A 56,403-nucleotide genomic window follows, 5' to 3' on the forward strand; every position below is an offset into this window, starting at 1 on the left:
CGAGCCGGGTCCAGAGGATGTGGCGATAGCTGAACTTCGTCGGGCTCGTCCGCTTCATCACCGGGGTCATGGTCACCGCTCCTTTCAGGGAGAATCCACGGTGGATGATTTTCGTCCCTGACAAAGGCTCCGAACATCCTCGGGTCGTACCTGGCGGGCCCGCGCGGTGGGGCTCAGGGCGGCGGCGCTCGCTCCTGGAGCAGCTGCTCGACCGCGCGCGCGGAGGCGTCATCCACCGGCGAGAGGACGACCATGCTGAGGCCGTCGCTGTCATCGACGGTGAACATGGACGCCTCGAACCGGAGCTCACCCACGTCGGGGCGAACGAGCCGCCTGGGCCTCACGCCGTGCGTGTGCAGCTCGTTCTCGGCCCAGAGACGGCGGAAGTCCTCGCTCGTCGCCATCAGCTCGTCGACGAGCGCAGCCGCCTCCGGCGTGGCGCCCGCGCGCGCGATGGCGACGCGAAACGCGGCGAGGCAGGTTCGCTGCATGTCCTCGGCGTGGGGCAGGAACGTGGTGGCCTTGGGGTGGAAGACCCGGCGCAGCATGTTGCGCTCGTGCTCCGGCATGGCGGCGTAGTCGCCGAAAAGCACGACGGCGGCGCGATTCCACGCGACGATCTGGAACGTCGGCGTCTTCACGAGCGCGGGCACGCGGAGGTTGTCCAGCACGCGCTGAAGGGCGGGCGTGACGTCGGCGGGCGGCGTGTGCCGGCGCGGAGGTGGGCGTTCATGCGCGAGCAGGAACAACATCTCGCGGTTCGTGTCGTCGAGCTCGAGCGCGCGAGCGAGGCGTTCGAGCACGTCGTCGGAGGGGACTCCGCCTCGCCCCTGCTCGAGCCACGTGTACCAGGTGACGCTCACGCCGGCGCGCGCCGCGACCTCCTCGCGACGCAGCCCTGGCGTGCGCCGCCTCCCAGTCACTTCGGGCTGGAGCCGCTCTCGGCGGGCGCGGAGGAATTCAGGGAGGGTGGTAGTCGCCATACCGGTATCCGGGCACGTCTTTTCGCCGTGCCATGCGCAGCCTACGGTTCGCGCATGACCACCACAACGCCACGGGCAGGAGTGCTGCCTTGCTGACGCTTCATCACCTCGGCCGCTCACAGTCCGAGCGCATCGTCTGGCTCTGTGAGGAGCTCGGGCTGGACTATGCTCTGAAGCGCCATGCGCGCCGGGCCGACAACCGGCTCGCGCCGCCGGAGTACAAGGCGCTCCACCCGATGGGCACGGCCCCCATCCTCACCGATGGAGACCTGGTCCTCGGGGAGTCCGGGGCCATCTGTGACTATCTCATCCAGACCCATGGAGGCGGCCGCCTCGCGGTGCGGCCCGGCGAGCCCGGCTTCGCCGACTACCTCTACTGGTTCCACTTCGCCAACGGGACGTTGCAACCCGTCGTCCTGCAGGTGAGATACCTGGAGCGAGTCGACCCTTCAGGAAGCTCCGCGCTGCTGCAGGCGGCCAGGGAGCGCTTCACGCTCGTCCTCTCCACCCTGGAGAAGCGGCTGGGCGAGGCTCCCTATCTGGCCGGCAACGCATTGACGGCCGCGGACATCATGACCGTGTTCTCGTTGACCACGATGCGGCTGTTCAAGCCGTATGACCTCTCGCCCTGGCCGGACATCCTGGCGTACCTGCAGCGCATTGGCGCGCGGCCGGCGTATCGCCGGGCAATGCAGAAGGCAGACCCGGATTTGACGCCGGTGCTGGGAGCCTCCCCGGAATAGGCCTCGGGCTTCACTGCTTCCGGCCCGGGCGGCAATCCCAGCGCCTCTCGTACTGCCCTGGAGAGGTCGTACAAGGCAGCACTGCACATGAGGAGGGCCAGATGCGAGCAGGCATCATCGGAGCAGTGATTGCGACGGTGCTGCCGATGGGCCGTGTTGGCTCCGGGCCCGGTCGCCGAGGAGCCCGACGCGCTCGGGCAGGTCGAGGGGCGCAGGTCGGACGACTGCGTGAAGCGAAGCCGTCCCAACTGCGTCATCCTCCCCTGGAACAGGAGGTTCGGGCTTCCCTGCCGCGGTGCAAGCGGTCAGGCGGACGGCAGTCTTTGGAGGGGATGCCGTCGCCGCCGGATGCGTCAGCTCAGCACTCCTGGATGTACACCGAATAGCTCGACCGGCCACCCCAGACATAGAGCCCGCCGCAGTAGCAACCATACTCACCGATGAGCTCGGTGTACGTGGCGTCGCTGTAGTACCTGTGGAGGTTCGCGTTCGGCTCGTTGGAGCAGTCCGGCAGCGGTGCCTCCTGCGAGGCCAGGTCCGGCTCGCCCTCCTGCGTCACGGGACCGCCACAGCCCACCAACGTCGCCAGCAGCGCACCAGGAATGAATGACCGCATGTGTCCTCCTCGAAGGGGAACACCATACCATGTGCGGTTCGTGACTGCGTTTGACGCAAGTCGTTGCAGGGAGTGGGTGTCCCCGTTCGCGGGTGGGGTTACGCCTCCCGCCGCTTGCGCAGGACGGGCAGTCGGCTGCGACCCACGGGCAGGCGGGTGCCGTCTCGCAGCTCCACCGCGGTGCGTGAGCCCTCCGAGGCGACGAGCTCACGGATGTCCGTCGTTCGGACGAGATAGGAGCGGTGGATGCGGACGAAGTCGGTGGGGAGCAGTTGCTCGAGCCGCTCCAGGCCCTTCTCGCTCAGCTCGGTGCCCCCGTCGCGGAGGCTCCAAGGCCGTGCACCTGGTGCTGGAGGGCGCGGGACAGGATGGGCTCTTCCAGTCGGACCCGCGCATCCTCGAGCGGATGACGTCCTTCCTGAAGGGCGAGGCGCTCCGCGACGAACGGTTGTAGCTCAAGTCGAAGTCCGGCGGTCCTTGACCCACCCGGCGTTCGAGCGGGAGTCGGGTCGCGGTGTTCGAGGCGGCGGCCCGATTCTCGCCTCCTGTCGCGAAATCGGGGGCGGCACATCTGCTAATCATCCGTCTCGTGACATCCCAACTCGGTCCATACACACGCACCCGACTGCTCTTCGGCGGCATCATCGAGGACCACCTCGCCCAGGTCTCCGGCCCGCGCGGGCGCGAGAAGCCGCTGGTGCTCCAGTGCCTCCGGTCGGACATGGCCGAGGATGTGGGGTTCGCGGAGCTGTTCCTCGACACGGGGAGGCATGCCACCCTGCTCGACCATCCGAACATCGTGAAGGTCTTCGACTTCGGTGTGACGGACGGCACGTACTTCCTCGCCAGGGAGCACATCGAGGGCCCCAGCCTGCGCGAGGTGCTCAAGCACATGGCCGCCCAGCGGATGACGCTTCCGGCGACCCTGTGCGCGCGCATCATCTCGCAGGTCTGCGAGGGGCTCGCCTTCGCCCATGACCTCGCGGACTCCGAGACGGGCGAGCCGCTGAGGCTCATCCACCGCTGTATCAGGCCTTACAACATCCTCCTGTCACACCAGGGGAAGGCCATGATGGTGGACTTCGGCGTCGACGAACTGCGGTCCCGGTTTACGCCGCGCATGATTCCCCTCGTTCACGACGAGGTCTACAACGCGCCCGACGTCATGAGCCGCACGCCGGTGGACCGGCGGATGGATGTCTATTCGCTCGGTGTGGTGCTCTATGAGCTGCTCACCCAGCGCAGGCCGTTCGAAGCCACGCCCGAAAGGAGCGTGATGCAGGCAATCCTGACCGAGCCCATGATACCCGCGGAGCGGCACCGGCCGGACCTGCCCGACGCCCTACGTGAAATCCTCGCCCGAGCGCTCGCCAAGGAGCGGGATGAGCGTTATCCGGACTGCCACGCGTTCAAGGCGGACCTGGAGAAGTTCATCCGCTCCACGGGTGAGTCAGTGAAACCGAAGCACGTGGCCCAGCTCGCCCAGCAGGTGAGCCCGACCTCGGACCGCCTGGAGACTCAGCCACGGCTCACCGTGACGCGAGGTCGGATGCTCGCGGCGGCCGTGGGGCTCCTGGTGCTGCTCGGAGGCGGCCTCTTGCTCTGGCGGATGGGGGCCGCACCCGAGCCCCCGCGGGCCCCCGCTACGACTCCGTAGGGCCGGCGTCCTCACCCCACACGTTCACGAAGCTCGAGCGGCGCGCCCGGGCTCACCGGAGGGTTCGTGGCGTGGATGCGCAAGGGCTGGCCGGGCTCGGCGGTGAGCAGGAAGAGCGCGTCACGGTCCTCGGGGCCCACCCACCACCGGTCGCGTCCGGCGGACGTCACGGACACGGGGCGAGGCCATTCCCCTTCGAGCGTCTCGAGCACCTCGAGCCCGGGCAGGGACACCAGGAGCATCTTGTCCTGGACGAAGAGGGCCGCCCGGTCCGCATCGAGGACACATATCCCGGCCCCACCCCAGGTCAGCTCATCCTCGTCCTCATCGCTGTCACTGCGCGGGAGGGAGCCGAGCAGGGTTCCGTCGAGCGCGAAGTGGAGGAGCCCCGTCAGCCTGTAGTTGACGATGAGCAGCAGGAGGACGCCGTGCGGCGTGGCCAGGGCCCTCCAGAGGTCCTGCTCATGGCCCGGCTCCACCTGGAGTGCTCCTTCCGGCTGAGTCGCGCCCGAGCGGAGCACGTAGACGCGGCCCCGGCCCTTCTCCACGACGGTGATGCCGAAGGGGCTGCTGTCGAGGAACGCCCCGTCAGGCGACTCCGGAAGTGGGAGCCCCTCGGAGTATCCGTACCCGTGCGTGGCGGACACGGGGGCGGGAAGGGGCATGGGCTCCCACTTCTGCCCGGACCCATCGGTCGTGAAGAGGGTGGTCAGGGCGAGGTTTCCGTCCACCTGCGCTCCGATGAGCCGGTCTCCATCGGTGGTGAGATCGAAGCACTCCCTCGGAAAAGCCTGGGCGGGAGTGCTCGCATCGGCTCCCACGGAGAAGACACGCCCCTCTCCATTCCCCACCCAGACGTCCTTCGCCTCGTCGAGCGCGGCGAGCACCACGGGCGCGGAGGGATGACCCGGCGAGTCCGCTGCCAGCTCCCGGCGAACACCCTCGGCTCCGTGGACGACGATGAGTCGCTGCGGATTGATGTCGAACAACCACGCTCCACGAGACAGGAGACGACGCGTCGGGTGCATGGCCTCGCAGCATACCGTGCGAGCGCGCTCCTGCTGTCTCGGTCCGCTCGCCTCACTGCGGACGAACCAGGGTCATGCCGGACATTTCGCGAAAGAGCGTCGGGACGGTGCCTCGCGGGCCTCGACGGCAGGTGGGCGGGAGCCAATACTGCGAGAATGCTCACGATCCATGGCTTTGGCCGCGTCAACTCGAAGGTGGTGGGGCTCACGAGGGATCTGCGCGTCCTGTGGGCGCTCGAGGAGCTCGGCGTGCCCTATCGGGTCCACGGCGTGGACCATCCCGCGGGGGAGCTCGGGAGCGAGGAGTTCCGGCGGATGAACCCCTTTGCCCAGGTGCCGGTGCTCGAAGACGAGGGCTTCGTGCTCACCGAATCAGGCGCCATCCTGTTGTACCTCGCGGAGAAGACGGGCCGGTTGATGCCCGCGGACTTCCAAGGCCGCGCCCAGGTGATGCGGTGGTGCTTCGCCGCGCTCAACAGCGTCGAGCCTCCGCTGTTCCAGTTGGTGATGATCGACCTGTTCGGCGCCGCGGACCCCACTGGCGCGCAGCGGCGTCCCGGGGTGGTCCAGTATGCCGAGCGCGTGCTGGGCGCGGTGGAGGCCTGGCTGGAGGGCCGTCCGTATCTCGCTGGCGAGGCGTTCACCGTGGCGGACATCCTGATGGTCACCGTCCTGCGTGAGGTCCGCAACGCGGGCGTGCTGGAGGGCTTTCCGAGGGTCTCCGCCTATCGCGAGCGCTGTGAGCAACGGCCCGCATGGCAGCGGACGCTGGATGCCTATGAGCAGCGTCTGGGCGTCCCGGCGGGCAGCGCGCGTTAGCTTCGCGCCGCGATTATCATGACGTGAGCACCCTGGCGTGATGCTCCCTCGCGGGGAGCGGACCTGCCGACTGAGCGAGGACAGCCCTTGGAGTCACGACACCTCTCCGCACCCGCCTGGTCGGCATTCAAGTCCTGGCTGCTCAAGCTGACCGGCGTTCCCGTCTCCCGCCTCCGGCTGCTGACAGGAGGCTGTCCCTCGGAGGAGCTGCCCGCGCTCGCGAAGGAGCTCAAGCGCGTACGGGCCGACTTCAAGAAGCGCCCCAACGAAGTCTCGGCCCCCGCGGACGAGGGGCTCCGGAAGGACTACGCGGCGCTCGACGTGCCCTGGTCCGCGTGGAGCGAGGTGGCGAGCGAGGTCCAGCGTGACTTGAAGCGCAACCGCTACGTGCGCTGGACAGGTGTGGATGCGCTCGAGTTCCCCGAGGGGCCTGCCTTCGGCGACCTGGTGACGGTCGTGTTGTTCGGAGGCGTGGAGCAGGCACGCTCCCATCTGCTGCGTCGCGCGTCGCGCTCCGCGGGCTCTTTGGAGGCGCTGTGGTGCCGCTGGCTCGGAGGGGAGCCGCTCGAATCCGAGGCACTGCGCGCGTTCGCGGGCGCACCGGAGCAGCTCGCCGAGCCCCTCTACACGCCGGGTATTGAAGAGGTGCTGCCGCTGTACTTCGTGGAGCCCGACGCCGTGCGCGCTGAACGAGCGCTGGAGGTCGTCGCAGGCAAGCTGGGGCAACCACTGTTGGACTTCCTTCGCTCCCTGCTCGGCTTCTGGAGGAAGGAGACTTCAACGGAGGAGGTGAGGGCGCGCTTCGATGCGTTCGTCGCGTCCGTCCCTCCCTCGAAGGTCGCTCAGCTGTGCGCGCCCGCCTCTCTGTACGGCCGATACGTCGAGGCGCTCCCGGCTCACGCGTTGCTGGAACAGGTGGGCGCGCGTCTCGAGCGCATCGCCGTGCCCGCCAGGGTCGCGGACGTCGTGCCCGTGATGGAGGCGCTCACCGCGGTCGAGGAGTTGGCGGCGATGGGGCTGGGCCTGCGCGTGGAGCAGGTGCCTGGGAAGGTCCTCCTCTCCGCGCAGGAGCCGGAGACAACGGGCGGGGACGAGTTCCTGTAGCGCCGACGCGGCCTCAAGGGAGGTTCGCGCGAACGAATCGCACTCGCTCTGGAATCGAGGTCCGGGGAAGAGGAAGCAGCTCGTAGCCGAGGCGTGTGTAGACGTCGACCATCGAGCGATACTTGCAGATACCCGATGACGTCGGGGATGCCTCGGTCCAGGATGACGGGAACGCCTCTCTCTCTCGCCTCCTGGTGGGAGCGCAGCTCCCAGCCCAGCATCAGCTCGGCGAAGGCCATCCGGTCGGCCCAGGGCAGGGCCGCGCCGCCAATCGCCACCTGTTGCTGGATGATGGCACGCCCCGCCTCGGGCATGTGCGCGAGCCCCTCCGCCGCCAGCGCCTCGATGAGACGGCTCTTTCCGGAGCCCGGGCCCCCGGTGATGACGTGCAGATGAACGGTCACGGTCTTCCTCGGTCGGAGATGATGGAGTGGAGGCCCTTGGCGCGTCGCTCGTGTATATGCCCTCGCGTCTCTCTCCTTGGAATCGACATGAGCGCCTTGCCTGCCTGCCCGAAGTGCAACTCCGCCTATACGTACGAAGACGGTAGCCTCTACGTCTGCCCGGAGTGCGCTCACGAGTGGTCGACAGCCGCCGCGGTCGAGCAGGGGGAGGCGAAGCGCGAGGTGCGTGACGCCTACGGCAACCTGCTGCAGGACGGCGACAGCGTCACCGTCATCAAGGACTTGAAGGTCAAGGGTTCGTCGACGGTGGTCAAGGTCGGCACCAAGGTCCGGAACATTCGCCTCGTCGATGGGGACCACGACATCGACTGCAAGGTCGACGGCATCGGTGCCATGGGGCTCAAGTCGGAGTTCGTGAAGAAGGCGTAGGTATCGCCCATGGGCGATGCCTCTCCATCCATTGACGACGCGGGATTCGCCGTGGAGTCAGAGTCCGCCAGCCTGCTGGTTGGACGACCCCGGTAGGGTTTGTTGCGTGAGGCGAAGCGGGCGACGGGATTCGAACCCGTGTCGACGGTATGGGAAACCGTCATCCTGCCGCTGGACGACACCCGCGTTGCTGCGCTTCCAACGAGCTTGCGGGGAATCTACGGCGGAGCAGTTTCATCCCTGACTCCGCCCTGTCTTCCCCGCGCCTCGTCACGTTCCCGCGGTGGGGACGACCGCTGACAGGTTCACCAGGGTGTCGCGTCGCGTGCCGTGCTTGACGAAGTCCTGGATGCCGCGAGCCAGCGTCGCGGCCAGCAACCCCAGCAGCGGCAGGTGCGCGCCGCCCTCGCAGGTGGCCTGTCCGGCGGTGTCCTCGGTGTCCGGCGTGAAGCGCTCGTCCCAGCGCACCAGTCCGAAGGTGCCATCCGCGCTCACCGCGCCGTGCACCAGCGGCTTGCCGGCCTCCCTCGCGAACGCGGAGAGCAGCAGGCGGCTGTCCTGGTTGTCGAAGCAGTCCACCACCAGGTCCGCGCCGCCGCACAGGGCCGCCACGTTGTCGCGGGTGACGCGCACGCCGAAGGACTCCGCCTTCACGCCGTGCAGGTTGAGGAGCTGGAGCTTGAGCGCCTCGGCCTTGTTCTTCCCCACCGAGGGCTTCACATAGGCCTGCGAGAGCAGGTTCTTGGACTCCACGCGGTCGAAGTCGACGAACACCAGCGTGGCCTCCAGGTTGCGGCACAGCACGGCCGCCTGGGAGCCGATGGCCCCCACGCCACAGAAGACGATGCGCATGACGTCACCTCACCGCGCGCCGAAGGGGACCTTGGGGCGCAGGTAGATGCGCTCGTCGCCGCGGGCGCCGCGGAAGCGGTCCACCATGAAGTGCTGGAAGGCGTCCTCGCGCAGGTGGGCCAGGTGCAGGCCGGGCACGCCACCCGAGCGCACCATCTCCGTGGCGATGCGGCGCACGTCGGCGTCGGAGACGGGGCGGTCCAGCTCCACCGGCACGTCCGCGGACATGCCGTCGTAGGTGATGTTCAGCGTGGCCATGGTGGGGCTCCTCGCGGGGCCCTCGTGGGACGCGGGAGCGCGGCCGACGGGGTGGCTCGCGGGACGCGGGCGGGCGCGGCTTCCTGACCGGGGGCGCCCGGGCGCTGGAAAGACGAGGGCCGGACTCCGCCGTGGAGACGGAGCCCGGCCCTCGGGGGCCGCGAGGGGGAGGGTCCTCGCGGCCGGATGCCTACTTCGAGCCTTCGCCGCTCACCGTCGTCGGCGAGGGTTCGGGCGGCGTGCTCACCGTGGGGGTGAGCGGCAAGGCGCCGATGAAGCCCGAGTACGCCATGCGGTTGGGCGTGCACTCACCCGCGCTGCGCACCTCGCCCTCGGTGGCGTTCTCGAACAGCGCGCTGGCGACGGCGTCGGGGGTGGCCTGGGGGTTGAGCTCCAGCCAGAGCGCGGCCACGCCCGTCACGTGCGGCGCGGCCATGGAGGTGCCGCTCAGGATGCGCGTCTGGAAGTCGCCGTAGTGCCACGCGGAGGTGATCTTGTTGCCGGGCGCGAAGACGTCCACGCAGTCGCCGTAGTTGGAGAAGTGGGCGCGCTTGTCGCTCGTGTCCGTGGCGGCCACGGTGATGGCCTCCGGCGCGCGGGCGGGCGAGTGCTTGCACGCATCTCCCGACTCGTTGCCGGCGGCGAGCACGTAGACGACGCCCGACGCGATGGAGCGGCGCACCGCCTCGTCGAGCGCCGGGTCCGTGTCGGTGCCCAGGCTCATGTTGGCCACGGCGGGCGACTTGTGGTTCTTCGTCACCCAGTCCACGCCCGCGATGACGCCGGCCGTGGTGCCGCTGCCATCACAGCCGAGCACCCGGACGGAGTGCACCGTGGCGTTCCTCGCCAGCCCGTAGGAGCTGCCCGCGGCGGTGCCCGCCACGTGCGTGCCGTGGCCATGGCAGTCATTGCCCTTCATGCTGTCGCCGATGGCGTCGAAGCCGACGGAGGCCCGGCCGCCGAACTCCTTGTGGGAGAAGCGCACGCCGGTGTCCAGGATGTACACGTGCACCCCCAGCCCGGTGGCGTTGTACATGTAGAGCTTGTCGAGCGGCAGCTGCCGCTGGTCCACCCGGTCGATGCCCCACGTGGGCTTGGGCTGGCTCTCGCGGATGGACACCACGCCGTTCTCCTGGACGAAGGCCACGGCGGAGTCCTGCGACAGCGCGCGAGCCTGCTCCTCCGTCATCCGCGTGGCGAAGCCGCGCACCGCGTGCTCGTACACGGAGAACGCGGTGCCTCCGTACTTCGTGGTGAGGCCCTGGGTGAGCTGGGCCACGGCGAGCGGCTCCAGGCTGGCCTCGGGCTCCTTGAGCACCACCACGTACTCGCCCGGCACCTTCTTGCTCACCTCGACGAACTTCTCCCGAGGCGGCGCGAGGAGCGCGGCGGTGGCCGTCGCGTCCCTGCAGGTGGGCCGGCTGCTCGAGCAGCCCCCCAACAATGCCAGTCCACCCATGGCCAGCGTCATCGCTGTCGTGCGTCGATTCATGGCTCATCCCCCTGCACTGGGTCTCCCCGAATGATACGGATGGACTTATAAATCGGCTTAATCCTGATTGTGTCCCGAGGGATGAGACAGTCGTCTGTTATTGAACGAAGCGCGGAATGCCGACATGGGGGCGTATTGCCTACCAGGCGCGCGCGGTGGTTCCCCACCAGTAGAGGGAGGCCTCCAGCGGATGCTGATGTGGTTTTTCGAGCATCGGACGGATGCCCATCTCCCGCGCGGTGTTGCGCAGGTCCGCGTGCCAGTCCTGATGCTCCGGGGACAGTCGCGTGGCGGCGATGGCCAGGGCGCTGGCGCCCACGGAGTAGCCGCCCTGGAGCAGGGGACCACTGGCGGAGTCCTCCTTGCCCTTCACGCCGCGAGGCCATTCCCGACAGGCCGCGAAGGGGAGCAGGGCACCTGCTGGGTGGTCACAGTGTCCCTTCACCAGCGCGGAGGTGAAGGTGGCGGCGGAAGGGTGCGAGCCCATGGCCAGGAAGGCGCCCGTCCACGCCAGGGTGGTGCCGCGAGGCAAGGGCTCCACGGGCTTGCCCCGCGCATCGACCTTGGTGGGAAAGCCCGAGGGCAGGGCCGCGAGCGCCACCAGTCGGGCGGTGAGGCGCTCACCCATCGCGAGCGAGGCCGCGTCGCCGCGCAGCCGTCCGTGGAGGAGCAGCCCCGCGGCGGCGGGCGCGCTGTCACACGGCCAGATGGACTTGCCGAAGGAGGGCAGCAGGAGCTGTCGCTCCAGTGCCTCGACCAGCTGGTCGGCCAGCGCGTCGAACAGGGCGGTGCTTTGCGCGTCGGACACGCCCGCGCGCTCCATGCCCGCGAGCATCAACAGGACGTAGCCCCGGTACAGCACGCTGCGCGGAAGCGAGTGTCCCTGGACGACGGTGACGCCGTCCCGCAGGAAGGGCGCGCGGGCCCGTGTGAGGGCGTCGTCGAGGAGCGCCTTCAGTCGCCTGGGAGTCTCGGGCAGGGGGCTCCCCGCGAGGGACCTCTGGACGAGGATGAAGGACAGGTGTCCGTCACACAGGAGCTGCGCCTCCACGAAGCGGCGGCTCGCGTCGCCCAGGAGTCGGGGCTCGCAGCCTCGTCCGAGGATTCTCCGCTCCAGTTGCGCCAGGGACGGGGCCGACGGGGCCTCCGTCGGTGGGGTGTCCGTGAGGCCGGCCTCGCTCGTACCGAGCGCGAGCAGGAGCAGTGGCAGGAGCGGGGAGGGCATGCGTCCCACAGGGGAGCATGGTGGCGCCGGGCCGTGGGCGACGGGGGCCTCACCGGTCGCCGAGCCGGTGGGAGTGGTCGCTCCCACCGGCTGGACGGCGTGGCCTCAGGGGCCTTCGCGCTGGACCTTCAAGTCACTGAAGCGACCCTCACGCTCCAGCCGCCAGAGGTCCTCATCGGTGACGAAGGGTTGGCCGAGCAGCTCGCGCGCGCGCTTGACCTTCGCGAGCAGCACCGGGTCCAACACGGGCGTGCTGTTCTCGCGCGTGGGGCGGGGAGGCGGTCGCATGATGGAGAAGGTCCCCCGCGCGGGATGTCCATCCTCGGTGGTTCCCTCGAGCAGATAGGTGACGTGTGTCACCGAAGCCTCGGCGCGGGTGTCGAGCGCCACGGGGACTTCCACGTCCTGGCCCACGGGGAGCAGGTCCACGCCCAGGCTCACCTCGGCGGTGTCCTCGGGAAGCGGCGGTGCATCGGCCTCCGGGACGAGCGAGCGCAGCGCCGTCACCCGCTCCAGCCGCACCGGACGCTTCCAGCGGTGGGACAGCTGGAAGGTCTGACGGACCACGCCCTGCGCGTCCTCGACGGGGAAGCGCGGCGAGCCCACCGCGAGCACCGTGACGATGCCTTTCTTGGCGAAGTTCTCGAACGTCGTATCGAGGAGCTGGAGCGAGGAGCGTCCCGCCGCCTTCTTCCCGGACGCATCGAACGCCTCCACCTTCACCAGGTGCTGCGAGTACAGCGCCGCGGGCCGCATCGGGTCGGGGCGCAGCGAGTGCGTCACCCGGGGCGCGCTCGTCGTCACGGTGTGACGGTCGTCGAAGGTCCAGACGAACTTCACGGGGGCGAAAGGCGTGGGCGCGGCGCCGGCCCGGGGACGCTCCAGGATGCGCGCGAGGAACTCGAACTCCTCCTCCGTGTTGGGCGCGCGTCGGGAGAAGATGTCCACCTGTCGCTCCGGCTCACAGTCCTTCACCGTGTACCGGGGCACGCGCGCCTGGGTGGCGACGTTGTCCTTGCCGAACACCGTCACGGTGGGCAGCTCGTACGTCCCATCCGCCATCCGCCAGACCCGCAGGGGCACGCGCAGGCCGCTGCCCGCGCCGATGGTGGCGTGCAGGTGGGTGTCGTCTCCGTCCGGCGAGTGGGCGCGGACGCTGATGAGGTTGTCCTCGCCGGAGCAGACCTCCCGCTTCTCCACCGTCACCTCGTCGATGAGGGGCGCGGGGACGCGAGGCGCGGCGGCGGGCCTCCGCGCGTGCTCGGTGCGCGAGGGCAACACCGCGGTGGTCCGCACCTCGGCGCGCGTGGGCGTGCCGTCGAGGGCGGGAGAGGGCTTGGGGCCGGGAGGTGTGTCCGGCTCGTTCGAGCGCAGCAGCACACCCGCCATCAGCGCCGCGATTCCCAGTCCGAGCATGAACGTCCTGCGTCTGCGCCACCGTGAGGGTTGCGTGGGAGTCATCCAGGGCTCCTGTCGATTCGAGCGACGCGTGAGGGCTCACTGCCAGCAGCCGTAGACGTTGCCGCCGGAGTTCCACTGGAGCTGATGGGAGTAGTCGCTGGCCCACAGCGTGACGTTGGACGGGTGTACGCCCCAGCCGCCGATGCGGTCCGGGCTGATGGAAGTGGCGGTGGCGTTGGGGTCGTCGCGCACCTGCCGCCAGATGACGCTGGTGCTGGTGTCGCAGCGGTTGGCGGACATGCAGTTGGCCACCTGGTTGCCGGCGTTGGTGCACACGTTCCAGAAGACGGGGCAGATGACGCTCAGCGCGACGTTCTCGAACCAGCCCAGCGACTCCTTGCACTGGCCATGCACGCCCCAGTGGACGGAGTTGGCCGCGTTGGCGGTGACCTCGTGCGGGTACGTGTACGGGGAGACGGCGCCCTTGCCCGCGTAGACGTGCGCGTAGGCGAGGAAGGTGGAGCACACCATGCCGTTGTTGGCCGCGTTGCCCGGAATCTCGTGCGCCGCCTCCAGGTCCCGGTACTGGAACAGCGAGTAGGGCACGCGTGAGCCGTTCCACAGCGGCCGGTCGATGCGCTGGCTTCCATCGACGCGCGAGACGTCGCTGACGTACGGGTGGTTGAACCAGAGGCTGTTCGCGATGCGGGCCGCGCCCGCGGGGTCGCCCAGCTGCCACGCCGTCCAGTCCGGCCCGTGGCCGTTCGCATCGTAGAGGTAATGGTAGATGCCGCCCTGGTTCACCTGCTCCAGGCCCGGGTAGCCGTACTGGAGCTGCGACGCGACGAGCGGTGTTCCACAGACGGTGGGCCAGTTGTTCTGGGCCGGGTCCTTCATGGTGGCGTGGGTGACGCCGCCGGTGGGGCCGTGGGAGAGCATGGAGTGCGTACGGAACTCGCCAATCGCATCAATGACGTTGCGGATGGGCCCGTCGTTGCTGCGGCTGAACACCACCGCGCCGTTGGGGGCGTTCCACCCGGCGGCGGTGTAGCCACACTCCGAAGCGGCGGCGGGAAGCGATGCTCCCAGCGCGGATACCGCGAGACAGCCAGCGAGGACTCGACGCATCAGATACTCCCGGACATGCGACGCTCCCGTGGGCCGGCCCTCTGGTGTCCCAGGCGCGGCGCGAAGCAGAGGTCCGTGGGAGCGGCTTCACCGATGCCTGGGAGGCTGCACGGTAGGCACGGCGGCCGTGTATTCCAGGCTGGACCTGGAGGGCAGTACGACGGGGGACAGGGGCTCACCCTGGGAGCCGGTGGGAGCGTTCGTGGGTCCACGCCCAGGACGTCCTCGGGGGACCTCCCGGGTTGCAGGCGCGGTGCGGGGACACATCCTCGGGGCAGGCGAGAGGAGGCGTGTCACACATGGAACTGTCAGCTCCGATGCATCGCTGGGACGTCACGCCGACGGAGGCCGTGGCGCTCCAGCGCGAGCTCCGGGAGCGGGTGGTGCTCCAGCCCCCACCGGGCCTGAGGGTGGAGCGCGTCGCGGGCGCGGACGTGTCCACGGAGAAGGGGCGGGACACGGGCTTCGGCGGAGTCGTGGTGCTGGACGCCGGCACGCTCGTGCCCGTGGCCCAGGCGGGTTCGGCGGTGACCCTCGGGTTTCCGTATGTGCCGGGGCTGCTCTCGTTCCGGGAGCTGCCGGTGGTCGCCGTCGCGTGGGAGCGGCTCTCGATGCGGCCCGACGTCCTCATCTTCGACGGGCACGGCATCGCCCATCCGCGACGGCTGGGCATCGCGAGCCACGGTGGGCTCCTGTTCGGCATCCCCTCCATCGGGTGCGCCAAGTCCCTGCTCGTCGGCACGCACGGCAAGCTTGCGGACGCGCGTGGCTCCACGTCGCCCATCATCCACAAGGGCGAGGTGGTGGGCATGGCGGTCCGCACGCGCAAGTCGGTGCAGCCCGTGTACGTCTCGCCGGGGCACCTGATGGACCTGCCCACGGCGGTGGAGCTGGTCCTGCGGGCGAGCCCGAAGTACCGCGAGCCGGAGACGACGCGTCACGCGCACCGGATGGTGAACGCGCTGCGCCGCGCGGACGGCGAGGCCGCGGAGCTGGAGTGAGACGACCTCCCTGGATTTGACCGACGGCCCGACGACCTCTATGTCCAGAGTCCTCGAGATGGGGACGGTTCCGGGCGCGAGCACGGCCCGGGCGGACGTGTCCCCGGCCACCTGGCGCGAAGAGGGCGTGGGCGCTCTCGTGAGGGTGGCGCAGCGAAGGTGGGGGTCGCCCGTGGGAGCGTCGATGCGGAGGTTGTCATCCCGGTGGAGTGAGCTGGCGTCGCATTACCCCGTCGTCGTGGTGGGGTCGGGGTATGGCGGCGCCATCACCGCCAGCCGGCTCGCCAGGGCGGGGCGCCAGGTGTGCGTGCTGGAGCGGGGCCGCGAGCTGCAGCCGGGGGACTACCCGCGCACGGAGGCGGACTTCGCCCAGGAACTCCAGGTCCACATGGAGGCGGAGAGCAACGTCGACCTGGGCCGCGCCACCGCCCTGTTCGAACTGCACCGGGGCGGCGACGTGGCGGTGGTGTCGGGGTGTGGGCTGGGCGGCACGTCGCTCATCAACGCGGGCGTGACGCTGCGGCCGGACCCTCGCGTGCTCCAGGATTCACGCTGGCCGGAGGCGTTCCGTGAGGACGTGCCCGGGCTCCTGGAGGATGGCTTCACCTGGGCCGAGCGCATGCTGCGGCCCACGCCCTATCCGGAGTCCTCGCCGCGCCTGGCCTCGCTGGCGGCCATGGAGCGCGCGGCCCGTCGCATGGGCGGCACCTTCAAGCGCCCCCCGCTGGCTGTCTCCTTCGAGGAGCAGGTGAACGACGCCGGCGTGAAGCAGGGCGCGTGCACGCTGTGCGGGGACTGCCTCACCGGCTGCAACCAGGGCGCGAAGAACTCCGTGCTGATGAACTACCTGCCGGACGCGCATCGCCACGGCGCGAAGGTCTTCACCGAGGTGTCCGTGCGCTACCTGGCGCGCGACGGGAATCGCTGGCGCATCTACTACCGGCCGATGAACACCGGTCGCGAGCGCTTCGAGGCGCCGGACCTGTGGCTGACGGCGGACCTGGTGGTGCTCGCGGCGGGCACCATGGGCACGGCGGAGATCCTGATGCGCTCGCGCGCGCTGGGGCTGTCGCTGTCGAAGCAGCTGGGCCAGCGCTTCAGCGCCAACGGGGACGTGATGGCCTTCGGCTACAACACGGACGTGCCCGTCAACGGCGTGGGCCACGGCGTGAATCCGCCGGAGGGCCGCGAGCCGGTGGGCCCCACCATCAGCGGCATCATCGACGAGCGCGCGACGGCCCGGCAGGAGGACGGCATGGTCATCGAGAACGGGGCCATGCCGGGCGCGTTCGGCAAGCCGATGCTGGCGCTGCTGTCCGCCGCGGCCGCGGTGGGCGGCGAGGACATGGACTCGGGGCTGAAGGACAAGCTGGAGGAGCTGGCCCGGGTGGCGGACAGCGCGGTGCGCGGCCCGTACCACGGGGCCATGCGCAACACGCAGACCTTCCTCGTGATGTCCCACGACGCGGGCGTGGGCGAGCTGCGCATGGAAGGGGACCGGGTGCGGGTGCACTGGCCGGACGTGGGCACGCAGCCGGAGCTCGCGCGCGTGGACCAGCGGCTGCGCGAGGCCACCGCGGCCCTGGGCGGCACCTTCGTGCGCAACCCGCTGTGGAACCGGCTCACCGGACACGAGGTCCTGTGCACCCATCCGCTCGGAGGCTGCGTCATGGCGGAGCACGCGGGCGCGGGCGTGGTGGACCACGAGGGACGCGTCTTCTCCCGTCATGAGGGGAGCGAGGTCCACGAGGGGCTCTACGTCAGCGACGGCTCGGTGATTCCGAGGTCCCTGGGGACCAACCCGCTGTTCACCATCTCCGCGGTGGCCGAGCGCTCCGTCGCGTTGCTGGCGCGTCGGCGAGGCTGGCACATCGACTACACGCCCGCGCTGGAGGCACCCGCGGCCGAAGCGCGGACGCCGGTGGGCGTGCGCTTCTCCGAGACGATGTACGGCCACGTGTCCGGCGCGGTGCATGAGCATGAGCTCGTCGCGGGAGACCCGAAGCGCGAGGGCGCCACGCGTCTGCGCTTCGTCGTCACGGTGGAGACGCGAGACCTGGAGCGCACGCTCGAGGACCGGCTGCACCCGCTGGCGCTCTCCGGCATGGTGGAGGCCCTGGCGTTGTCGCCCCGGCCGCTCGTCGTGGAGGGGGGCGAGCTGCACCTGATGACCCAGGAGGGCGCACGTCCTGGCGGGCGGCGGATGCGCTACCTGCTGCCGCTCGTCGCCGAGTCGGGTGAGCGCTTCTTCCTGGATGGGTACAAGGACGTCCACGACGATGCGGGCTTCGACCTGTGGGCCGACACCACGCGGCTGCTCGTGTCCGTGTACCGGGGCATGGACATCTCGGGCCCCTGCGTCGCGCGCGGCGTGCTGTCACTGGACCCGGCGGACTTCGCGAAGCAGCTCTCCACGTTGCGCGTACTCGGCGCGCGGGACGCGGTGGGCCAGTGGCAGACACTGCTGCGCTTCGGCCGCTTCTTCTTCGGCGCCCTCTACGACACCTATGTGAAGAAGGCCGCGTAGCGGGCGGGGAGCCGGCGGCCTGTTCCGCCGTGCCAGCGGGTGGTGCTCCTCCCGTGCGCCGTGGGCAACCTGACCCCACGAAGGCACTCTGGGAGGACACGGCCATGGCGGACAAGCGGGAGCGCGAAGGGCAGGAGTCTTCTTCGACGGACGGCTCGAACGAGCGAGGCGGTCTGCCCATCGAGGTCCGCCGCGCCCGTCGGAAGGAGGCGCACGCGAGCCAGCACTACGCGGCCTTCCTGAAGCACCTGTGCGAGCGGGGCGGCATGTCGCCCTCGGTGGCCGAGAAGGCCGCGGTGTCCGTGCTCTGCGCGGTGGAGCAGCGCATCACCCAGGGCGAGACGCAGGACCTGGAGGCTCAGCTTCCCAACAAGCTGACGCTGCTGCTGCACCGCTGCGAGCGCCACGAGGACGAGCTGCCCAAGGGCTTCGGCCGCGAGGAGCTGCTCGCGCGCGTGGGCGAGGACCTGGCGCTCAACCCGGAAGCGGTGGAGCCCGTGGTCCGCGCGGTGCTCAACTCCGTGCGGGCGCAGATTTCCGAGGGCGAGGCCGAGGACGTCATGGACCAGCTCCCCGAGGACCTCAGGGAGCTGTGGCGACGTCCCAGCTGACGTCAGGCCCGCGCCATCGGCGTGTAACGCATGCCGGAGATTTCGCGCAGGGGACCGGTCCACCAGGGCTCCTCGGACACCCAGACGTCGCGGCCGTCCTCGCGGGCCACCATGCCGCCGGGGGCCACGACGGAGAAGCGGGGGGCGCGTCCGAGCGCCTCGGTCAACGCGGCCATCGTCGTCTCGTCCTCCTCGGAGAAGCCGAGTGGACCCTCGGGGTGGCTGTGCGTCACCTCCACCAGCTCCTCACGCCAGTACCAGATGGCCTCCCAGCGCGCGCGGGAGTCAGGCAGCAGCACGGGGCTGTCGGAGGCCTCGCACCACAGCACCTCCTCGTCCCGTCCGATGAGCAGGCACACCTCATGCGACGACATGGTTCCTCCTCTCTTCGCGTGTCACGCGTGCCGGGTGATGACCAGCACGTCCGTGTCGATGGCCTCGCGGATGACCGAGGGCAGGCTCTCCAGCGTCACCTCGCTGTCCGCTCCCGCCAGGCACACGCCCGCGTCCAGCACCTGGAGCGTGCGCGCGTCCACGATGGAGACGAACCGCTCCCCCATGAAGCTGAACGTCACCTCCAACTGGTTCCCCGCCATGCGACGATGATGCAGCAGCCGCGCTCCCGCGCCCCGCAGCGCCACCTCCGCGCGCGAGGGGTCTCCCACTGGCGCGCCCCGGCCCCGTGACATGTCGCCCGACAGCACCCGTCGACGGGCCTCCTGGGCCAGCTCGGAGGCGCGGACCGTCTGCGCGTCGAGCCACGCTCGCTGCTGCTCGGCCACGCGCCGCGCCTCGAGCGCCCGCTGGTGGACCCGCCGCTCCTCCGCCAGGGCGCGCAGGCACGACTCCGCCTCCGGACGGCCCAGCTCAGCCACCCTCAGCACCCGCCCTCGCGTCTCCGCGGGGGCGAAGCGGATGTCCAATGTCCTCGACGCGGCCTCCAGCAGCGCATAGCCGAACGCCGCGCGCAGCGGAGCGCTCACGCCCTTCACGGACGCGAGCGGCCGTCCCTCCTCCAAGGCCCGACGCGCGGCGTCCTCCGCCTCGCCCTCGAACTCCACGCCGTCGAACAGCAGCGCGCCGTCGTGCCAGCGCCGCGCGCTCACCGGCGCGAGCGGTGACGGCTCGTCCTCCGGCAGCAGTTCCAAGGGCCGTGCCACCGCGCCCTCGAGCACCAGGCGCGCTCCCCATACATGGCCGCGCACCCGTGGCAGCGCCTCCAGGCCCTCGGGCCCGGCGGGCTCGCGGGCGGTGGCTTCGCGCCCCTTCAACTCGAAGCGCCACCACCCCGGGGCCACGGGGGTGGTGACACGGAGGCGTCGCGTGGCGGTGTCCACGGTGCCGCCGCCCAGATACGGCAGCACCGCCGACTCCACCTTCCCGAGCAACTTCCGGTAGTCCACGACGCCTCCTTGCCTTCACCGCGACTTCGCGCTCACGCCACCTTCAACAGCGGCGTGCGCATCACCCGCTCGACCCAGCCGGACTGGCTGGCACCGGGCAGCGTCGGCGCGTCCAGCAGCGCCTTGAGCACCCGGGGGACCTGGTAGGGGTCCGCGAACTGGTCCACGTTCACCTCGCTGAAGGGCACCCGCAGCTGGCTCGCGCACGTGCGCACCGTGTTGCCACGGCCACCCGCCACGCTCACCAACAGCGCCATCGCCGCCACCGGGAAGCCGACGTCGCGGAACGCCCGGGCGAACTGGTCGCCCGCCTCGCCCGCCTCGTCGCCCACCACGATGACCACCAGCTTCGCCCCCTCCGGCACCCTCATGCCGTCCCGGTGCAGCGCGTGCACGCCGGCCGCGTGCGTCGTGCCACCCGAGGCCTTCAGCCCCGCGAGCATGTGCTGCACCGCCGTGCGGTTGGAGGCCTTGGGCCGGAGCACGGTGCCCATCGTGTCGAACGCCGCGATGTGCAGCTTCTCCATCGGGAAGCCCGCGAGGATGCGCGCGAGCGCCTCCTTCGAGTTCTCGATGGCCCCGTCCATGGAGCCCGACTTGTCGATGAGGAACATCACCCGCACGTCGGTCTCCGCCGTCGCCTCCGCCACCGCCTGTCGTGCCGCGTTGTCGCTCGCCTCCTCCAGCTTCTGGCGCAGCACCTCGCTGCGCACGTTCTTCGCGATGTTGAGCGCCCGCTGGTCCGTCGCCGTCTGCACGGCCTTCTCCCAGCGCGCGCGCACCGTGGGCTCCGCCAGCAACCCCAGCTCCTCCAACGTGGGCGTCATCAGCCGCAAATCCCTGTCCGACAACGAGGGCAACAGCGCCGCCATGATGGCCGGCGTCATCCCCACGTCCTTCGGCAGCCGACCCACGACCTCCTTGTAGGAGAGCCGCTCGGAATCAATCCACTCGCAGATCTCCGCCTCGGACAGCCCGTCGAAGCGCTCGCGCTTGACCAACGTCAGCCCGCTCAGGCCCACCGTGCGGTGCCCGCCCTCGGCCTGCTTCTGCTTCCAGCCGAGCACCTCGAAGAAGCCCTGCGTGAGCGGCTTGTAGCCCGCCTTGCGCGCAAGCTTCTTCAACGTCTCCTTGTAGCCGGCCTTCATCAGGCCCTGGAGCATCGACAGGTTGGACTCCCGCGCGGCCAGCCACCTGGACGCCACGCGCTTCCAGCGGCCCATGGGCGGCTTGCGCGACGCCGGGTCCCCGAAGCCCGCCTGCCGGTTGAGGCTGGCGATGTCCGGCAGCTCGAGCAGCTCCGCCACCCGCAGCACCGCCTTGGGCGTGAGCATGCGCGTGGACTTGCGCTCGTAGTGCAGCACCATGGCCTCGCCGATGGAGCGGTAGTCGTCGTCGTGGAACGCCACCTGGCCGTCGTCACCGCGCACCGGCTGGCCCGCGTGCTGCTGCACCAGCATGAGCGCGCACGTGGCCACCTTCAGGTCACGCCAGTCCGTCTGCGTCAGCGCGTACGACGCGAAGTGCGCCATCAGCTCCGAGTTGAGCTGGTGGATGTCGAGCAGCTGCCGGTAGAGCTTCACCGCCGCGGGCACGAAGAGGCCCGGCTTGACGGGCTTGCCCACCGCGCGCTGCGCCGGCGTGGCGTGCGCCGCGGCCACCCACGTGCCGCCCACGTCCAGCCCCGGACGGTTGTGCCACAGGTGGGCCGAGCCGCTGAGCACCAGGTCCAGGAGCTTCTCGGCGGGGCCTCGCTGGGACTCGGGCAACAGCTGCGTGTTCGGGTTCGTCGACATGGGGAGTCCCCCTTTCGGGACGTGCGGCGGGTCAGGCGCGGGGCGGACCTCGAGCCCGACAGGGCCCTGGGAGTGCACCGCGCGTGGAGTGCACGGGGGGCGTCAGGTGCACGAGGCACGGCCACCCGCGCGAAGCTGGGAGTGAGGAGGAAGGAAGGTGCGCCCGAGTGACGAGGCCGGTGATGCTGGATTGAATGTCCAGTGTTCTACCGTTGAACTACGGAGCCTGACGGCCCCGGCGGGATTCGAACCCGCACCTCTCATTGCGTGTCTGGCCCTGTCGGCCGGGCGCGAGGCTTTTCAGTCGGAGTCGACGCGTCGGTGACGGGTGCTCACGAGTAGACGCACACGTCGCCATGCACCGGGAACTTCGCCACGTCCTTGCCGCCCCGGTATGTCTTCCGGGCCGGCACCGAGACGAGCTCCCACGTCGGCAGCACCACCGCCGTCAGGGAGCGTCCGTAGACGCACCCCGTGTCGATGCCCACCGCGTGCTCGGTGACGAGCGGCTGGTCGAACACGGTGTGTCCGAAGATGACCCGCTCCGGGCCCTTCCAGTGGTGGGTCCAGAACGTCCACCCCGCCGGTGCCTTGGAGGGCCAGTAGCTCTTCTTCGCGGGCGGCTGGATGCACTGCGCGTGGAGCAGGTGGTACGGGTCCTGCGCCTCCACGGGCAGGCCGGGCATCATCCCGGCGTGGACGACGACGGCGTTGTGCTCGGGCAGCCTCAGGTAGTGGGGCAGCCGGGCCATCCACTCGTAGTGCTCGGGCTCGAGCACCTGCCGGGTCTCCAGGTGGTCGGGATTCAGCCGCTCGGCGGCGCGGTGGCGCTGCTGCAGCGTCGTCTCCTCGTGGTTGCCCAGGATGGCCTCGTGCCGCATGGCCAGCTCCACGCACTCCCGGCGCTTGGGCCCCCGGTCCACCAGGTCCCCCGCGAAGATGACGCGGTCGCTGGAGGTGGCCCCCACCTTGGCGAGCAGCTCCAGGGCCTCGTCGTGGCAGCCGTGGAGGTCTCCGATGACGATGGTGCGGGGGGACATGACTGAGGGTTCCTTGGAAGCGGGAGGGTGGGCAGGCGCCCGGAAGCAATGCGGCCAGGGACGGGGGGCCCCCACGTTCCTGACCGGGAGATTCCCGTTCCCCCTCCCGGACGGCCCCGGGGATCATCCTGTCAGGAAGTCGGCGACCCGGGCGTCGGGCTTCGTGGGTGCCACGACTGTCCGGTCGTCCGGGTGGCCTGGGCACCCCTGCTCCACTCGGAGGCTGCCTGCGGATGCCAACGTGGTACCTTGCCGCGCGACATCCCTGTAATCCCATCTCCCGGGGCGGGTCTCCGGGCACAGCTCCCAGGTCCTTCCGGTGTTCGAGCAGCTCACGGATGACGAATTGTTCGCGGAGGTGGTCCGCCGCCGCGCCACGAACGAGCCCATTGGGGGCCCGCTCGGAGCGTTGGTTCAGCGGTGGAGCCGGCCTGCCCGGTACGTCATCAGCAAGATTCAGGCGAGCTACGGTCGCGGTTCCCCAGCGGACGGCGACGAGCTCTATCAGGACGCGGTCGGCAAGTTCCTCGACCGCGGGCTGGACCAGTTCCGTGGCATCTCCCAGCAGATGCCGGGCCGGAGTGCGTCTCCCAAGACGTTCTTCCTGCGCATCGTCAAGCACGTGGCCATCGACTTCTACCGGCGGCACCGCGAGGAGCTCGCGGCGCCCTCGTCGGACCCCGATGACGTCATGGAAGAGCCGCCTTCCGAGCGGGCTCGCGCTGTCGAGATGGGCAGGAGGACGGAGGAGCGCGCGGACGCCCAGGAGCTGTACTGGGCCGCGTTCGCACGGCTCCAGCAGGAGCACCCCAAGGAGGCCTCGGCATGGGAGCTGTATCACCACGAGGACGTGGAGGATCACGAGGAATGCGCGCGTCGGCTGAACATCACCGTGGTCAATTCCTACAAGCGCGTCAGTCGCGCGCAGGCCTACTTGAAGCTCTACCTGCTGGATCTCCAGCGCGAGTCGCCACGAGGGGAGGAAGCGTGAGCCTCCTTCCCGGCCACACCCCGGGGTATTCAGGAGGAATGAAGTCATGAAGACCGAAGCCATGTCCCGCTCTGCCGCCCGTCGCTCCCAGCTCACCGCCGCGAGTGTCCCCCCAGGAGTCGTCCTCGAAGCCGCCGGAGATTTGTTGAGGCGGGCGACCCAATGGGGGACCGAAGGTGTGGAGGCGGCCCTGCGGGGCCTCGGTCGACCGGAAGTGGAGACCTGGCTTCAGGCGCAGAAACCGCAGGCGCTCCAGCCCGTGCTGTTGAGGGCCGCGGAAGAGGCGATGGAGGTGGCGCTGGACGGGGGTGAGGAGGCCGAGGTGTGGCGCGCCTCGGCGCTGGAGGGACTTGCCGCTCGTGACAGGGCCGCCTCGCAGGCATCTGCCCTCGCCGCCTGGGAGGGCCTGCATGGCGACTTGCAGGGGGATGCGGCGCGAAATCGAGACCGCTTCCTCGAGTCGCTCGGGAACCTGGACGCGCTGCTGCTTCCCCGGGCCCGTTGGTTCATTCCCCTCAACCCCGAGCGTCGCCAGGAGCAAGCGCTCCTCGAGCCCTCGGAGCAGGACAAGGCCTGGTGGTTTGGTGCCCGGGCCGGCTGCGATGACCTGGTGGCGACGTGGACCTCCGGCCCCCAGAGTCCGACCCCCCACATCCAGGGTTGCGCCGAGTGCCGCGCGGACATCGCGGACGCCGCGCCGGTGGATGCGCCTCCCCGTCGTCACCTCACACGGGATGATTTGTGGCGCTTCGACATGGGCCTGATGACGGCCGACGAGCGCGAGCGCGTGGACGCGCACACCGCGCGCTGTGGCGAGTGCGCCCAGGCGGTGCTGGCGCTGGGCGAGGGTGACGACGCGATTGAAGAGGCCCTGGAGATGGACGAGGGCGACGCGGGCGTGGCCCGGGCCGCGCGCTCGTCCCGCGCCCCGGTGTCGCAGCGCCCGTCCTCGGCGCGCCACCCGGAGCAGCGCGAGGTGCTGGAGGAGCGGCGCGACTTCCGCGTGGTGCTGGTGCGCGAGCGTCAGCGCGTGCGGCTCCTGGTGCAGCCCCTGGCTGGCAGGACGGTGACGGCGGCGGTGTTCCTGAGCCCCGGCCGGCCCTCGCTCAAGCCCACGAACGGGCCCGAGGGTTTGTCGTTCGATTTGTCCTCGGCCTCCGCCACCGGCGCTCGCACCGCGCACCTCTCGGTGCAGGCGGGCAATGACACGCTGGAGCGGGACTTCGCCTTCTGAGAGGAAGGCCCCGGCCGTCCCAGGGGCCGCGCGAGCGGCCTCGGGACTCCAAGGGCCCACCGTCACGACTACTGCGGCGGAGCGGTGACGCTCGGTGTGTTGAGCGCCTCGCGGCTGCGGACGGGCGGCTGCGGGATGGGGAAGTTGCGCGGGGGGACGACGCGGCGGAAGCCGTTGTCGAGGAAGCTCAGCACGAGCTGCGCGGTGGGCGGGCGGGTGCTCAGCGCGGCGCCGCACACGTCGACGAGGTCCAGGACGCGCGGACCCTCGGTCGTCACATAGCGGTTGCAGGTGCTGTCCACCGGCGCGTCCTTGTCCCGCGTCAGCTGCCGCGTCAGCCGGCCCCACTTCATGGTGAGCGCGTCCGGGCTGAGCTGGATGCTGACGGGCTCCTCGCCCCAGCTGCCCTCGATGTGCGTGAGCGACGTGCCGGCCTTCACGCGGAGGTCCACCTGCCGCTGGCCGAAGGTGCCCGTCACGGCGATGCCGTGCTCGTAGATCTCCTCGGAGAGGATGCTGACCCAGACGCCGTCGTGGCGCCGCGTGTACGGCTTGGCCGCCGCGATGCGGCCGTTGTTGAACCAGATGTCACCCACGCGGCCCACGGGCAGTTGGTCGTTCTTCGCGACCGGCGTGGGCTCGTCCAGCCCGGCGGGGCCGGTGGAGGCCACCAGCGGGCGCGAGGCGAGCAGGTCCGTCACGGCGACCGACTCGTCCACCACCTCGAAGCGCACGCCGTCCAGCCACGCCTGGCCCGTGCCGCTCATGATGAGGCCCGCCATGATGGTGGTGGCCTCCTTGGGCACGTCCAGCACCACCTCGTGGCGCTTGCAGCCGCGGGTGCCCACGAGCGCGCGCGACTGCATGTTGTCGAAGGCGAGCGGCTGCTTGGGGTCCGGCCCCTCCACGCGCATCCACAGCCCCGCCCAGCCATCCACGTCCTTCACGCGTGTGGCGGCGGAGAAGCGCAGCCGCTTGCCGCGGAAGTCCTGCGCGCCGAAGGCCTGCATGAAGGTGCCGTAGCCCGCCTCGTCGTGGCTCAGCGAGCGCAGGTACGCGCTGCGGCTGCCCTCACACGGGGCGCTGGTGTCCACGCCCGCCTCGTAGCGCTTGGGGGCGCTCTCGGTGACGTACCAGCCCACCGGCAGCTTCGGCGTGCTGCCCGACGGCTCGGCCAGGGCCGCGGGCGCGGCCAGGGCGAGCAGCAGGGCGGCGAGATTCTTCCGGAAGTCCATGGCGGGCGTCCTCACAGCGACACGGGCTGGCGCGCGCTCAGCGCGCCCTCGGGGAGACCCGTCCGGGCCTCATAGCGGGGGACCTCGGCGATGCCCGAGGGGGTCATGACCAGCAGGCCCCGCTCCGCCGCCTTGCGCGTGCAGAACGCCTGCGTGGCCAGGTCCGGGCAGGCCACCACGTTCGTCGCCGGAAGGTCCTCCTCCAGTCCGAGCGCCAGTGTGGGCGGCAGCGCCTCCCCGGGTTCCAGCTCCCGCGACTGCGTGGCCTTGCCCCCGGGCAGCAGCACCAGGGCCAGCGAGGCCGCCAGGGCCGCGATGGCGACGCCCGCGGCCGCGCGGCGCGCGTGCCAGCGCGCGGGACGCGCCACGCGCTCCTCGCGGACGCTCCAGTCCTGGGCGACCTCGTTGAGCTGTTCGGACAGGAGCGCCTCTTCCTGCAGCAGCAGGGCGCAAGGCTCACACTCCAGCGTGTGGGCCTCCAACGCCGCCGCCTTCTCCGGGGCGAGCGCGCCCAGGATGTACTGCTCCGCGGAGTCGCGGGTCAGGTGGGGCTTAAGCATGGGTCTCCTCCTCGAGCGCGGAGCGCAGCTTCTTGCGCACCTCGCACAGGATCTGCCGCACGCGCTGGACGGAGAGTCCGACTTTCGCGGCGACTTCGGCATGGGGTAGCTCCTGGCCGTCACAGGCCAGGAGGAAGACGCTCCGCGCGCTCGGCGACACCTGGGCGAGCGCGGCATGGGCGCGGGACAGTTGTTCCTCGGACAGCAGGCGACGCTCGGCGGACACGGCCGGGTCCACCGGATGCTGACGCTCGGGCAGTTCCTCCACCGCCCCGGAGATGGACTCTCGCCGGGCCCGGCGGGCATCGTCCGCGGCCAGGAAGGCCGCCTGGGTGAGGGCGAGGTTGGGCAGGCGCAGCTCCGTCAGCAGCCCACGCTGCTGTTGTTGGATGAGCCTCGCCCACGTCTCCTGGGCGAGCTCGTGGGCCCGGTCCACCCGGACGCCCCGGGCCAGGAGCGATACCACGACGCGGCGGTGGTGGCGCGCAACCAACGCGTCCCAGGCAGACCGGTCGCCGGCGAGCGCCTTGCGCGCCAGGACCTCCTCGTCCGCCCCGCGCGCCGCCTCCATCGGCTCCTCGGCTTCCCTCGCTAGTCGAACCGTCGTCATCCGCAGGCCCTGCACGGCTGCACTCATGCCGTCTTCCCGTCGCTCTGCTGCGTCTGGGGGCTCTGGCCGCTCCCCGGTCTCCGGGGAACGTACGTCCGTGGCGGACATATCGCCGGGCGCCAGCAGGATGTGCGGAGGGGTGGCCAAAGGTCAGTTCGCGGCGGGGCTTTCCCCCGAGGGCCAGGGGAGGTTGGAGAGGCGGACGACGCCCTGGCACTGGCCGCAGACGCGGTTCTCGCTGTCGTAGACGCGGGCGGTGGCGAACAGCAGGGTGAGGCCCTGGCTGTCGACTTCGGCCTCCACGCGCAGGTGGTCGCCGGTGACGGGGCGCTGGAAGCTCATGGAGAGCTGCACGGTGGCGCATCTCCTGGACGGGTCCACCAGCGCGCCGCTGGTGCCGATGGCGTAGTCGAAGAGGGCGGCGAGGATGCCGCCGTTGACGGCCGCGGCGCTGCCCACGCCGCCGCGGTGTTCGGGCTTGAGCTCGGGGATGGTGACCACCACCTTGCGGCCCTCCGGGAAGGCGACCTGGGCGCCGAAGTGGCGCAGGGTGAGGCTCTGGTTGAACAGCTCGGCGTAGCGGTCCAGCGCGGCCTGGGAGGGCTTCGCCGGGGGGACGGAGGGGGCGTCGGACATGATGTCTGGCCCTATATACCCGAGCCTCGGCGCCCGAGGGACCGGCCGGGCGTGCCAGGGGGTGCGGAAGGACGCCCACCGGACGGTGAAAGACGTTAGAAGCAGGGGCTCCCCCCGAGTCGCCCGTGAACGCCCACGAATCCGCCCTCCTCGAAGACCTGAATGACCCCCAGCGCGAGGCCGTGCTGCACCACGGCGGCCCGCTCCTCGTCCTGTCGGGCGCGGGCAGCGGCAAGACGCGCGTCATCACCCGCCGGGTGGCGTACCTGGTGAAGGTCCACGAGGTGTTCCCCTGGCGCATCCTCGCCGTCACCTTCACCAACAAGGCGGCGCGCGAGATGCGCGAGCGCCTGGTGCAGCTGCTGGGGCGTCAGGCGAACGACCTGGTGGTGAGCACGTTCCACTCCTCGGCGGCCATGATTCTGCGCCGGGAGGCGGAGCACGTGGGGCTCACCCGCTCGTTCGTCATCTACGACGACGGTGACCAGCTCAACGTCGTCAAGCGCGCCATGCGCGAGGCGGGGCTGGAGCAGTCCATGCAGCCGCGCGAAATCCTGAGCCGCATCGACCAGGAGAAGAACCAGGCCCGGCTGCCCGAGGACATGGAGGTGGAGCCGGGTGACGAGCGCGGGCTGCTCGTCCAGCGCGTCTACCACGCGTACCAGGAGCGCCTGCGCGCGGCCAACGCGGTGGACTTCGGGGACCTGCTGCTCTTGCTGGTGACGCTCTTCCGCAAGCGGCCGGAGGTGCTGGAGAACTACCGTCGGCGCTTCCACCACGTGCTGGTGGACGAGTTCCAGGACACCAACCCCGTGCAGTACGCGCTGCTCAAGCAGCTGGCGCCGCCGCCCTCGGCGAACCTGGTCGTCGTCGGTGACGACGACCAGTCCATCTACCGCTGGCGCGGCGCGGACGTGGACAACATCCTCAACTTCCCGCGCGAGTACCCCGGCGCCAAGGTGGTGAAGCTCGAGCAGAACTACCGCTCGGACCGCAACATCCTGGACGCGGCCTACGAGGTCATCCGGAAGAACACGCGCCGGATGGAGAAGAAGCTGTGGTCGGACCGGCCCGCGGGCCAGACGCTCCAGCTGATGCTCAACCGCGACGAGCGGATGGAGGCGCAGGAGGTCGCGCGGCAGATTCTCGCGCTCCAGCGGGAGGGCTTCATCAAGTTCTCCAGCATGGCGGTGTTCTACCGCGTCAATGCGCAGAGCCGCGTGCTGGAGGAGGCGCTGCGGCTGGCGCGCGTGCCGTACACGCTGGTGAGCGGGCGCAGCTTCTATGACCGGGCCGAGGTGCGGGACGCCTCCGCGTACCTGCGGCTGATGGTGAACCCGCGCTCGGACGCGGACCTCTTGCGCATCATCAACACGCCGGCGCGCGGCATCGGCGACACCACGGTGGAGCGGGTGGTGGACCACGCGAACACCCGCAACCAGAGCCTCTACGAGGTGCTCGCCGAGCCCGGGCTCATCCCCGCGCTCAACACCACCGCGGTGAAGCGGCTGCGCACCTTCCACGGGCTGTTGGAGTCCCTGCACCGCTACGCGCAGGGGACGACGGACGCGGCGAGCGCGGTGGACGAGATGCTCCGCGAGACGAAGCTGGTGGAGACGCTGGTCGCCGAGGGCAGCGACGAGTCGACGACGCGGGCGGAGAACCTTCGCGAGTTCCTGGGCGCCGCGCAGGAGTTCGACCTGAACCGCGCCGCGGCGGCGGTGGCCGCGGCGTCCGGGCCTCAGGTCGAGGTGCCTCCGGAGGTGGACGCGGCGCCCCTGTCGGCGGACACGCCCCCGCTGCAGGCGTTCCTCGAGCAGATTTCGCTGGTGGGCGACGCGGACGCGGAGGTGGGCGAGGGTCGGGTGGCGCTGATGACGCTGCACGCGGCGAAGGGCCTGGAGTTCGACGCGGTGTTCCTCACGGGGCTGGAGGACGGCGTCTTCCCGCACTCGCGCGCGCTCAAGGGCGAGGACCCGGACAACGGCGAGGAGATGGCCGAGGAGCGGCGGCTCTGCTACGTGGGCTTCACTCGCGCGCGCAAGCGGCTCTTCGTGAGCCTGGCGCAGTGCCGCTCGCTGTTCGGTGAGCTGCGCTACAACCCGCCCAGCCGCTTCCTGCGCGACGTGCCTCCCAAGCTGTTCGGCATCAGCGAGCAGGACATCCCGGAGCCGCCCCGGCCCGCTCCCATGGCGGCGCCGCGCAAGCGGACCTGGGACGAGGACGACGGTCCGCGCATCGACCGCTCCTACTCACAGGCGTCGGACATGGACGGGGTGAGCGGCGACGTGCGCGGCATGCGCGTGCGGCACGAGCAGTTCGGCGTGGGCCGCATCGTCGCCGCGGACGGCACGGGGCCCAACGCGAAGGTGACGGTGGAGTTCGGCGGCGCCGTGGGCCTCAAGCGCGTCATCGCCCGCTTCCTGATGCCAGGGTAGCGGGGTGGGGCAGTCCGCGCCCGAGTGAGGAAGCCATGAGGGTCGACTGCCAGGTTTTTAATCTGGTGCCTTTACCATTTGGCTACCCCTCCACGTGAGTGGAGGGGGCTGGATTCGAACCAGCAGAGTCCTGAGCGTGTAAGGCCTCGTCGGACGGGCGCGGATTCCGGTAAGGACGCGCGGGCCCAAAGGCGCCTGACGGACACGGTTCGCCTCAGGGACTGTTCTCGAGCGGGCGCAGCTTCCAGGACAGCACCCGCCCGTCCTGTCCGAGCACGAACACCTGGTCCCCCTGGACCACCGGCGGCGAGCGCAGCGCCGTGTCGGTGCGCAGGGAGAACGCGCGCTCCCACGTCGGACGCTTGAGCGCCACCAGTCGCCCCTGCCGTCCCTGCGTGGGCACCAGGAGCAGCTCCCCGATGGCCTCGGCCACGCGCGTGGTGAGCGGGTCGGGCAGCCCCATGCGCGCCAGCTCCTTCCCGTCCGACGGAGACAGTCCCACCAGCACCGGCGCGTCCTGCGTCCGAGCCCCCACCCACAACATGCCCAGCGCCAGGGACGGCGGGCCCGTGAGCGAGTCCGCCACGGTCTTCTCCCAGAGCATCCCGCCGTCCTTCGCGCGGAGGGCCCGGACCTGGGACGCCTTCGTGCCGAGGAACAGGACGTCACCCTCCGCCTCCAGGCCGAGCACGTCCTCCGTGGCCTGCCGCCAGAGCGTGGCGCCGTCCGCCACGGACAGGGCCACGAGGCCCGCGCCGACGAGCGCGACGACGAGCCGTCCGTCGGCCAGCACTGGCGCGGGGAGGCCTCGGCCCGACTCCGGCGGGGGCTCGGCGGACTTGGGCGCGGGGGTCCTCCAGCGGACCTTCCCGGTGTCCACCGCCAGCGAACGCACCGCGCCATCCGGGGCCACCACGAAGAGGGACTGCCCGTCCGGAGCCACGACGAGGGGGGTCAGGACGGGGGGCTCACCGGTGAGCCGCCAGCGCTCCGAGCCGTCCGCCAGGGAGAGGGACACCAGGTCTCCGGCGACCGTCCCGGCGATGACGCTGTCACCCGCGACGACGGGGCGCGTGGCCACCTCGCGGCCCAGGGCCACCCGCCATTGCAGGGTGCCCGTCCGGTCCAGGCGCACCACGGCGCCGGCCTCGTTGCCGGTGAGGACCCCGTCGGACAGCGGCGTCAGGCCCGCGCGGGAGGATGCATCCGTGGAGTACCGGAAAGCCGTCTGCGCGGGTTCTCGACACCCCGCGGCCGACACCAATGTCAGGGCCAGGGCGAGGAGGGTGTGCCTGCATGGACACGCGCGGGGCGACATGGTTTGGAGGATGGCGTAAGGAAGGAAATTCGACCATGCCTACGATTCGTGACGACGAGATTCCCAGCGCCACCGGCATCCCTTCTGGAGCCCGGCGGACGGACTTCGTCCCGCCCCCCACGCTGGCGGTGACGGAGGAGCTGCTGCACGCGCTCCCCAAGACGGACCTGCATTGCCACCTGGATGGCTCCATGCGGGTGAAGACCATCCTCGAGCTGGCCGAGCAGCAGAAGGTGAAGCTGCCCGCGGACACCGAGGACGGCCTGGCGCGCGCCATCCACATGGGTGAGGTGTGCAAGAGCCTGGAGGAGTACCTGGTCGCGTTCGACGTGACGCTCTCGGTGCTCCAGACGGCGGACGCGCTCTACCGCGCGGCGTACGAGCTGGCGGTGGACGCGGCGGCGGAGAACGTGCGCTGGCTGGAGGTGCGCTACTCGCCCGCGCTGCACCTGCAGAAGGGCCTGAAGATGACCACGGTCATCGACTCGGTGCTCGAGGGCCTGCGCGTGGCCAAGCGCGAGACGGGCATCAAGTGCGGCGTCATCGTCTGCGGCATCCGCCACATCAACCCGCAGACGTCCATGCGGCTGGCGGAGCTGTCGGTGGCCTACAAGAACCGGGGCGTCATCGGCTTCGACCTGGCCGGCGCCGAGGCGAGCTTCCCCGCCAAGGACCACAAGGACGCCTTCCAGCTCATCCTCAAGAACAACGTCAACTGCACCGCGCACGCCGGTGAGGCGTACGGCCCCGAGTCCATCTCCCAGGCCATCCACAACCTGGGCTCGCACCGCATCGGCCACGGCACGCGGCTGCGCGAGGACGGGGACCTGCTCAACTACGTCAACGACCACCGGATTCCGCTGGAGGTCTGCCCCACGTCCAACGTGCAGACGGGCGCGGTGTCCAGCCTCCAGGCGCACCCGCTGAAGTTCTACTTCGACTACGGCCTGCGGGTGACCATCAACACCGACAACCGCCTCATCACCGACACCACGGTGACGAAGGAGCTGTGGGTGGCGCACAAGGAGCTGGGGCTGTCGCTGGACGACCTGGCGACCATCATCGTCTCCGGCTTCAAGAGCGCCTTCCTCCCGTTCCGGGAGAAGCAGGACATGCTGCGGCTGGTGAACGAGGAGATCGCCAACACGTTGGTGGCCTTCGACAAGAAGCGGCATGTGCCGGTGAAGCAGCCGGCGTGATGGCGTAGCCTCCACCATGCGCGCGGCGTCATCGGCCGCGCGTCGGTGGCCAGGCAGGTGGCTCCCTCCCGGGCCTCCTGGTGTCATGGCCCGGGACGGAGGCGCACATGGACCTGGAGCTGGGTGGCAAGGTGGTGCTGGTGACGGGGGGCTCGGACGGGCTGGGGGCGGCGGTGGCCCGGCGGCTCGTGCGCGAGGGGGCGAAGGTGGCCCTCTGTGCCCGGGGCGCGGAGCGGCTGGCGGCCACGGCCGAGGCGCTCAGGGCCGAGGGCGGGGACGTGCTCGCGGTGCAGGCGGACGTGTCCAGGGCGTGGGAGGTGGAGCACTTCGTCGACGCCGCGCATGCGCGGTGGGGCCGGGTGGACGCGCTGGTGAACAACGCCGGCACCGCGGCGGCCCGGCCCTTCGCGTCGGTGTCGGACGCGGAGTGGGAAGCGGACCTCCAGCTCAAGCTGTTCGCGGCCGTGCGCGCGTCGCGCCATGTGTTGCCACTGCTGAGCGAGGCGGGTGGTGGCGCCATCGTCAACGTGCTGGCGATTGGGGCGAAGACGCCGGGCGCGCAGTCCACGCCGTCGTCGGTGTCGCGCGCGGCGGGCCTGGCGCTCACCAAGGCGCTGTCGAAGGAGCTGGGGCCGCGCAACATCCGCGTCAACGCGGTGCTGGTGGGCATCATCGAGAGCGGCCAGTGGGTGCGCCGGGCGCAGGAGCTGGGCAAGCCGGTGGAGACGTTCCAGACGGAGATGGCGCGCAACGCGGGCATCCCCCTGGGGCGCGTGGGCCGCGCGGACGAGTTCGCCGACGTGGTGGCCTTCCTGCTGTCGCCGCGCGGTGGCTACATCAGCGGCGCGGCCATCAACGTGGACGGGGGCCTGTCCGGCGCGACGTAGTAGCGCCCGGGCGAGGGACATCGTCAGGTTCGTGGACCCACGGCGTCCCTGCGCGCTGAGGATGGCCTTCGGGCCGTCCGGCGACCGCGGCTGCTGACCCAAGGTCCACCATCTCCTCCGCCACGTCCCCCCGGGGCGCTCGTACGCGAGCCCTCGGGGCATTCCCGAGTTGGTCATGCAGCCGAAACTGAATCGGCTCCTGCGGGCGCTTGCCCGCGAGGGGCTCGAGGTGACCTATGACGGTCGCCTCTACTCCGTGCGCCTCCTGGGTGACGCGAACGCGCCGCCCGCCGAGGTGCTCCTCCCCCCGGACCTGCCCGTCGAGGGCAAGGCCTTCCAACAACTCGCGCACCTCGCGGCCCTGAAGCACCCGGGCGGCGGAGAGGTCCTCCGCGTGCGCGCCACCCCCGACTTCCACCCGGGTGACTCCGGCGTGGCCATCGGCTCGGTGCTGCACACGCGGGGGCTCGTCGTCCCCGGCGCCGTGGGCACCGACATCAACTGCGGCATGCGCCTGCACGTCGCCGACCTGTCGGTGGAGGACTTCCTCTCCCGCCGGGACGACTTCGTCGAGCGCATGAAGGGCCACTACTTCTTCGGCACGCGGGACGTCGCCATGTCCTCGCGCGCCTCCACCGCGCTCCTGCGTGACGGCCTCCCCGGCTGGCTGCTGGAGACGCTGGACACGCCGCTGGGCTGCGCTCGCACCGCGGACCTGGCGCAGCTCGACGCGGAGGTGGACCGCATCCACCTGGGCGGCGCGCTGCACGGCGACCCGACCTGGGCACCGGACGCGCTCACCCGCGAGGGCGTGGTGCGCGACGCGGGCCTGGCCACCATCGGCGGAGGCAACCACTTCGTCGAGGTGCAGCGCGTGGAGGCCGTCGAGGACCGCGCGCGGGCCTGGGCGTGGGGCGTGCGCGAAGGCCAGCTCGCGTTCATGATTCACTCGGGCAGCCGGGACGTGGGCAAGCACGTGGGCGTGGCCTGGCGGGAGCGCACGCGCAAGGCCTGGCCCCAGGGCGCGCCCTTCCCGGAGAGCGGCATCCTCCCGCTCGCCGACGAGGCGCTCGTCGCCGGCTACCTGGAGGCCGAGGCCACCGCCGCCAACTACGCCTTCCTCAACCGGCTGCTGCTCGCGGAGCTGTTGCGCCAGACGCTGCGCGAGCTGTTCGGGGACGTGGAGGCGCCGCTCGTCTACGACGTGCCCCACAACCTCACGCTCCCGTACGAGGGCGGGTGGCTGGCGCGCAAGGGGGCCTGCCCCGCGGGCGACGGACAGCCCGTCATCATCCCCGGCTCCATGGGCGCCACGTCCTTCCTCATGGTGGGGTGCGGCGACGCGCGCTCGCTCGAGTCCGCGTCGCACGGGGCGGGCCGCGCCCGCTCGCGCTTCTCCATGTCGCGCGGCGGAGCGGACCACAGCGAGGCCGCGCTGGGCCTGTCCGGCGTGGACTGCATCTCCCTGCGCGCCGAGCGCCGCGTGGAGGAGGCCCCCGCCGCCTACAAGCCCATCCGTCCGGTGGTGGACTCCCAGGTGGAGGCCGGCATCGTCCGCGAAGTGGCCCGGCTGGCCCCGCTGCTCACCTTCAAGGCCTGAGCTACAACGACAGCCCGGGGACGACGGCGTGCCATTTTCCTTGGTCCACGCCCCGTCCCCTGGCTGGAATGCGCCCCACGCGCGTGGGCCCGGGCCCACCCTTCACGCATCAAGGGAGAGACAAGGACATGGAGAACACCTACGGAGCTCCCGCGGGAGACGGCTTTCCTCGCTCCAACCCCAAGGACGCCGTGTCGGTTCCGGCCATCCTGCTCATGGTGCTGGCCGGCGTGAGCCTGCTGTGGGCCATCGTCAGCCTGCTGTCGCCGGTGAATCCGGACGACCTGGAGCAGCTCTTCAACAACCCGGCGCTCGCGCCCTATCAGGACGCCCTGGAGCAGAACCGCGCCCTGCTCACCTCCACCAGCTCCTTCGCGGGCCGGCTCATGTGGTACGGCCCCGTCATCCTCCTCAACGCGCTCGCCTTCTTCGGCGCGCTGATGATGAAGAAGCTCCAGAACTGGGGGCTCGCGGTGGCCGGCTGCTTCGCGTCACTGGTGCCATGCTGTGGCACCTGTGGCTGCCTGGCGCTCCCCATCAGCATCTGGGCCCTGGTGGTGCTCTTCAAGCCCGAGGTGAAGGCCGCCTTCAGATAGGCGCGGGCGCTGCCGTGGTGGCCCCACGGCGCGTCGGGAGCACGGGCCTGCGCTTCTGCATCCGCACGCAGGCCAGCTGCACCCGCGCCGTCAGGGGCCGCCGCGCCTCGTGCAGCGACACGTAGCCCCGGTGACGGTAGAAGTCCTCCGCGTTGAGGCTCGCGTCCAGGCCCACCTGGGGACTCCCTCCGCCCCAGGCCACCGACTCCAGCGCGGCGAGCAGGTGGGTGCCCACGCCGTGGCCCACCTGGTCCGGAAGCACATACAGCGCCTCCAGCTCCCCGTTGAGCGAGTCCAGCTGGCCGAAGCCCACCAGCCGCCGGTCGCGCTCCGCCACCAGCACGGTGCGCGGCCGGTCCGGGCGCAGATAGCCCTCCGGCCGCAACAGCCGCACCCAGGTGCTCAGCTCGTCGGGCGCATAGACGCCCTGACACAACGTCCCCACCGCCTCGGTGTGGACGCGCCACAGGGCGCGCCGGTCCGAGTCCCGTGCTGGCCGAAGGTGGAGCCCGCCCGACGCGCCCATGGCCGCCTCACGTCACCTTCATGCCCTTGGGAATCACCACCACGCCATCCGGCGTGACGTGGAAGCGCCGCTTGTCCTCCACCGGGTCGTAGCCAATCGTCGTGCCCGGCGGAATCTCCACGTTCTTGTCGATGATGGCCTTGCGGATGCGGCTTCTGCGGCCGATGGTGACGTTCTCGAAGAGGATGGACGCCTCCACCTCCGAGTAGGAGTTGACGCGCACCTTCGGGGACAGCACGGAGCGGTTCACCTTGCCGCCGGAGATGATGCAGCCCTCGGCGATGAGCGAGTCCGTGGCGTGGCCGACCCGCTGGTTGTCCTGGTCCGCGAACACGAACTTGGCCGGCGGGTAGTTGTTGGCCTGCGTGTGGATGGGCCAGCGGTCGTTGTAGAGGTTGAAGATGGGGTCCACCTCCACCAGCTCCATGTTGGACTGGTAGTACACGTCGATGTTCCCCACGTCCCGCCAGTAGCCGCGCTCCTTGGGCTCCTGCCCGGCAATCTCGTTGGTGGCGAAGTCGTACACGTACACCGGCGCGTACTTGTAGAGCTCGCTGATGATGGACTTGCCGAAGTCGTGCGCGCTCGCCTCGTTGGCGGCGTCACGCACCACCTCCTGCACCAGGACCTCCGTGGTGAAGAGGTAGTTGCCCATGGAGGCCAGGCACATCTTCGGGTTGCCCGGCATGGGCGGCGGGTCCTTGGGCTTCTCCAGGAACTGGCGCATGCGCCCGTCGGGGCCCACGTCGATGATGCCGAACTCGCGGCCCTGCTCGATGGGCACGGGGATGGCGGCCACCGTGCACGCGGCGCGCTTGGACACGTGGAAGTCGAGCATCTGCCGCGTGTCCATCCGGTACACGTGGTCCGCGCCGAAGACGAAGATGAAGTCGGGCTCCTCGTCGGTGATGATGTTGAGGTTCTGGTAGATGGCGTCCGCGCTGCCCTTGTACCAGTCCACGCCGGTCCGCATCTGCGCGGGCACGGCTTCCACGTAGTGGCCCAGGAAGGCCGACATCCGCCAGGCGCGGGACAGGTGGTTGTTGAGCGAGTCGCTCTTGTACTGGGTCAGGACCTTGACGCGGTAGACGCCGGAGTTGGTGAAGTTCGACAGGGCGAAATCGATGATGCGGTAGCGCCCCCCGAAGGGGACGGCGGGCTTGGCCCGCTCACGGGTGAGGGGCTCCAGGCGCGTGCCAGCGCCGCCCGCAAGAATCATCGCCAGGACTTTGGACATAGGTGGGCCGGACGTTAGTCCGCCCCCCTCGGGCGACAAGGGCGCCGAGGCCTGCTCGGCTGCCTTCGTTGAGTGCCCAACCGCCCGCCCACGTCCTCTTCACCGGGCCGGACTCGCCAGATGTGGGACATCGGCGCCCCCGGGGCTCCGGCAGGACGCCGGGAAGCACGGTTCCCACCTGGGTTGCTTGGCTTCCGAAAACGGGGTCGTGCTAGCCTTGGCGGCGATGTCAGGCGACGAAACGCGCGTCACCAAGATTTCCTCCCTGGATCTGCGCCCGGAGCGCAGCACCGAGTGCTGCCTCGTGCAGATCCACGGCCCGGAGCTCGGCAAGAAGTACCTTGTCGACGACTCCGAGCTGACCATTGGCCGGGACCAGCACAACCACATCGTGGTGGACCTGGACAACGTCTCCCGCCGGCACGCCCGCGTGCTGGGGCGGGGCGGGAAGATGCTGGTGGAGGATCTGGGCTCCACCAACGGCACCTACCTGAACGACCAGGAAGTGCTCCAGGCCCAGCCCTTGCGCAGCGGCGACCTCATCAAGGTCGGCGGCTCCATCTTCAAGTTCCTCGATGGCGACAACATCGAGACCCAGTACCACGAGACCATCTACACGCTGACCATCGCGGACGGCCTCACCGGCGTGAACAACAAGCGCTTCTTCCTCGAGTACCTCGAGCGGGAGATGGGGCGCTCCAGCCGGTACAAGGGCACGTTGTCGCTGATGATGTTCGACATCGACCACTTCAAGCAGATCAACGACGTCCACGGGCACCTGGCCGGGGACTACGTGCTGCGGGAGCTGGCCCAGTCCGTCAAGCGGCTGGTGCGCCGCGAGCAGTGCTTCGCGCGCTACGGCGGCGAGGAGTTCGCCGTGGTCATCCCCGAGGACGGGCCGGACAAGGCGCGCCTGTTCGCGGAGAAGATTCGCAAGCTCATCGCGGAGAAGGCGTTCGTCTACGACGAGAAGGAGATTCCGGTGACCATCTCCATCGGCGTGGCGGAGATGACCGGCGACATGACGGAGCCCACGCACTTCATCAAGGTCGCGGACGCCAACCTCTACAAGGCGAAGAAGACCGGCCGTAACAAGGTGGTGGGCTGAGCATGGCGCAGGCTGAGGCGGGGCCCTCGGTGCTCGCGCGGCTGGTGCTCGTGCTGCTCGGCTTGAGCTTCCTCGGTGCGGCCTGGGTGTGGAGCCACCGCTCGGAGCCCTGGGCGGGGCGGATGGTGGAGCGCGCCCGCCAGACGGTGGGCCGCTAGCCTCCGGAGCGGACGGCCTCCTCTCCCGAGGCCCCCTCCGTGACGGCGCGGTCCCGACTGAATCGACAGGACATGGAAGAGGCGCGCTCGTGTCCGGGCCGCCAGGGGTGTGTTGTCAGGAGTGGGCGACGTGGCCGTCGGCGGGCTCGGCGCCGACCTGGGGCATCCCGAGGCAGCGCTTCGCCGCGAGAGCGGGGGGACCCACGATGCTGACGACGGAGCAGGACCTGGCGAGCCCGGTGCCCGCGCGGGCGGGACGGCGGGAGTGGACGGGGCTGGCGGTGCTCGTGCTGCCCACGCTGCTCATCTCGGTGGATGTGACGGTGCTGTACCTGGCCCTGCCGCAGCTCAGCTCCCAATTGGGCGCGAGCAGCACGCAGCAGCTGTGGATCATGGACATCTACGGCTTCATGCTCTCCGGGCTGCTCGTGACGATGGGCACGCTGGGGGACCGCATCGGCCGGCGCAAGCTGCTCTTGGTGGGCGCCGCGGGGTTCTGCGTGGCGTCGGTGGTGGCGGCGTACTCGCGCAGCCCGGAGATGCTCATCGCGGCGCGCGCGGCGCTGGGCATCGCGGGGGCCACGCTGATGCCCTCCACGCTGGCGCTCATCAGCAACATGTTCCAGGCGCCGGGCCAGCGCTCGGTGGCCATCGCCGTATGGCTCAACTGCTTCCTCATCGGCATGGTCATCGCGCCGCTGCTCGGGGGCTGGATGCTGGAGCACTTCTGGTGGGGCGCGGCGCTGCTGTTGGGCGTGCCGGTGATGGTGGTGCTGCTCCTGACGGCGCCCGTGCTGCTGCCCGAGTACCGGGATGCCTCGGCGGGGAGGCTGGAGCTGACGAGCGTGGTGTTGTCGCTCGCGGCCATCCTCCCGACCATCTACGGCATCAAGGAGCTGGCGCGGCACGGCTGGCAGGTGGAGGCCTTCGTCGCGTTGGTGGTGGGGCTGGGGATGGGTGTGGTGTTCGTGCGGCGGCAGCTGACGCTGGAGCACCCGCTGCTGGACCCGAGGCTGTTCGCCAATCGTGCGTTCAGCGCCACGCTGCTCATCCTGCTGCTGGTGGCCATCGTCACCGGCGGGATGGGGTTGCTGGTGCCGCTCTATCTCCAGATGGTGGCGGGGCGCACGCCGCTGGAGGCGGGGATGTGGATGGTGCCGCAGATGCTGGGGATGATGGTGGGCTCGTCGCTGGGGCCCTTCGTCGTGCGCCGCATGCGGCCGGGCTACGTCATGGCGGCGGGACTGGCGCTCTCCAGCGTGGGCTACCTGGTGATGTCCCAGGTGGACAGCGTGGGTGGGCCCGTCGTGCTGGTCATCGGCTCGGTCATCGTGACGATGGGACTCGCGCCCATGGCGGTGCTGGGGACGGACCTGGTGGTGGGCTCGGTGCCGCCAGAGAAGGCGGGCTCGGCCGCGTCCACGTCGGAGACGGCGAACGAGCTCGGTGTGGCGCTGGGCGTGGCCATCCTGGGCAGCTTCGCCACCGCCATCTACCGGCGGAACATGGCGGACGCGGTGCCGGCGGGAGTTCCGGACACCGTCGCGGCCAGCGTGCGGGAGAGCATCATCGGCGCCGTGACGTCGACCTCCGCGCTCCCCGCGGAACTGCGCGACGCGGTGCTCGCGCCCGCGCGGGAGTCCTTCACGCAAGGCATCAACATCGCGGCGGGGCTGGGCGTGGTCGTCTTCGCGACGCTCGCGGTGCTCGCGGCGGTGACGCTCAAGCACGTGCGCGCGGGACAGCACTGAGAGGGCAGGGGGCTCCGGGACCATTCCAGGGGAGCGCGTCTCATCTCGATGGCGCGAGCTGCTCGCGCAAGGACCCGGATGGATGCGCGAGGTGGGGCGCGCTCATCTCGATGGCGCGAGCTGCTCGCGCAAGGACCCGGATGGATGCGTGAGGTGGGGCGCGCTCATCCCGATGGTGCGAGAGGCTCGCGCAAGGACCCGGATGGATGCGCGAGGCGGGCGTACCCACGAGGTGCGCTCTCGGGGCGGCATCACTCGCGCGCGTCGGTGCGGCTCACCCTGGGGGACGGTGCGTGAGCCGTGCACGGCCCCGGGTCTCGATACGGGCCCCGTGTCCCGGCCCATATCGAGTGTTGCTCAGGTCCCGTCGCGCAGCTCGCCGAGGCGACCCTTGGTGCCGGGCAGGCTTCCAGGAGGCAGCTTCGCGTAGATGTGCTTCACCGTGTCCGCGAGCGTCTCCTGCGCATCCCGCGCGCGGAAGCCCAGCTCGGCCTCGGCCTTGGCGGCGTCCAGCCAGAAGTAGTGCTCGCCAATCTCCACTTCCTGCGGGTCCAGCGGCGCGGGCGTGCCACGCACCTTCGCCCAGCGCTCCAGCAGGTGGCCACCCAGGATGTTCACCTGCTTGGGCAGCTTGAGCCGGGGCGCCGCGACACCCGTGAGGCGCTCGAGACGGTGGAAGAACTCCGTCATCGTCATGTTCACGCCCATCAGGTGGCGGCCGTACACCTCACCCCGCGTGAGCGCCTGGAGGAACGCGTCCGCAGCGTCGCGCACGTCCACGAAGGACATACCGCCACCCGGCATCGCCGGAATCTCCCGGTTGAGGAACTTCACCACCGTCCACGTGGACGACAGCCGGTCATCCCCGGGCCCCATCAGCAGGCTGGGGTTGAGCACCACGAGCGGAATCGCGTGCTTGCGGCAGTACTCCAGCGACAGCTTCTCTTCGTAAATCTTGGACAGGTAGTACGGCCAGCGCGCCACCACCGTGAGCGGGTAGTCGGCGGACTCGTCGAGCACCGCCTCCTCCTTCGACACCGCCGTGGTGCCGGAGGTGGACGCGAGCACCACGCGCTTCACGCCCGCCTCGCGCACGTCACGCAGGAGCTCCCGCGTGCTGTCCACGTGCAGTTCGAACATCTTGCGCGCGTCCTTCGGCTGGAAGGAGACGAGCCCGGCCAGGTGGTACAGGCCCTCCACGCCGTCGAGCGCGCGGCGCACCGCGTCCCGGTCCTTCAGGTCCCCCGCGACGTACTCGGTGCCCTCGTAGGCCGGCCCCGTCGGACGCGAGCGCCCGATGAGGCGCACCGTGTGCCCGGCCGCCACCAGCTTCGGCACCAGATGCGCGCCGAGGAACCCCGTGCCTCCCGTCACCAGCAGCTTCACGAGTTCTTCCCTCCCGGCGCGTCATGCGCGGGCATGACCTGCACGTCCACCGAAGGAGGCGCGTCCAGGTGCAGCACCCGTCCGTCGCGCAGCTCCCGCACCGCGTCCTCGGCGATGCGCGTGGCGTAGCGGTAGCTCTCCGAGCGCGCCATGCCCTGCGTGCGCGCGCGCAGCGCCTCGTGGCCCAGCGCGGGACCGATGCTCACCTTCAGGTCCTTCGACTTGGGGAACACGCTGCCCTTGGGCAGCGCGTCGAACGCCCCGTGGATGTACAGCGGCAGCACGTCCACCCGGTACGTCAGCGCCAGGTAGCCCAGCGTGGACTTGAACTCCTGCAGCTCGCCGGTGGGCGAGCGCGTGCCCTCCGGGAAGATGAGGACGTTGAAGCCCTGGCGCAGCGCCTCGCCGGCCTGACGCAGCGACTCGCGCAGCGAGCCATGGCGTTCAATCGGCACCAGGTTGGTGAAGTTCTCGAACCAGGCGCGCTTGAGCGGCGTGTCGAAGAAGTAGTCGCGCGCGGCCAGCGACACCAGCCGGTCTCCCTGCTCCTCCAGCACCACCCGCACCAGGCCCGCGTCCAGGTGGCTGGCGTGGTTGGCGATGACCAGGAAGTTGCGGTTCATCGGGATGAAGGGACGGCCCGTCACCTTCACGTCGAACACGCCGCCGTAGAGCACCTTCTGCCCGAAGGAGAGCAGCTGCCGGCCCACGTCCGCGACGACGTCCGGCACCGGAATCTCCACCTCCTCCGCCTTCGCGTTCTGCTTGGAGATGTCCTTCGCCCGCGTCTCCGCCGAAGGGCGCTTCCCGGAGGCCACCACCAGCTTGCGCAGGTCCTCCACCGTCTGCACCTGCGTCAAATCATCGATGGCCGGCAGCGGCACTCCCGCCGCCTCCAAGGCGGAGGACAGCTCCGTGAGCATCAGCGAGTCGAAGCCCAGCTCGCCCGTCAGCTGCGTCTCCGGCCGCACGCTCGACACCGGCTTGTGGCTCACCTCGGCGATGAGCGGGAAGAGCCAGTCGGCCACGCCGCCCGTCGTCGTCGTCGTCGCGGCGGACACCTTCTCGCGCGCCTTGGTGGCCGAGGCCGCCATGCGCTCCAGCCGCTGCAGCTCCTCCACCACCAGCTTGCGCTTCACCTTGCGCGTGGAGGTGCGCGGCAGCTCGCCATCCCAGAAGCGCAGCACCTTCGCGCGACGGTAGAAGGGCATGCCCGCGCCCGTCTTGCGGAAGTGCTCCTCCAGCTCGCGGCGCACCTCCTCGCGGGGACGCTCGCCGTAGTCCGGCACGCACAGACACGCCACCTTCTCGCCGCCCGCCTCGTCGGGCAGGCCGACGACGGACAGCTCCTTGATGTGCGGGTGCTCCTGGTACAGCTCCTCGAGCTCGTCCGGGTAGATGTTCTTCCCGTTGTGGTCGATGATGACGTCCTTGGCGCGGCCCACCAGGTACAGCCGCCCCTCGGCGTCCAGCCGGCCCAGGTCTCCGGTGTGCAGCCAGCCCTCCTTGAGGACGGCCTCCGTCGCCTCGCGGTCCCCGAAGTAGCCCGCCATCACGTTGGGGCCCTTGGCCAGCACCTCGCCGATGCCGTCGTTGTCCGGGTTGAGGATTCTCACCTCGACGCCTGTGAGCGGCTTGCCCACCGAGCCCGGCGTGCGCTTGTTGCCCGGGTTCGCCACCGCGAGCACCGGCGCCGCCTCCGTCAGGCCGTAGCCCTCCGTGATGTTGAAGCCCAGCTCGTGGAAGGCCTTGTGGACCTCCTCGGGCAGCGCCGAGCCGCCGGACACCAGCACCTTGATGCGACCGCCGAACTTGCGGTGCACCGGCCAGAACAGGAGCTTGCCCAGGTTGATGTCCGCCCGGTTCCGCAGCTCGCCGTGCGTGGCCATCATCGCCTTGATGGCCTGCTCGACGATGGGCGGGCGGCTGGCGAACTCCTGCGTCATCTTGCGGTGCAGGAGCTGCCACAGGGCCGGCACGCCAATCATCGCGCTGATGCGGCCCGTCTCGAAGACCTCGCCCAGCCGGTCCGACGTCAGCTCGTCGATGTACGTGATTTCCGCGCCGCGCGAGAACGGGGTGAGGAAGCCCGCGGAGAACTCGAAGGTGTGGTGCAGGGGCAGCACCGACAGCACGCCGTCGCCCACGCCCACGTCGAACACGCCCGCGAGCTTCGCCACCAGCGAGGCGAAGTTGCGGTGCGTGAGCATCACGCCCTTGGGCGTGCCCGTCGTGCCGGACGTGAAGATGAGGCTCGCCAGGTCATCCGCCGAGGCCGACTTGCGCACCGTGCCGATGCGGTCGTCCTTGGCCGCCGGGTCGCCCGTCATCGCCTGCGCGAGGCTCGCGATGAGGACCGAGTCCCCCAGCGCGCCGAACAGGCCGGGGAAGTCTCGCGCCGCGTCCTCGGACATGAGGCACACCTTCGCCTCCGCCCGCTTCGCGATGTTGATGACCTCCGCCTCGCTCAGGCCCGGGTCCACCGGCACCATGGTGGCGCCCGCGCGCAGGATGCCGAAGAAGCACGTGCCCCACTCGGGCCGGTTCTCCGACACCAGCAGCACCCGGTCTCCCGCCTTCACGCCCGAGCTGAGCAGGAAGCTGCCCACGCGCGCCGCGTAGCGGTGCACCTCCCCGAAGGTGAAGCGCTCCTCCTTCTCGCCCGACACCATGCGGAAGGCCACCCGGTGACGGTACGCGTGCACCGTCGCCTCGAACATCTCCAGCAAATCCCTGTGCGCGGGGATGACGGTGCGCTTCTCGCGCTCCTCCTCCAGGCCCGGGAACACCCACTTCTCCAGGCCCGGCAGGTGCGTCTCCATGAAGTACGCGCGCCAGTCGATGTGCTCCGGGTCCCACGGAATCTTCAGCCGGTCCGCGTGCGCCATGCGCTCATAGACGGAGCGCGTGTTGTCGCAGCGGAAGACGTAGCGGTTCTCGTAGAGGAAGGGGAGGAACAGCTCCGTCATCGCGATGAGGCTCGCGTTGCCGTCCACCACCCCGTCGAGCGACACCTTCGCCTTGTCCAGCATGGCCTGCACGGCGGGCGCGCCCCAGGCGGGCCGCACCTCGTCGATGGCCTTCTTCAGGAACTTCGCGCCGCGAACCAGCATGGGCGCGCTGAACAGCTCGAACTCCAGCTTGCTCACCGGCTGCGGCTCCAGCCGCGAGCGCAGCGAGTTGAGCACCGCGTTGCCCGACTCGCGGTTGCGGTAGTAGCGCCGGCGGTACAGGCCCACCAGCTCCACCGAGCGGCTGGCGTAGAACGGATTCACGTCGCCGGACGCGAGCTGGTACACGCGCCGCTCCTCCACCTGGATGGAGTGCGCGGTGATGCCGAGCGTCGCCCCCGCCACCTGGTCCACCGGGATGATGTCCAGGATGGTGTTCTCACCGGCGGGGATGCCGCCCGGGCCCTTGATGCCGGCGAAGGCCAGCGGCGCGGACGTGGTGAAGCCCTCGTTCCAGCCGGGGAAGGGGAAGTGCCGCGCGCTCTCCACGATGGAGGGCCGGACAATCGCGTAGCGCAGGCCCGGCGTGGCGGCGATGACCTGCTCGCCCAGGGACTTCGTGTACGTGTACGTGTTGGGCCAGCCCCAGTGCGCCGCGCGCTCCATGCCCGCGCGCACCAGCTCGCCGCTCAGCCACAGCTTGCGCTCGCGGCCCACGGCCAGGCGCAGCGTCTTCTCGTCGTTGACGTCGCGGCCCTCCTCGGCGAGCCGGTCCAGCGCCTTCTTGCGGAAGGTGGACGTCAGCGCGCGGTCATCGGCCTGCTCGCGCAGCCGCGCGACGATTCGCTCCGCGTCCTTCAGCTCCTGCTCCAGGCTGAAGTCGCGCCCGTCCAGCTCGTCCTTCTTCGGGAAGTAGCCGCGCACCTCCTCGTCCTCGAAGACGAGCCCGTTGCGGTTGCCCGCCACGAAGGAGGTGGACATGTGGATGAGCGGCACGCCCCAGCGCAGCGCCAGCTCCACCGCGTACTTCACGCCGTGGGTGTTGACGTTGAGGCCGACCTCCAGCGACGGGTTGAAGGACACCAGGCCCGCGCAGTTGACGAAGGCGTGCACCTGGCCCGTCAGCTCCGCCACCCGCGACTCCTCCATCCCCACCCAGGGGTCGGTGATGTCGCCGTCGATGACCTCGCACTTCTTGCGCAGGAACTCGAGCGCGCCCTCCTCGCCGTAGGTGTCGCGTAGCGGCTGGAAGGGCTCGCTCGTCGCCACCTTGTCGAAGAAGCGCCGCTCGGCGGAGGCCGCGCTGCCCTTGCGGACGAGCACGTACACCCGCTCCAGCTCCTGCCCGTAGCGGTGCAGCAGCATGGACAGCGTCACCTTGCCCACGAAGCCCGTGGCACCGGCGAAGAGCAGGCGCTTGCCGGTGAAGACCTGGGAGACGTTCAGCTCGGGAAGCGGTGACATGGCCGTCCTCACTTCACGTCCACCATCACCGTGGGGGCGATGCGAAGCAGGCTGATGGTGGCCGAGCGGCCCATGAAGCCGCGCGCCTCTTCAATGGCCTCGGTGAGCGTGTCGGTGCGGTCCCAGCCGAGCAGCGCCGGGACGTGGTTGTTCTCCGCGCCCGCGACGATGACCTTGCCCACGTGCTGGCGGCCGTTCTCGCCCCAGTACCACATGTAGAACGGGTGCACGCCGTGGTAGGCGTTGTTCTTGCGGTACAGGTGCACGTAGCTGGGGTTCTCCGCGAACTCCTTCTCGTACTTGTGCTCCAGCTTCATCGAGTCGCGCGTCTCCGGCAAAAGCCGGTGGAAGAACTCGATGTAGCTGGGGTGGTGCTCGGGGTCGAACTCGTCGTAGGCCGGATGCAGCAGGATGAGCACGCCGCCCTTCTTCACCAGCGGCACGCCGCGGTTGAGGTTGAAGAAGTAGCCCAGCCCCATCACCTGCACGAGCAGCGGGTTGAGGATGGAGTTGACGCTGTACGGGGAGATGAACGGGATGGGGAAGATGACGATGTCGCTCTGCCCCTCCACCGGCACCGAGTACTGCTTCCAGCTGGTCTCCAGCGTCTTCTGGTGCGCGGGCTCCGTCGCCCCGGCGTACACACCCGTGACGTCATAGGGCGCGGGGATGGCGTTGAGCACCTTGCGCGCCGCCGCGCGCGGCATCTTGGACAGCGCGTAGCGCATGGCCTGGAACTTCAGCCGGTCGCCCTCGGTGTAGTCCTCCTCGCGCTTGGCCAGGAAGTCCACGGGCGCGCCGAACATGCGGTTGTTCAGCGTGGTCTCGATGTGGAAGACCTTCAGGTGCTTGTCGATGTTGCGCCCGATGCGCTCGTTGCTGCGATAGAGCGCGCTGGTCTTCGGCTCCATGTAGCTGTCCGACGCCCGGATGGTCTTCGGGTTGTGGTGGTGCCTGAGCGACGCGTAGTTGGACACGCCGGTGCCCATGGACTTGTGCCCGCCGTTCATGGGCACGAAGTTCACGTTCACGTAGACGATGAGGTCGCTCTCCGCGACGCGGCGGTTGACGGAGACCTCCTCGCCGTGCGCCGTGCGCTCGAGCGCCACGATGCCGTCCGGGTCCTCCGCGTCGTGGTTGTAGTAGCGGTCCGGGTAGTAGGCGTCGAAGATCTTCTCGCCCACCATCCGCTTCATCTCCCCCTCCGTCATGCGGCGGTGGAGCGCGTTGGCGATGACCAGGTGCACGTCGTCCACGCCGCTGTCCGCGGCCAATTCCAGGACGATCTCCAGGATGGACTGGCGCACGTCCGGGGTCACCATGGGCGGCAGGGGCACGCTGATGTCGTCGATGACGCACGTCAGGCGCATGCCCGGCTTGAGCAGCGCGTGCAGCGGCTCCATGCCCTCCGGGTGGTTGATGGCCCAGCGGATGGCGGCCTTCACGTTGGGCACGCCCGCCATGGGCGGACGGGGGAAGATGACCCGGGTGCCCACGGGCAGGTCTTCCTGGAGGAAACCCTCACCGTAGAACAGGGCGCGCGGGGGGCTGCCCTTCTCGGTGATGACGACCTGGCTTTCCTCGTCGTACAGCTTCTGGAGCGTCTTGAACGGGCGCATGGCGGGCAGGGGGCTACTTGAGGTCGAGGATGGGCCAGTTGTAGGCGCGCGCGATGGAGCGCAGCCGCAGGTCCGGGTTCACCGCGGTGGGACGTCCCACCACCGCGAGCATCGCGTAGTCAGAGGCGCTGTCGGAGTAGCCGTGGCACTTGTCCAGGGTCAGGCCCTCCTTGGTGCAGTAGGCGCGGATGGAGTTCGCCTTGTTGGCGCCCTCGATGATGGGCGGAATCACCTTGCCGGTGGCCTTGCCGCCCACGAACTGCATCTTGTTGGCGATCAGGTCATCGGCGCCCAGGTGCCGGGCGAGCGGACGCATGGTGAAGTCCAGCGCCCCGGTGACGAGCACGACCTTGCAGCCGCTGCGGCGCGCCTGGTCGATGAGGTCCTGGGTCTGCTCGAAGAGCGCCGGCTTGAGCACGTCCTCGAACATGTCCTCCGCGATGGTGACGAGCCGGTCCTCGCTCAACCCCGCGTAGTACCGGTAGAAGAACTCGTTGAACGTCTTGCGGTCCAGCGCGTCCATGACGCCGAAGAGCGGTACGCTCATCGCGGTGCTCAGCGTCCTGCCCGCGATGCCGAGCACGGAGCCCCGGTTCATCGCGTAGTACGCGTAGACGTGGACGACGTTCGTCTTCACGAGCGTCCCGTCGACATCGAAAAATGCGGCTTTCGAGGGCATGTGGCAGCGCAGCTTCCTGACACTCCAAGGGGGGGTAGGTCAACGAAACGAGGGGGCCGGGGGGCGGCAAGCCCCGACCCTGCTAGCACGGCTAGAGCCAGCCATGCTCGCGGTACCACTCGGCGCTGCGGCGCACCGCGTCCTCCACCCCCCTTCGGGGACGGAAGCCCAGCAGCCGCTCGGCCTTCGCGCCCGAGCAGGTCCAGGCCGGGGCGAGCAGCTGCCGCGCCATCTTCCGGCTCAGGGGCAGCTTGCGGCCCGTCACGCGCGACACGCCGTCCGCCGCCGACGCGAGGGTGGTGAGCAGCCAGGGGCTCACGCGCACCGTGCGGGGTGACAGCCCCAGCGCCCGGGCCCCCAGGTCCTGCACCGACTCCAGGGAGAGGGGTTCGCCGGGACCCGCGCAGAAGAAGGCCTCGCCCACCGCGCGCGGGTGCTCGGCCTGGAGGATGAGCGCGTCGACCACGTCCTCCACGTCCACCATGGTGAGGGGGCGGGGCCCTCCGGCCAGCTCCAGCCGGATGCCCTTCGTCGCCAGCCGGAAGAAGGCCAGGTTCTCGCGGTCCCACGGCCCCAGGATGCGCGGCGGCCGGGACACCGTCACCGGCAGCCGGTCCCCATAGGAGAAGGCGATGCGCTCCGCCTCCGCCTTGCTCTCGCCGTACCACTCGTAGGGCCGGAAGGGGTCCTCCTCCACATGGGGACGGGTGGGGGAGGAGGGGCCCATGGCGGCCAGCGAGCCCACGAGCACCAGCCGGGGGCGGCTCCCGGAGGCCACCATGGCCTCGCACAACAGGCGGGTGCCCTCGGCGTTGACGCGCATGAAGTCCTCGCGTGTCGCGCCGCGGCGAACACCGGCCAGATGGAAGACGACGTCCTGTCCCTCCACCGCCGGGCCGAGCGAGGCCCCCTGTGTCACGTCCCCCTCCACGCGGGTGTGGGGGATGCCCTCCAGGCCCGAGGCATCCGAGCCTCGCCTGAGGAGGCACGTCACCTTGTCACCCCGCGCGGCGAGGGCGCGGGTCAGCCAGATTCCGAGGAAGCCACCAGCTCCGGTGATGAGGGCACGCATGGGCATGGGCGTTTCATCCGAAAAAGTACACCTCGTCCGCAAGGGGTTTTCCCATCCGGGCCCGTTCGAGCGCCCGGGGGACGACGAATCGCGCGGAGGCCGGATGGTCGGGCCCTGGCGGCGACGAAGGGGGGCCGCTCCCGAGCAGGAATGCACCCTGGCGCGGTGGCCGTCCGGGCGCATTTTTCGCGTCCGTGAGGTTCGCCCCCGAGGGAAAACGTGCTGCGGAGCCGGTTTCTCGGGCATGAAACGCGTTGCGTAGGGCGTTTCCCGAGGGAAAAACGCAGGAGAGGGCTGTTTTTCGGGCTTGGGCGTGCTACCTACGCCCCACCGGCACTGGCTTAAAATCAAGCGAGGCCGCACAACGTCCCCTTCGGAGGGGAGGAGACTCAAGACGAATGGCTGCCAAGAAAGCTGCTGCGAAGAAGGCTCCCGCCGCCAAGAAGGCTGCTGCTGCCCCGAAGCGTAAGCCGAACGCGTCGTTCATGAAGGAGATGACTCCTTCCGCCGCCCTGGCCGAGATCGTCGGCAACAAGCCGCTGCCGCGCACCGAGGTCGTCAAGAAGCTCTGGGCGTACATCAAGAAGAACAACCTCCAGGACGCGAAGAACAAGCGGCAGATCAACGCCGACGACAAGCTCAAGCCCATCTTCGGCGGCAAGAAGAACGTCACCATGTTCGAGATGACCTCGCTGGTGAACAAGCAGCTGAGCTGAACCCGACGCCGGCCCGCCCGGCGGCTGCATCTCGAGGGCTCTCCGGTGGATTCCGGTGAGCCCTCTGCTTTTGTGGCGCGAGGCTCGTGGGAATCCGGGCCCTTGGAGCGTTGGCTGGAGGTCGGAAGCCGCTCTGGGTGCTGGCGCGGCGCGCGACGGCGCCCTACCTCTGGGCCCCATGCTCCGCGACGGATTGGAAGAAGAGGGGACGGCTCCCACGGGCTCGTCGGGTGCCACCTTGAGCGCCGAGGCCCTGGCCGAGGGCCTGTTCAAGCGGGTGAAGGACGCGCTGGTCGAGCGCCCCCGGACGCCGCTGTCCACCTACCGGGTGCAACTGCATCAGGGCTTCACCTTCCAGCAGGCGCGCGACGTGGTGCCGTTCCTGCGCCGCCTGGGCATCAGTGACTTGTACGCGTCCCCCTACCTCAAGGCGACGCCGGGCAGCACCCACGGCTACGACTGCGTGGACCACCAGCACCTCAACCCGGAGGTGGGCTCCACCGAGGACCACCAGGCCCTGTGCGCCACGCTGCAGGAGCACGGCCTGGGGCAGGTGCTGGACGTGGTGCCCAACCACATGGGCATCGAGCGCGGCAACCCGCTCTGGTTCGATGTGCTGGAGAACGGCCCGTCCTCCGTCTACGCCAAGTACTTCGACATCGACTGGTCGCCGGTGAAGGAGGAGCTGCGCGACAAGGTGCTGCTGCCGATACTCGGCGACCAGTACGGCGTGGTGCTGGAGAAGGGCGAGCTGAAGCTGTCCTTTCGCGACGGCGCCTTCTTCGTGAACTACTACGACCACCTGCTGCCGCTGGCGCCCCGGCAATACGGGCGCGTGCTGCGCCACGGGCTGGAGCGGCTGGAGGCGAAGCTGGGCGCGGAGTCCGAGCCCATGGTGGAGCTGCTCTCCATCCTCACCGCCATCGAGCACCTGCCGCTGCGCACGGAGGTGGAGCGCCCCCGCGTCGTGGAGCGCCACCGCGAGAAGGAGGTCATCAAGCGCCGGCTCGCCGCGGTGGTGGAGAAGAGCCCGGAGGTCGCCGCGTACATCGAGGACAACATCCGCGTCTTCAACGGCGAGCCGGGCAACCCGCGCTCGTTCGACCTGTTGGACCGGGTGCTGGCCTCGTGCAGCTACCGGCTGGCGCACTGGCGGGTGGCGGGGGAGGAGATCAACTACCGGCGCTTCTTCGACATCAACGGGCTGGCGGCCATCCGCGTGGAGGACCCGGAGGTGTTCCAGGAGGCGCACGCGCTGGTGTTCCGCTGGCTGCGCGACGGCTGCGTCACCGGGCTGCGCATCGACCATCCGGACGGCCTGTTCGACCCGACGGCGTACTTCCTGGACCTGCAGGAGCGCTACTTCGTGGAGCGCGCGCACGCGGTGTTCCTCCAGGACCTGGCCGGGGACGACACGCGCTGGCCGGGCGTGGAGGCGGCGCTCAGGGAGCGCTGGCGCGCGGAGGTGACGCAGTCTCCGGACAGCGTCCTGCGCAAGGCGCTGTACGTGGTGGTGGAGAAGATTCAGGGCGGCCGCGAGCGCATTCCGGAGGCGTGGGCGGTGCACGGCACCACCGGCTACCGCTTCGCCAACGCGGTGAGCGGCGTGTTCGTGCACCCCGCGGCCGAGCCGCACCTGACGGAGACGTACGAGCGGCTCACCGGGGAGAAGGGCGACTTCGCCGAGCTGGTCTACCAGAAGAAGCTGCTCATCATGCGCGTGTCCATGGCGAGTGAGATCAACGTGCTGGCGCACGAGCTCAACCGCATCTCGGAGATGAGCCGCAGGACGCGCGACTTCACGCTCAACTCGCTCAGGCGCGCGCTGGTGGAGTTCATCGCGCTGTTCCCCGTGTACCGCACGTACGTGGACGGCTGGCGGCCGGGGCTGGACGCGCGCGACGTGCAGTACGTGGAGTGGACCATCCAGCGCGCCAAGGAGCGCAACGCCACCACCAACGCGTCCATCTTCGACTTCCTGCGCGACATCCTCCTGCGCCAGTACCCGCCCCAGTCCGACGAGCGCGAGCGCGCCGTCATGCTGCGCTTCGCCATGAAGCTGCAGCAGGTGACGGGCCCCGTCATGGCCAAGGGCCTGGAGGACACCGTCTTCTACATCTACAACCGGCTGGTGAGCCTCAACGAGGTGGGCGGGGAGCCCGAGCGCTTCGGCACGCGCACCACCACCTTCCACCTGCGCAACCAGGAGCGCGCCGAGCACTGGCCCGCGAGCCAGCTCACCACCAGCACCCACGACACCAAGCGCAGCGAGGACGTGCGCGCGCGCATCAACGTGCTGACGGAGCTGCCCGAGGAGTGGCGCAAGCTCGCGCGCCGCTGGCTGCGGCTGACGGAGAAGTTCGCGCAGGCCCTGCCGTCCGGCGCGGCCCCCAGCGCCAACGACGTGTACCTGTTCCTGCAGACGCTCGTGGGCGCCTGGCCCATGGGGGAGGCGCTGTCGCCCGAGGCCCGGGCCGACTTCCACCGCCGGATGCGCGAGTACATGTCCAAGGCCATCAAGGAGGCCAAGGTCCGCACCTCGTGGACCAACCCGGACGGCGCCTATGACGACGCGGTGGCGGCCTTCGTGGACGCGTGCTTCGACGAGGAGAAGGGCGCGGACTTCCTGCAGGAGGTGCGCGTCTTCAAGCGCCGCATCGAGCGCGCGGGGCAGCACAACGCCCTGGGGCAGCTGGTCCTCAAGCTCGCGTCGCCCGGCGTGGTGGACACGTACCAGGGCTGCGAGCTGTGGGATTTGTCCCTGGTGGACCCGGACAACCGGCGGCCGGTGGACTTCACCTTGCGCTCACGGCTCCTGGAGGAGCTGGACGCGCAGGCGCGAGAGGACGCGCCCGGGCTGTGCTCGCGGCTGGTGGCGGGCCTGGATGACGGGCGGGCCAAGCTCTTCCTCCTGGCCCACGGGCTGCGGCTGCGCCAGCGTCAGCAGGACCTGTTCCGGCGGGGCGGCTACCGGGCGCTGGAGCTGTCCGGGCCCCGCGCCCAGGCGGCGGTGGCCTTCGCGCGCGAGCTGGACGACGCGGGCGTGGTGGTGTGCGCGCCGCGTTACGTGCTGGAGGCCCTGGAGTCGCCCCAGGGGCTCTCCGGCGCCTATGCCGACACGTTCCTGGACCTTCCCGAGGCATATGCGGGCATGATGTTCCGCGATGTCTTCACCGGGCGACAGGTGCGGCCCGAGCGTGGTGCGGGTGGCGTGGTGCTGCCCCTCGCGCCGCTCCTGGAGCGGTTCCCGGTGGTGCTGCTGGAGAGGAGCACGGGATGAGGAGGGCCGAGGTGCTTCCAGGGAAGCCGTTCCCCCTGGGCGCCACGTATGACGGGCACGGGGTCAACTTCGCGGTGTTCAGCGAGCACGCGAAGAAGGTGGAGGTCTGCCTCTACGACGCACAGGAGCCCACGCGCGAGACGCGCCGCTTCCCGCTCCTGGAGACCACGCACCAGGTGTTCCACGGGTACGTGCCCGACCTGAAGCCGGGCACGCTGTACGGCCTGCGCGTGCACGGGCCGTTCGAGCCCAAGAAGGGCTTCCGCTTCAATCCGCACAAGCTGCTGGTGGACCCCTATGCCCGCGCCATCCACGGGCAGGTGGACTACCGCGCGCCCATCTATGGCCACGTCCAGGGCGGCAAGGACGAGGACCTGGTCCAGGACAAGCAGGACGACGCCGCGGGTGTGCCCAAGGCCGTGGTGCTCGAGGACACGTTCGACTGGGAGGGGGACACCCACCCGCGCGTGCCGTGGCACCAGACCGTCCTGTACGAGCTGCACGTCAAGGGCTTCACGAAGCTCAACCCCCGCGTGCCGGAGGCCCTGCGCGGCACCTACGCGGGCCTGGGGCACCCGGCCACCCTCGAGCACCTGAAGAAGGTGGGCGTCACCGCGGTGGAGCTCCTGCCCATCCACCACATCGTCGACGAGCCGTTCCTCGTCGAGCGCGGACTCACCAACTACTGGGGCTACAGCACGCTGGGCTACTTCGCGCCGGACGCGCGCTACAGCGCCCCGGGAGGCCCGGGCTCCCAGGTGGACGAGTTCAAGGGGATGGTGAAGGCGCTGCACAAGGCGGGCATCGAGGTCATCCTCGACGTCGTCTACAACCACACCTGCGAGGGCAACCAGCTGGGGCCCACGCTGTCCTTCAAGGGCCTGGACAACGGCGCGTACTACCGGCTGACGGAGAAGGACCCGCGCTACTACCTGGACGTCACCGGCACGGGCAACTCGTGGAACGCCACGCATCCGTACGCGCTGAAGCTGGTCGCCGACAGCCTGCGCTACTGGGTGGAAGAGATGCACGTGGACGGGTTCCGCTTCGACCTGGCCACCACGCTGGGGCGCGACCGGCACGGCTACGACACCCGCGCGGCCTTCTTCCAGATCGTCCACCAGGACCCGGTGCTCAGCCGGGTGAAGCTCATCTCCGAGCCCTGGGACGTGGGCGACTTCGGCTACCAGGTGGGCAACTTCCCCGTCTTGTGGAGCGAGTGGAACGGCAAGTACCGCGACACCATCCGACGGTACTGGAAGGGCGATGACCGGCAGGCGGCGGAGATCGGCTACCGGCTCACGGGCAGCTCGGACCTGTACGCGCTGTCGGGCCGCAAGCCCTCCGCGAGCGTCAACTTCGTCACCGCGCACGACGGCTTCACGCTGCACGACCTGGTCACCTACAACGACAAGCACAACGAGGCCAACGGCGAGGACAACCGCGACGGCGGCAACGACAACCACTCCTGGAACTGCGGCGTGGAGGGCGAGACGGGCGACGTCAAAATCAACGCCCTGCGCGAGCAGCAGAAGCGCAACTTCCTGGCCACGCTCTTCCTGTCCCAGGGCGTGCCCATGCTGGTGGCCGGCGACGAGATGGGCCGCACCCAGAAGGGCAACAACAACGCCTACTGCCAGGACAACGCCCTGTCCTGGGTGAACTGGGAGCTCGACGACACCCAGCGCGCGCTCTTGGACTTCACCTGCCGGCTGACGCGCCTGCGCCGCGAGCAGCCCGTGCTGCGCAAGCGCCGCTTCTTCCGCGGCGCCCACATGTGGGACAGCGAGCTGAAGGACCTGGCGTGGTTCCGGCCGGACGGCAAGGAGATGCGCAAGGACGACTGGGAGAAGCCCTATGTGCGCTCGCTCGCCATCCTCCTGGGCGGGGACGCCATCGCCGCGCCGGACGACGAGGGCAACCGGATTGTCGGTGACACGCTGTTGGTGCTGATGAACGCCCACCACGAGCCCATCAGCTTCCTGCTGCCGGCGCTCGAGTGGGGCGCGGACTGGGAGCAGGTGGTGGACACGTCCACGTCGGAGGAGTCCCAGCACGCCCACACACCGGCGGGTGGCAAGGTGCAGGTCGCGGGGCGTTCGTTGATGGTGCTGCGCCGGCCGTCGACGGAGTAGCGCCGCGGGCGGGGACGGTGGGCCGGGCCTCCAGGTGGGGGCCTGGGCGGTTACACGGAAGTGTCGACGCCCGGACGCGCCGCCGCTAGGGTGCGCCCGCCGTTCCTGAAACAGGATTCATACGTGAATACGCAAGTCGCGCTCTGGGTGGGCTTCAACCTCTTCGTCCTGGCGATGCTCGCCGTGGACCTCGGGCTGTTCCACCGCAAGGACCACGCGGTGACGCCCAAGGAAGCGGGCATCTGGACGCTGGTGTGGATCACCATCAGCCTGACGTTCTGCGGAGGCATCTGGTACTTCTCCGGCAGCACGCCCGCGCTCCAGTGGGTGACGGCGTATGTCGTGGAGTACTCGCTCTCCGTCGACAACCTGTTCGTCTTCCTGCTGGTGTTCAGCTACTTCCGGGTGGCGCCCGAGCACCAGCACCGGGTGCTGTTCTGGGGAATCCTGGGCGCGTTCGTCATGCGCGCGGTGCTCATCATCGCCGGCACGGCGCTGGT

The 56,403-nt window shown here is 70.0% G+C and carries 49 protein-coding genes, 1 tRNA gene and 1 pseudogene (2 of these 51 only partly in view); 22 read left to right on the plus strand and 29 right to left on the minus strand.

The annotated features are described in order from the left end of the window. Both K8640_RS15890 and K8640_RS15895 read right to left on the minus strand, forming a co-directional pair. Nucleotides 1-70, minus strand: the 5' end (the start) of a protein-coding gene (locus K8640_RS15890) for a hypothetical protein (protein ID WP_223747780.1). It extends 89 nt beyond the left edge of the window; only the first 70 of its 159 coding nucleotides appear in the window; it begins with the start codon at nt 68-70; its stop codon lies beyond the left edge, outside the window. Nucleotides 71-173: 103 nt separating this feature from the next. Continuing rightward, nucleotides 174-983 (minus strand): helix-turn-helix transcriptional regulator, encoded by an 810-nt coding sequence (locus K8640_RS15895; RefSeq protein ID WP_223747781.1) that lies wholly within the window; start codon nt 981-983, stop codon nt 174-176. Between the two features lie 89 nt (nt 984-1,072). Between K8640_RS15895 and K8640_RS15900 the strand changes: the two genes are divergently transcribed. Next, nucleotides 1,073-1,726: a glutathione S-transferase family protein gene (locus K8640_RS15900; protein ID WP_223747782.1), complete on the plus strand. Its 654-nt coding sequence runs from the start codon at nt 1,073-1,075 to the stop codon at nt 1,724-1,726. Between the two features lie 358 nt (nt 1,727-2,084). Here the strand turns inward: K8640_RS15900 and K8640_RS15905 are convergent, their stop codons facing one another. Both K8640_RS15905 and K8640_RS43115 read right to left on the minus strand, forming a co-directional pair. Next, complete coding sequence (locus tag K8640_RS15905; protein ID WP_223747783.1) at nt 2,085-2,342, minus strand: hypothetical protein; 258 nt, start codon at nt 2,340-2,342, stop codon at nt 2,085-2,087. Between the two features lie 98 nt (nt 2,343-2,440). Next, a complete protein-coding gene (locus K8640_RS43115) occupies nt 2,441-2,647 on the minus strand; it encodes a LytTR family DNA-binding domain-containing protein (RefSeq protein WP_223748023.1) in 207 nt (68 codons plus the stop codon). Between the two features lie 284 nt (nt 2,648-2,931). Between K8640_RS43115 and K8640_RS15915 the strand changes: the two genes are divergently transcribed. Next, complete coding sequence (locus tag K8640_RS15915; RefSeq protein ID WP_223747784.1) at nt 2,932-3,999, plus strand: serine/threonine-protein kinase; 1,068 nt, start codon at nt 2,932-2,934, stop codon at nt 3,997-3,999. A gap of 11 nt (nt 4,000-4,010) precedes the next feature. Here the strand turns inward: K8640_RS15915 and K8640_RS15920 are convergent, their stop codons facing one another. Then, nucleotides 4,011-4,988: a hypothetical protein gene (locus tag K8640_RS15920; protein ID WP_223747785.1), complete on the minus strand. Its 978-nt coding sequence runs from the start codon at nt 4,986-4,988 to the stop codon at nt 4,011-4,013. 195 nt (nt 4,989-5,183) lie between these two features. Here K8640_RS15920 and K8640_RS15925 point away from each other — a divergent pair, with 195 nt between their 5' ends. Then, nucleotides 5,184-5,846 (plus strand): glutathione S-transferase family protein, encoded by a 663-nt coding sequence (locus K8640_RS15925; RefSeq protein ID WP_223747786.1) that lies wholly within the window; start codon nt 5,184-5,186, stop codon nt 5,844-5,846. Between the two features lie 87 nt (nt 5,847-5,933). Continuing rightward, nucleotides 5,934-6,950, plus strand: coding sequence for a hypothetical protein (locus K8640_RS15930; RefSeq protein ID WP_223747787.1), 1,017 nt, complete (start codon nt 5,934-5,936; stop codon nt 6,948-6,950). 170 nt (nt 6,951-7,120) lie between these two features. Here the strand turns inward: K8640_RS15930 and K8640_RS43120 are convergent. After that, nucleotides 7,121-7,528 (minus strand): annotated as a pseudogene (locus tag K8640_RS43120) (AAA family ATPase); the annotation flags it as partial. Between K8640_RS43120 and K8640_RS15940 the strand changes: the two are divergent. After that, a complete protein-coding gene (locus K8640_RS15940; RefSeq protein WP_223747788.1) occupies nt 7,442-7,783 on the plus strand; it encodes a zinc ribbon domain-containing protein YjdM in 342 nt (113 codons plus the stop codon). The pseudogene K8640_RS43120 and the gene K8640_RS15940 sit on opposite strands and share 87 nt — an antisense overlap. Before the next feature lie 115 nt (nt 7,784-7,898). Here K8640_RS15940 and K8640_RS15945 read toward each other — a convergent pair. From K8640_RS15945 to K8640_RS15975, 7 genes are all read right to left on the minus strand, one after another. After that, nucleotides 7,899-7,969 (minus strand) — tRNA-Gly (locus K8640_RS15945). Nucleotides 7,970-8,053: 84 nt separating this feature from the next. Then, nucleotides 8,054-8,635, minus strand: coding sequence for a ThiF family adenylyltransferase (locus K8640_RS15950; protein WP_223747789.1), 582 nt, complete (start codon nt 8,633-8,635; stop codon nt 8,054-8,056). Between the two features lie 9 nt (nt 8,636-8,644). Further along, nucleotides 8,645-8,893: a hypothetical protein gene (locus tag K8640_RS15955; protein ID WP_046711652.1), complete on the minus strand. Its 249-nt coding sequence runs from the start codon at nt 8,891-8,893 to the stop codon at nt 8,645-8,647. A gap of 190 nt (nt 8,894-9,083) precedes the next feature. Next, on the minus strand, nt 9,084-10,385 hold the full coding sequence (locus tag K8640_RS15960; RefSeq protein WP_223747790.1) for a S8 family peptidase: 1,302 nt from the start codon (nt 10,383-10,385) through the stop codon (nt 9,084-9,086). Nucleotides 10,386-10,524: 139 nt separating this feature from the next. Next, nucleotides 10,525-11,610 carry a hypothetical protein gene (locus tag K8640_RS15965; RefSeq protein WP_223747791.1) on the minus strand — a complete coding sequence of 362 codons (1,086 nt, stop codon included), beginning with the start codon at nt 11,608-11,610 and terminating at the stop codon, nt 10,525-10,527. 105 nt (nt 11,611-11,715) lie between these two features. Then, on the minus strand, nt 11,716-13,071 hold the full coding sequence (locus K8640_RS15970; protein WP_223747792.1) for a hypothetical protein: 1,356 nt from the start codon (nt 13,069-13,071) through the stop codon (nt 11,716-11,718). A 36-nt stretch (nt 13,072-13,107) separates the two neighbouring features. Then, on the minus strand, nt 13,108-14,139 hold the full coding sequence (locus tag K8640_RS15975) for a hypothetical protein (RefSeq protein WP_223747793.1): 1,032 nt from the start codon (nt 14,137-14,139) through the stop codon (nt 13,108-13,110). Between the two features lie 299 nt (nt 14,140-14,438). Between K8640_RS15975 and nfi the strand changes: the two genes are divergently transcribed. From nfi to K8640_RS15990, 3 genes are all read left to right on the plus strand, one after another. Then, the gene (gene nfi, locus K8640_RS15980; protein ID WP_223747794.1) at nt 14,439-15,140 is read left to right on the plus strand and encodes a deoxyribonuclease V; all 702 of its coding nucleotides are present in this window, start codon (nt 14,439-14,441) and stop codon (nt 15,138-15,140) included. A gap of 184 nt (nt 15,141-15,324) precedes the next feature. Next, a complete protein-coding gene (locus K8640_RS15985; RefSeq protein WP_223747795.1) occupies nt 15,325-17,667 on the plus strand; it encodes a GMC family oxidoreductase N-terminal domain-containing protein in 2,343 nt (780 codons plus the stop codon). A 104-nt stretch (nt 17,668-17,771) separates the two neighbouring features. Continuing rightward, entirely contained in the window at nt 17,772-18,278 is a 507-nt protein-coding gene (locus K8640_RS15990) for a DUF2267 domain-containing protein (protein WP_046717553.1), read from the plus strand. 2 nt (nt 18,279-18,280) lie between these two features. On the opposite strand, the gene K8640_RS15995 is transcribed toward K8640_RS15990, so the two are convergent. The 4 genes from K8640_RS15995 to K8640_RS16010 form a co-directional block, all read right to left on the minus strand. Further along, nucleotides 18,281-18,652, minus strand: coding sequence for a Mov34/MPN/PAD-1 family protein (locus K8640_RS15995; RefSeq protein ID WP_223747796.1), 372 nt, complete (start codon nt 18,650-18,652; stop codon nt 18,281-18,283). Nucleotides 18,653-18,673: 21 nt separating this feature from the next. After that, nucleotides 18,674-19,681 carry a hypothetical protein gene (locus tag K8640_RS16000; protein WP_223747797.1) on the minus strand — a complete coding sequence of 336 codons (1,008 nt, stop codon included), beginning with the start codon at nt 19,679-19,681 and terminating at the stop codon, nt 18,674-18,676. Nucleotides 19,682-19,713: 32 nt separating this feature from the next. After that, nucleotides 19,714-21,477, minus strand: a complete 1,764-nt coding sequence (locus K8640_RS16005; protein WP_223747798.1) for a VWA domain-containing protein — start codon at nt 21,475-21,477, stop codon at nt 19,714-19,716. Nucleotides 21,478-21,809: 332 nt separating this feature from the next. Further along, nucleotides 21,810-22,517 (minus strand): metallophosphoesterase, encoded by a 708-nt coding sequence (locus tag K8640_RS16010; RefSeq protein ID WP_223747799.1) that lies wholly within the window; start codon nt 22,515-22,517, stop codon nt 21,810-21,812. A gap of 319 nt (nt 22,518-22,836) precedes the next feature. Between K8640_RS16010 and K8640_RS16015 the strand changes: the two genes are divergently transcribed. Together K8640_RS16015 and K8640_RS16020 are read left to right on the plus strand one after the other, a co-directional pair. Further along, a complete protein-coding gene (locus tag K8640_RS16015) occupies nt 22,837-23,508 on the plus strand; it encodes an RNA polymerase sigma factor (protein WP_046711661.1) in 672 nt (223 codons plus the stop codon). A gap of 46 nt (nt 23,509-23,554) precedes the next feature. Next, complete coding sequence (locus K8640_RS16020; RefSeq protein ID WP_223747800.1) at nt 23,555-24,742, plus strand: hypothetical protein; 1,188 nt, start codon at nt 23,555-23,557, stop codon at nt 24,740-24,742. Nucleotides 24,743-24,810: 68 nt separating this feature from the next. Here the strand turns inward: K8640_RS16020 and K8640_RS16025 are convergent, their stop codons facing one another. The 4 genes from K8640_RS16025 to K8640_RS16040 form a co-directional block, all read right to left on the minus strand. Beyond that, the gene (locus K8640_RS16025; protein WP_223747801.1) at nt 24,811-25,977 is read right to left on the minus strand and encodes an AraC family transcriptional regulator; all 1,167 of its coding nucleotides are present in this window, start codon (nt 25,975-25,977) and stop codon (nt 24,811-24,813) included. Nucleotides 25,978-25,988: 11 nt separating this feature from the next. Further along, complete coding sequence (locus K8640_RS16030; RefSeq protein ID WP_223747802.1) at nt 25,989-26,537, minus strand: zf-HC2 domain-containing protein; 549 nt, start codon at nt 26,535-26,537, stop codon at nt 25,989-25,991. Further along, nucleotides 26,530-27,174, minus strand: a complete 645-nt coding sequence (locus K8640_RS16035; protein ID WP_223747803.1) for an RNA polymerase sigma factor — start codon at nt 27,172-27,174, stop codon at nt 26,530-26,532. Before K8640_RS16035 ends, K8640_RS16030 begins: the two co-directional genes overlap by 8 nt. Before the next feature lie 123 nt (nt 27,175-27,297). Next, entirely contained in the window at nt 27,298-27,783 is a 486-nt protein-coding gene (locus K8640_RS16040; protein ID WP_223747804.1) for a PaaI family thioesterase, read from the minus strand. Nucleotides 27,784-27,908: 125 nt separating this feature from the next. On the opposite strand from K8640_RS16040, the gene K8640_RS16045 reads away from it, so the two are divergent. Next, nucleotides 27,909-30,221, plus strand: coding sequence for an ATP-dependent helicase (locus K8640_RS16045; RefSeq protein ID WP_141326224.1), 2,313 nt, complete (start codon nt 27,909-27,911; stop codon nt 30,219-30,221). A 214-nt stretch (nt 30,222-30,435) separates the two neighbouring features. On the opposite strand, the gene K8640_RS16050 is transcribed toward K8640_RS16045, so the two are convergent. Beyond that, nucleotides 30,436-31,482 (minus strand): PQQ-binding-like beta-propeller repeat protein, encoded by a 1,047-nt coding sequence (locus K8640_RS16050; RefSeq protein WP_370640352.1) that lies wholly within the window; start codon nt 31,480-31,482, stop codon nt 30,436-30,438. Between the two features lie 92 nt (nt 31,483-31,574). Between K8640_RS16050 and add the strand changes: the two genes are divergently transcribed. The 4 genes from add to K8640_RS16070 all read left to right on the plus strand — a co-directional run bounded on the left by add (nt 31,575) and on the right by K8640_RS16070 (nt 35,821). Further along, entirely contained in the window at nt 31,575-32,738 is a 1,164-nt protein-coding gene (gene add / locus K8640_RS16055; protein ID WP_046711669.1) for an adenosine deaminase, read from the plus strand. Between the two features lie 107 nt (nt 32,739-32,845). Next, entirely contained in the window at nt 32,846-33,625 is a 780-nt protein-coding gene (locus tag K8640_RS16060) for an SDR family NAD(P)-dependent oxidoreductase (RefSeq protein ID WP_223747806.1), read from the plus strand. A 175-nt stretch (nt 33,626-33,800) separates the two neighbouring features. Beyond that, on the plus strand, nt 33,801-35,225 hold the full coding sequence (locus K8640_RS16065) for an RtcB family protein (protein WP_223747807.1): 1,425 nt from the start codon (nt 33,801-33,803) through the stop codon (nt 35,223-35,225). A gap of 128 nt (nt 35,226-35,353) precedes the next feature. Further along, the gene (locus tag K8640_RS16070; protein WP_223747808.1) at nt 35,354-35,821 is read left to right on the plus strand and encodes a hypothetical protein; all 468 of its coding nucleotides are present in this window, start codon (nt 35,354-35,356) and stop codon (nt 35,819-35,821) included. Here K8640_RS16070 and K8640_RS16075 read toward each other — a convergent pair. Then, nucleotides 35,814-36,347: a GNAT family N-acetyltransferase gene (locus tag K8640_RS16075; RefSeq protein ID WP_223747809.1), complete on the minus strand. Its 534-nt coding sequence runs from the start codon at nt 36,345-36,347 to the stop codon at nt 35,814-35,816. The two genes, K8640_RS16070 and K8640_RS16075, sit on opposite strands and share 8 nt — an antisense overlap. Nucleotides 36,348-36,354: 7 nt before the next feature. Continuing rightward, the gene (gene glgC / locus K8640_RS16080; protein WP_223747810.1) at nt 36,355-37,584 is read right to left on the minus strand and encodes a glucose-1-phosphate adenylyltransferase; all 1,230 of its coding nucleotides are present in this window, start codon (nt 37,582-37,584) and stop codon (nt 36,355-36,357) included. Nucleotides 37,585-37,810: 226 nt separating this feature from the next. Here glgC and K8640_RS16085 point away from each other — a divergent pair, with 226 nt between their 5' ends. The 3 genes from K8640_RS16085 to K8640_RS16095 all read left to right on the plus strand — a co-directional run bounded on the left by K8640_RS16085 (nt 37,811) and on the right by K8640_RS16095 (nt 40,601). Then, a complete protein-coding gene (locus K8640_RS16085; RefSeq protein WP_046711675.1) occupies nt 37,811-38,692 on the plus strand; it encodes a GGDEF domain-containing protein in 882 nt (293 codons plus the stop codon). A gap of 2 nt (nt 38,693-38,694) precedes the next feature. Further along, nucleotides 38,695-38,850: a hypothetical protein gene (locus K8640_RS16090; protein ID WP_194869235.1), complete on the plus strand. Its 156-nt coding sequence runs from the start codon at nt 38,695-38,697 to the stop codon at nt 38,848-38,850. Between the two features lie 206 nt (nt 38,851-39,056). Next, nucleotides 39,057-40,601 carry an MFS transporter gene (locus K8640_RS16095; protein WP_223747811.1) on the plus strand — a complete coding sequence of 515 codons (1,545 nt, stop codon included), beginning with the start codon at nt 39,057-39,059 and terminating at the stop codon, nt 40,599-40,601. Between the two features lie 357 nt (nt 40,602-40,958). Here the strand turns inward: K8640_RS16095 and K8640_RS16100 are convergent, their stop codons facing one another. The 5 genes from K8640_RS16100 to K8640_RS16120 form a co-directional block, all read right to left on the minus strand. Then, nucleotides 40,959-41,987 (minus strand): NAD-dependent epimerase/dehydratase family protein, encoded by a 1,029-nt coding sequence (locus K8640_RS16100; RefSeq protein ID WP_223747812.1) that lies wholly within the window; start codon nt 41,985-41,987, stop codon nt 40,959-40,961. Beyond that, nucleotides 41,984-46,402, minus strand: a complete 4,419-nt coding sequence (locus K8640_RS16105) for an AMP-binding protein (RefSeq protein ID WP_223747813.1) — start codon at nt 46,400-46,402, stop codon at nt 41,984-41,986. The genes K8640_RS16100 and K8640_RS16105 overlap by 4 nt, the downstream gene beginning before the upstream one ends. Before the next feature lie 8 nt (nt 46,403-46,410). Further along, nucleotides 46,411-48,021 carry a lactate racemase domain-containing protein gene (locus tag K8640_RS16110; protein ID WP_223747814.1) on the minus strand — a complete coding sequence of 537 codons (1,611 nt, stop codon included), beginning with the start codon at nt 48,019-48,021 and terminating at the stop codon, nt 46,411-46,413. A 13-nt stretch (nt 48,022-48,034) separates the two neighbouring features. Beyond that, nucleotides 48,035-48,700, minus strand: a complete 666-nt coding sequence (locus K8640_RS16115) for an HAD family phosphatase (protein WP_046711679.1) — start codon at nt 48,698-48,700, stop codon at nt 48,035-48,037. A 91-nt stretch (nt 48,701-48,791) separates the two neighbouring features. Continuing rightward, on the minus strand, nt 48,792-49,772 hold the full coding sequence (locus K8640_RS16120; protein ID WP_223748024.1) for an NAD(P)-dependent oxidoreductase: 981 nt from the start codon (nt 49,770-49,772) through the stop codon (nt 48,792-48,794). Between the two features lie 398 nt (nt 49,773-50,170). Between K8640_RS16120 and K8640_RS16125 the strand changes: the two genes are divergently transcribed. The 4 genes from K8640_RS16125 to K8640_RS16140 all read left to right on the plus strand — a co-directional run. Further along, entirely contained in the window at nt 50,171-50,488 is a 318-nt protein-coding gene (locus K8640_RS16125; RefSeq protein ID WP_223747815.1) for an SWIB/MDM2 domain-containing protein, read from the plus strand. 178 nt (nt 50,489-50,666) lie between these two features. Continuing rightward, nucleotides 50,667-53,768, plus strand: coding sequence for a malto-oligosyltrehalose synthase (treY, locus tag K8640_RS16130; protein WP_223747816.1), 3,102 nt, complete (start codon nt 50,667-50,669; stop codon nt 53,766-53,768). Next, on the plus strand, nt 53,765-55,903 hold the full coding sequence (gene glgX, locus K8640_RS16135) for a glycogen debranching protein GlgX (RefSeq protein ID WP_223747817.1): 2,139 nt from the start codon (nt 53,765-53,767) through the stop codon (nt 55,901-55,903). The genes treY and glgX overlap by 4 nt, the downstream gene beginning before the upstream one ends. Nucleotides 55,904-56,026: 123 nt before the next feature. Then, on the plus strand, nt 56,027-56,403 hold the 5' end (the start) of the coding sequence (locus K8640_RS16140; RefSeq protein WP_223747818.1) for a TerC family protein. The gene runs 574 nt beyond the window's last position; 377 of the gene's 951 nt are visible here — the first part of the coding sequence; the start codon lies at nt 56,027-56,029; its stop codon lies beyond the right edge, outside the window.

This window comes from Myxococcus sp. XM-1-1-1 (assembly GCF_020037095.1).
Lineage (GTDB): Bacteria > Myxococcota > Myxococcia > Myxococcales > Myxococcaceae > Myxococcus > Myxococcus fulvus.

Excerpts from the sequence above, each read along its gene's own strand:
- K8640_RS15895 (WP_223747781.1), bottom strand. The coding sequence starts at position 983 with ATGGCGACTACCACCCTCCCTGAATTCCTCCGCGCCCGCCGAGAGCGG.
- K8640_RS15970 (WP_223747792.1), bottom strand. The coding sequence starts at position 13,071 with ATGACTCCCACGCAACCCTCACGGTGGCGCAGACGCAGGACGTTCATG.
- K8640_RS16035 (WP_223747803.1), bottom strand. The coding sequence starts at position 27,174 with ATGAGTGCAGCCGTGCAGGGCCTGCGGATGACGACGGTTCGACTAGCG.
- glgX (WP_223747817.1), top strand. The coding sequence starts at position 53,765 with ATGAGGAGGGCCGAGGTGCTTCCAGGGAAGCCGTTCCCCCTGGGCGCC.
- K8640_RS16005 (WP_223747798.1), bottom strand. The coding sequence starts at position 21,477 with ATGTCGACGAACCCGAACACGCAGCTGTTGCCCGAGTCCCAGCGAGGC.
- add (WP_046711669.1), top strand. The coding sequence starts at position 31,575 with ATGCCTACGATTCGTGACGACGAGATTCCCAGCGCCACCGGCATCCCT.
- K8640_RS16060 (WP_223747806.1), top strand. The coding sequence starts at position 32,846 with ATGGACCTGGAGCTGGGTGGCAAGGTGGTGCTGGTGACGGGGGGCTCG.
- K8640_RS16090 (WP_194869235.1), top strand. The coding sequence starts at position 38,695 with ATGGCGCAGGCTGAGGCGGGGCCCTCGGTGCTCGCGCGGCTGGTGCTC.
- K8640_RS16085 (WP_046711675.1), top strand. The coding sequence starts at position 37,811 with ATGTCAGGCGACGAAACGCGCGTCACCAAGATTTCCTCCCTGGATCTG.
- K8640_RS16105 (WP_223747813.1), bottom strand. The coding sequence starts at position 46,402 with ATGTCACCGCTTCCCGAGCTGAACGTCTCCCAGGTCTTCACCGGCAAG.
- glgC (WP_223747810.1), bottom strand. The coding sequence starts at position 37,584 with ATGTCCAAAGTCCTGGCGATGATTCTTGCGGGCGGCGCTGGCACGCGC.
- K8640_RS15905 (WP_223747783.1), bottom strand. The coding sequence starts at position 2,342 with ATGCGGTCATTCATTCCTGGTGCGCTGCTGGCGACGTTGGTGGGCTGT.
- K8640_RS16030 (WP_223747802.1), bottom strand. The coding sequence starts at position 26,537 with ATGCTTAAGCCCCACCTGACCCGCGACTCCGCGGAGCAGTACATCCTG.
- K8640_RS15975 (WP_223747793.1), bottom strand. The coding sequence starts at position 14,139 with ATGCGTCGAGTCCTCGCTGGCTGTCTCGCGGTATCCGCGCTGGGAGCA.
- K8640_RS16070 (WP_223747808.1), top strand. The coding sequence starts at position 35,354 with ATGGAGAACACCTACGGAGCTCCCGCGGGAGACGGCTTTCCTCGCTCC.
- K8640_RS16095 (WP_223747811.1), top strand. The coding sequence starts at position 39,057 with ATGCTGACGACGGAGCAGGACCTGGCGAGCCCGGTGCCCGCGCGGGCG.
- K8640_RS15990 (WP_046717553.1), top strand. The coding sequence starts at position 17,772 with ATGGCGGACAAGCGGGAGCGCGAAGGGCAGGAGTCTTCTTCGACGGAC.
- K8640_RS15955 (WP_046711652.1), bottom strand. The coding sequence starts at position 8,893 with ATGGCCACGCTGAACATCACCTACGACGGCATGTCCGCGGACGTGCCG.
- K8640_RS16110 (WP_223747814.1), bottom strand. The coding sequence starts at position 48,021 with ATGCGCCCGTTCAAGACGCTCCAGAAGCTGTACGACGAGGAAAGCCAG.
- K8640_RS15965 (WP_223747791.1), bottom strand. The coding sequence starts at position 11,610 with ATGCCCTCCCCGCTCCTGCCACTGCTCCTGCTCGCGCTCGGTACGAGC.
- K8640_RS16075 (WP_223747809.1), bottom strand. The coding sequence starts at position 36,347 with ATGGGCGCGTCGGGCGGGCTCCACCTTCGGCCAGCACGGGACTCGGAC.
- K8640_RS15985 (WP_223747795.1), top strand. The coding sequence starts at position 15,325 with ATGCGGAGGTTGTCATCCCGGTGGAGTGAGCTGGCGTCGCATTACCCC.
- treY (WP_223747816.1), top strand. The coding sequence starts at position 50,667 with ATGCTCCGCGACGGATTGGAAGAAGAGGGGACGGCTCCCACGGGCTCG.
- K8640_RS16010 (WP_223747799.1), bottom strand. The coding sequence starts at position 22,517 with ATGTCCCCCCGCACCATCGTCATCGGAGACCTCCACGGCTGCCACGAC.
- K8640_RS16120 (WP_223748024.1), bottom strand. The coding sequence starts at position 49,772 with ATGCGTGCCCTCATCACCGGAGCTGGTGGCTTCCTCGGAATCTGGCTG.
- K8640_RS16020 (WP_223747800.1), top strand. The coding sequence starts at position 23,555 with ATGAAGACCGAAGCCATGTCCCGCTCTGCCGCCCGTCGCTCCCAGCTC.
- K8640_RS16065 (WP_223747807.1), top strand. The coding sequence starts at position 33,801 with ATGCAGCCGAAACTGAATCGGCTCCTGCGGGCGCTTGCCCGCGAGGGG.
- nfi (WP_223747794.1), top strand. The coding sequence starts at position 14,439 with ATGGAACTGTCAGCTCCGATGCATCGCTGGGACGTCACGCCGACGGAG.
- K8640_RS15960 (WP_223747790.1), bottom strand. The coding sequence starts at position 10,385 with ATGAATCGACGCACGACAGCGATGACGCTGGCCATGGGTGGACTGGCA.
- K8640_RS15925 (WP_223747786.1), top strand. The coding sequence starts at position 5,184 with ATGCTCACGATCCATGGCTTTGGCCGCGTCAACTCGAAGGTGGTGGGG.
- K8640_RS15995 (WP_223747796.1), bottom strand. The coding sequence starts at position 18,652 with ATGTCGTCGCATGAGGTGTGCCTGCTCATCGGACGGGACGAGGAGGTG.
- K8640_RS16125 (WP_223747815.1), top strand. The coding sequence starts at position 50,171 with ATGGCTGCCAAGAAAGCTGCTGCGAAGAAGGCTCCCGCCGCCAAGAAG.
- K8640_RS15940 (WP_223747788.1), top strand. The coding sequence starts at position 7,442 with ATGAGCGCCTTGCCTGCCTGCCCGAAGTGCAACTCCGCCTATACGTAC.
- K8640_RS16115 (WP_046711679.1), bottom strand. The coding sequence starts at position 48,700 with ATGCCCTCGAAAGCCGCATTTTTCGATGTCGACGGGACGCTCGTGAAG.
- K8640_RS16040 (WP_223747804.1), bottom strand. The coding sequence starts at position 27,783 with ATGTCCGACGCCCCCTCCGTCCCCCCGGCGAAGCCCTCCCAGGCCGCG.
- K8640_RS16025 (WP_223747801.1), bottom strand. The coding sequence starts at position 25,977 with ATGGACTTCCGGAAGAATCTCGCCGCCCTGCTGCTCGCCCTGGCCGCG.
- K8640_RS15950 (WP_223747789.1), bottom strand. The coding sequence starts at position 8,635 with ATGCGCATCGTCTTCTGTGGCGTGGGGGCCATCGGCTCCCAGGCGGCC.